We start from the raw sequence: 57,671 nt of genomic DNA on the forward strand, positions 1-57,671 counted from the left end.
TGTGCCTTGCGCTCTTTGGCAAGCAAGGCCTGAAGCTCCTCCACTGTGGTGGGAATATTCTCTTTCTTCATCAGCTCCTGTATTGAGGACAAGTCGGGATTGCCATACTCCCGACAAAAATTGAGGAATGTGGTATAGGGCACACCGCAACTTAACGCAAAGCTGCGGGCATCCATACCGCTCGTGATGTACTTACTTAATAACAGAATTTTCTCCGTTTCATTGTACTTTACCATGTTTTTTTACTTTTTTTTGTTTGAGGTAAAGTGTCAACTTATTTAGTACACTACACAGAGGCTTTTGTACGATACAAAAACTAAGAACAGGCTTTTTAGGTGGTTACTAGGCGGTTTGTTTGTGAAATGCACACGGAGTGTTTATGGCTGTTTCTAAAAGTTCTGCATCACATTGCAATGCTACTACTTTATTGGGTTTTCTTCGATGGCTTTTTGCTTTTATCTCATCTTTCACTTTCTTCTAGAATCAGCCTTTAAGGTTGCCAACAGACGGCATGGCATGAAAAAGGCCAAGGTTAAACACAAATATGTTTGAGCCTTGGCCGCTAAAAACAATTAAACCTAAATCTTATTTGACGATGAATTTCTTTCCATTACGGATGTAGATGCCACTCTTGAGCGGACGTTTCACTTCCATGCCTTGCAGGTTGTAAATCTTACCGTCTTCAACGACATTGTTTTTAATGGCATCGATACCAGTGATTGTACCTTGAGAAACCTGCTTGCCAAAGTAAGTAAGGCGGAAGTTGTCAAACACTGCCCAATCGGCGTCCACTTGTTTGTCTTTGGTTACGCCGAAGGTAAGTTCACCTTCAGGGCCAACCTTAATGATGTGGGTATATACTTTATAAAGTCCGCATTCGAAATATTCGGCTGCATCCATCACATTGTCGGGTTGTTCGCCAGCATTACCAGTCCATCCGATACCAGGGCATTGGTTCATTCCTGCTGCGATAGAGGGCAGTGCAACTTCGTCGCCCTTACCTTTGTATTCGATATAGAGCATGGCATGGCGTGCAGGGGCTGTCCCGTTGGTAACCTTTTGTTGCAACGCCTCACGGCTGCCATCGCGATAATAGCCTGTCATGTTTACCTGATAATAACCTTCGGGCAAGTTGCTTATGGTTTGGTTTACCTCGAACGATTGCAGGTAGTATGCCTCGCAAACAAGATTGGTACGTCTTCCACGGTCGATAACGCCAAGGTTGGCATCCTTAAAGTCGCCTTTACGGTCGGTATTCCAGCCTTCGAGCATTGCGGGGCGGTTGAAACCAGGACCGGTAAGCAGGTAAGTGGCGTCAATAGGACGAGTTTCGGTGGCCGTAGCGAGCAGTGCATCACGTTCGGCTTTGGTAACAAGTTTCCATTCGGCGTTGGCATTCTTGGCCACGCTAGCCTCAACAGAAACGGTGTTCCAAAACTCTTTATCCATAGCATCGTCGGCATCGGTGTTGGATTGTGGTGCAAAAGCCAGCCCTTGAGCATGGTTGTCACCCTTCACAATGTTGTAAACGTTGGCCTTGCCAGCGATGGGAACGAACGCCCACACATCTTTTCCGGGGATATCGGTATAACCATTATAACCAAGGTAATTACCATCTTTACCCCCCATGCGATTGATTGTGAAACCATTTCCTTCGGCTGCAACGGTGAAGAGCATACCAGGAACGTCTACGGCAGCATGTGTATTCCAATCGGAACCACCCATAAGGAACTTCTGCGAAGCCACATTATAGAAGTAGAATTCGCCTGCACCGGCTTTGGCACCCTTGTAAATGTCGGGCATCTTGTCGGCAGCAGCAATCTTACGAGCCACGCGCAGGTCTACAAGAGCCGCCTTCATGTCGGCATCGGTCGTGGCAGTCTTGGCCACTTTCTCTGCCTTTACTGTGGCTGCGTTAAGCTGCGCGTCGTTGTTCTTATTGATGTTTTTGCAAATTTCAGTGGTTTTTGCCAAGGCTGCATAGCTTTCTGAGCAGGCATAAACGGCATCGTAAGCCTTTTGTAAGTTAGAGGTTGCGGCGTTAATGGCCACAGGGTCGGTAGAGGTGAGGGCCTTGTTGGCAGCTGCAATGGCATCTGTGTATTGTTTATTCAATGCAGGGGCGACGGCACCTTTAAACGCTTTTGTTGTGGCAAGTATCGCTTTAAGGCCTTTCAGCGCCTCTTCTGGGGTTTGAAGTACTTTCGAACCGAGGTATTTCAAAGAGAAATTAGAGATTACGCACCAGTCGTCTATAACGCCAGCCTCTTTTTTAACGCCAAATTTTAGCGTCCCGTCTGTAACGGTAACAGTTATTTCGGCATTTTGGTAGTTGCCTGTCCACAGTGCGCAGTTAGCCTCATGAGGCGTGTTGGGTACGTAAAGTCCACTGCTTTTTCCACCCTCGCGTTCGGCTTGGAAGCTGAATCCCTCTTCGGGAGCTTTTTTCGCACCTGCATAAAGAGACATGATGGGGGCAGAAGTGCCGTTGGCATAGTAAATGGCGCGAAGCTGTTCGGTCCCATTGACAAACTTGTCGGCACCATAACCGTACATCGTATAGTCGCGTGTTTGGCTTGAACCATCGCGATAATATCCGCGTACGCTGAACTTATAGGTGCCGTTGGGCAATCCGCTGATGGTTTGGTGATAATCGAAGGTTTGTGTATTCCAAAACTCTTGGATGGTATTTGCCTTTACAATGTCCCATCCACCTTGGTAAGTAGAGTGTTCGGTATTGGGTGCAGCCGTAAAATCCAACTTGAAAGTGGTATTCTTTGTTACGAGGTCGGGTGCGTCAATAAGCCACGATACGTCTACTGGATTGGTGGCAGAAGCCTTCGCCTTTGCATCGGCAATACGCTCTTCTCGAGTAACGAGCTGCCAAACACTGTTCTTTTCTTTGTCTAGGGTGAGCAGATTGTTGTCTGCCCCTAGCACCAGCGCATCGCATTCTAGCCAATATCCGTGTATGGATTGGGCGTTGTCGGCCGGAGACATTTCCCATGCGCCAACGTTAGCGGCAGGCATATCCCAGTAAAGTAGGCCGGCATCGCCAATTTTATTTGATACGCCATTACCTCCGCGGAAGGTAGAACGCAGTTTAAATGTCTTTGGTCCAGTATTTTCTAGTTTAATGGGTAAGCCTCGTGTGCCCACGTTAACGGCAGTAGCCCATCCGTCTTTCACGGTGTTGTTGTTTTGAAGCCACAAGCCCGTGGCGACATTGTAGAGGTAAAATTCCCCTCCATTGCCGACAGCATGTCCTGGCCAAGGCGTGGTTTGGGCGTTGAGTAGGGTTGCACTCAACAGTCCTAGCCCCAATGATAGTACTTGCTTTTTCATAAATTGTTTTTAGTTAAAATGATTATTCTATATTCGTTAAGGTTTCGGCATATATCATCAAGAGATACAACCCTGAATGGGTTTGGGTGCTTACACCATATTATATATAAGCTTGAATTATTCGTTGTTGATTGTTACGCTGCAAAGATAGACTTTATTTTGAGTATCGATGTGTAAAATCCATTCAGAGTATAGCAAAAAAGAACCAGCAAGGCATGTTGGTCCGATTTTGTTATTTTTTGGAATAATAGTCGTACCGTTATCTAGAAGGGACGAGTAATTTTGCAACGTAATCTGAAAATTATGTTTAAACCAATACCATAGTATTTTGTTTGATATGAAAAAGCTATTACTCTGTTTGGTTGGTATGGCGAATGTGCTGACAGTAGAAGCGCAGGTAGGTTCGTTTTTCGAGCCTTATCGGCGTACAAGCCTTCGTCTACCATCTGTTCCCTTGATAGTGAACGACCCCTATTTCTCCATTTGGTCGGCACATAATAATCTGTACGATGGCGCCACATGCCATTGGACAGGGCAAAGGAAGGCCATTGACGGCTTGTTGCGCGTTGACGGAACGACCTACCGATTTATGGGAAAGGATAAGGGCCGACTACTGAAACCCGTGGCGCCAATGGCCGACATGGGAGCGTGGAAAGCAAAGGTTAGCTACACGAAACCTGCTGCAAATTGGGCGCAACGCGACCTTAATGACAGCAAATGGCAAACACAACAGGCGGCGTTTGGTAGCCCCAAAGAGTACCCTAACATACGTACGGCTTGGACGGACACCAATTCAGACATCTATATACGTAGACATGTGACATTGACGAAAGAAGATTTGGCCCGCGACTTGTGGCTGATTTTTTCGCACGACGATAAATGTGAGGTTTACATAAATGGTGTTTTGGCAACCGAAACGGGCGAAACGTGGGTACAAAACGAGGAGTTGATGTTGCCTACTAACGTAAAACAGAGCTTGCGTGTTGGCGACAACGTTATCGCGTACCATGTTCATAACACCACAGGCGGAGCTAATGCCGACATCGGACTGTTTGCCAACGTGAAGGAAAGCCATAATAACATACGTAATGCCGTACAAACCAGCTGCGACGTTATGGCGACCAACACTTACTATACGTTTCGATGTGGGGGTGTAGACCTACGTTTGGTTTTCACCGCACCTATGTTTCTTGACGACCTGAACCTGCTTTCTACGCCCATTAACTACATATCTTATCAGGTTCGCGCCAACGACAAGCGGAAACACGACGTACAGATATTCTTTGGGACAACACCCGAATTAGCGGTGATAAAAAACACCCAACCAACGATTTCGCGCATACAAAACGTGAACAATATTGATTATGTTCGCACGGGAAGCGTAGAACAGAACGTGTTGGGGAAATCGGGTGACATCATTTGCATCGATTGGGGCTATCTAATGATACCCAATGTGAACGGAAACGTAACCATGGCCGACCAAAATGCCGTGGAAAGCCAATTCGTTAGTAAGGGAACACTAGCTCAACGCGATGCGCTACGTATCAGGAGCAATAACGAAAGTGAGATGCCCATGTTGGGTTACTTGCACAACTTTGGGCTGACGGAGTGTGATTCCAGCTATATGATGATTGGATATGATGAAGTTCAGGATGTGCAATTCCTAGGAACGCGCTACAAAGCCTATTGGGCGAAAGACGGACAGCAGCTTACAGACGCTTTCGAGAGCTTCCGTGATAATTATAAAACTTACATGCAGCGCGCCCGCAGATGGGACAAGATTATCTACGACGATGCCTTGGCAGCAGGAAACAAGAAGTATGCCGAGACCTTAGCAGCCTCTTATCGCCAAACTTTGGCTGCCCATAAACTGTTTATGGATAAGGATGGCGACCTGATGTACTTCTCGAAAGAGAACAGTTCGGGTGGATTTATCAATACCGTAGACGTTACTTACCCTGCCGCACCACTGTTTTTTACCTATAACACACAGTTGGAGAAAGGCGCTTTAGAGGGTGTATTCAAGTATTGTGCAGACAGTTCGCGCTGGGGATTTCATTTTCCTGCACACGATTTGGGCTTCTATCCCATTGCCGACAAGCAGACGTATGCCTCTTGTTTCCCTGGTGCTAACGGCGATTTTGGCAAGAACATGCCTGTGGAAGAGGCGGGAAATATGGTTATTCTCACGGCAATGACCTGTCTAAGAGAGGGAAAAGCCGACTTTGCCAAGAAGTATTGGGACTTGCTTACCATGTGGACAAACTATTTGGTAGCTAATGGACAAGACCCTGCCAACCAACTTTGCACCGATGATTTTGCAGGACACTTAGCCCACAACGTAAACCTTTCCGTAAAGGCCATTATGGGAATTGCCGGCTATGCACTGATGGCACAGATGCAAGGAGAGAACGCCACATACCGCACTTATATGGATAAGGCGCGCCAAATGGCTGCAACGTTGGAACGAACGGCTAACGATGGCGACCATTACCGATTGGCTTACGACCGCAGTGGCACGTGGAGCATGAAGTATAATATGTTGTGGGATAAGATGTGGGGGCTTAATCTCTTCTCCAAACAAATGAAACAGAAAGAGTACAGCTATTATCTTACTAAGGCAGAGCCGTATGGCATACCTTTGGATAATCGCGAAAGATATACGAAATCAGACTGGGAGATGTGGACTGCATGTTTGGCTGAGAATCAGGAGGGCTTTGCACGCATTGCCGACCTAGTGTGGGAATTCGCCAACAAAACAAAGAACCGAGTGCCGTTTAGCGATTGGTATTGGGTGAATAGTGGCGACTACCAGATATTCCAAGGTCGCTCTGTACTTGGCGGACATTGGATGAAGGTGCTGATGGACAACTTCTTGAAGAATAAGAAGTTTTCGACAGACATAGAGAATGTAACGCAAACGCCCGACACCTCTAAAAATGAAATGAGCCGATACGATGTAGACGGACGACGACTGTCTACCCCGAAGCGGGGAATAAACGTTGTTCGCTACAAAGATAAGACTGTGAAGAAGGTGGTGGTGAGGTGAGTTTCTGAACCTTTAAGTTTTTAAGTTGATGAGTTTTTGAGTATTTAAGCTCTCAATACCCATAACTATAACTCACAAATTCACAAGCTTATGAGTTCATAAACTTATAAATTCACGAACTTATAAACTCACAAGCTCATCAACTTACAAACTTATAAACTCACCAACTCACGAAGATTTCAATGTAGCTAAAAGTTGATAACCCCTATTTATGAGAATAATCGCAATAAAAAGAATAACCCTTGTTGCCAATCTGCTGATGTTGATCACAGCTGTTCGTGCACAATATACTAACCCCGTCTTAAACAAAGACATGCCCGACCCAAGCGTTGTACGCGCACCCGATGGCCAATTCTATGTTTATGCCACAGAGGGCGGTGGACTGTGTGTTCCTATTTATAAGTCGCGCGATCTCGCCACGCGATGGCGATTTGCGGGTTCGGCCTTCAATAGCTCAACTCGTCCCACTTTTATAAAAGGTGGAAACATCTGGGCTCCCGACATCAATTACATCAATGGACAATTTGTTCTTTATTATTCGATGGCCGAATGGGGAAAAGAATGGAACTGCGGCATCGGTGTAGCCACGTCTTCTTCGCCTCGTGGAGGGTTTGTTGACAAGGGAAAACTCTTTACCAGCACCGAGATAGGCGTGCAAAACAGCATCGATCCTTGTTTCTTTCAAGACGATGACGGCAAGAAGTACCTTTTTTGGGGTAGCTTTCGCGGTGTGTGGGGCATAGAATTATCTGCCGATGGACTGGCTTTAAAGGCTGGGGCAGAGAAGTTTCAGATTGGTCCGAACCATAATTGGATGCACCATGGCACAGAAGCTACGATGATTGTGAAGCATGATGGATACTATTATTTTATGGGATCTTTGGGCAATTGTTGCGAAGGAGCCAATAGCACCTATAGGGTTGTTGTGTCGAGAAGCAAAGAATTACGTGGCCCATACGTTAATAAGCGTGGTAAGAAGATAATGGATGTGGGCGGTTCGTACGAAAGTGTGCTGTCGGGCAACGAGCTCGTGGCAGGTCCTGGCCATTGTTCGCAACTGATAATTGACGATAACGGCGATTATTGGATGCTCTATCATGGGTTTGATAAGAAGGATATTGATGCTGGTAGGAAACTTTTCGTGGACAAGGTGCTATGGGATAGCGATGGCTGGCCTTATATAGAAGGCAAACATCCGTCGAAGGGTGGGGCGACACCTTTCTTTAAAGACGATACATCTAGCGGCATTGCCGATATCGATGCTACGCCGGATACCTACACCATTGCCTGTGGCGGTGACAATTATTATCAGATTTCAAGCCCCGATAACTCCGTCTTTATTTGGGAGCTCTACGCGATGAGCGGCGAAAAGATAAAAGCAGGCAGAGCCATAAACACGCAAGACCTATGGCTGAACGATGTGCCTATGGGCATATATATGATAAAGGTGCGGGGAAATAGTGGCAGCATTAATCAAAAAATCGTAAAGGTTCAGTAGAAACATCTCTGCATCGAGGTGCATATTTTTCGCCAAACGTGTTGCAGAATCAGCCTAATTCCACGCCTCACGCATCGTATAAGATATATATTTAAGAATGTAACTAGAAACTTAAAATAATATTTATCAAAACCAAGAACAATGAAAAGAGAACATCTTTTTAAACGCTGTTGTCTGAATGCAGCATTGATGATGCTGTTTGGCTGTTGCTCGATAGCGTGCAGCAAAGATGACAACAATCCCACTCCTGAGCCTCCAAAGCCCGTGGAAGTGTATCAAGACCTGAAAGTTTTCCAGCTAAACACATGGTTCGGAGCAACGCAAGTGAATAACGCCTATAATGGATTGGTAGACGTTATCAACCAAGTAGATCCAGATATCGTGTTGTTGTGCGAGTTGCGTAACGACCTATTGTTGAAGAAAATTCCCGATGGCGACGGCGAATACACACATCGTCTGTGCCAATCGTTAAAAACAAAGCACCAAAAAGACTACTATGGTAAGAATCATGGCACGTTTGTTGGCGTGTTGTCGAAGTACGAGATAAAGAACTTTAAGGTGCTTCCCACACCCACCGACAACTATATGATTAAGGTAACGGTGGAAGTTCGCGGACAAGAAATGACCTTCTATTCAGCACATCTCGACTATAAGCATTATGCTTGCTATCTGCCACGAGGTTATAATAGTGGTCCCGACTGGTCGAAACTGGCCAATCCTATTACCGACAGCGAACGGATAATGAAAGACAACCGATTGAGTACGCGCGATGAGGCGATGGAAATGTTCCTCGACGATGCCCAAGGCGAGATGGATAAAGGGCGTATCGTTGTCTTAGGTGGCGACTTTAACGAACCGTCTGACCTTGATTGGCAGGCCAACACCAAGGATTTGTACAGTCATAACGGTGTAGTGGCCAATTGGGATTGCTCCGTGATGTTGAGAAAGGCAGGTTTCGTTGACACCTATCGCGAAAAATTCCCCGATCCTGTTACGCATCCTGGCTTCACTTTCCCTGCTGATAATAAGGATGCCAGCCTAAGCCAGCTGTCTTTCTGTCCCGAATACGACGAGCGCGACCGTATCGACTTTGTGTATTATAACAAGTCGCAACCTGTTGAATTGCTGAAAGCCGAACTAGTTGGACCATCTGGCTCTATCTATTTTGGCAAGCGTGGGGTCAACGATTCGAAAGATATCTTTATAGAGCCAACAGGAACTTGGCCCACTGATCATAAAGGAAACCTTACCACGCTTAAAGTTCGCGTGAAGAAATAGGCGCGGCATAAGATTGTAGACACATAGTTAACATTAAGACGAAACCACAATATGAAAAGGAATAAACCCGTAATGAAGCATTGGATATATGCGCTCTTCATAGCCACTTTATGTGGCAACATAACTGCATGCGGCGACAAAGACGAGGACAACACACCGAGATACAACCCCAATGTGCCTGTAACCATCAGCCGTTTTACGCCTGCCGAGGGCACCAATGGTCAAGAAATGGTTATCTATGGCACAAACTTCGGACTCGACTCTACACAGGTAAACGTAACGATTGGTGGAAAGAAAGCCAAGCTAAGTTATGTAAAGGCCGACAGTATTGGCTGTATTGTGCCTTATTGGACTGAATCGGGACGGTTTGAAGTAGAGGTGAAAGTGGCCCAACAGTCTGCCAAGGCCACTACAAAGTTTGCATACGCCAGTCCGTTGGTGGTGCGTACGCTGATTGGCTATCGTATAAGCGATGGCGACCCAGGATGGAAAGACGGCAAGTTTGGTACTGGCAAGGACGATGGCTCGGCCACTTTCGGCAAGCAAGCTGCCTTTATGAAGTTCGACCCGCAAAACCAAGACCATTTATATGTTGCATACGAAGATTTCGATTATAGTGGCTATGGTGTGCAACTCTTCGACTTAAAGACAAAGACCGTTACCACCGTGATGCACGGCAGTAAGTGTTTCGAAGGCAAACGCTTACGTGCAATAGACTTTACGGCAAAGGGCGACATGGTGGTTGCTACCGACCGCGACGATAGTGGAGACCGATCTACCAGCGTGTGGATTGTTAAACGCAATGCCGACGGTAGCTTTACCGACGATTCTAAACGCGAGGTGTTAGCCGCTTACAAGCAATGTAACACTGTAGCAGTTCATCCCGCCAACGGTGAACTATATTTCAACAGCTATGGTAACAATGCGATTTTCCGTCTAGATATGACCAAATATTATGCCAACGCAACGGAAACAACTCCTTGGGACCCATATCTCACGGGCAACAACTATGAGCAAATGCTCACATTTGGTACCAGTCGCTGGAACTTTAACATCACCATGCACCCCACAGGCAAGTACGCTTACGTAATAGCATTGAACCAACACTGCATCTATCGTATGGATTACGATGAGGCCACCAAACGCTTTAAAGAACCCTATCTCGTCTCTGGACAGCAGGGTGTTAAGGGTTGGGCCGACGGCAAGGGAGATGGAACGTTGATGAATTTCCCCTATCAAGGCATATTTGTGAAGAATCCCGACTACGCAGCACAAGGAAAGGAAGACGTTTATGACTTTTACTTCTGCGATTACGACAACTATTGCGTGCGTTACCTCACACCTGATGGTCGTGTTCGTACCTTTGCGGGGCGCGGAGCAACGTCGGCTATGGGCGATGGTAACACTTGGGGGCCTGAAGATGGCGACCTACGAGAAACGGCACGCTTTGGAAGTCCTACAGGCATTGCCTACGATGAGCGTACCGAAACTTTCTACGTTTTCGACACCTATTATAAGAGTGTGAGAACGATAAGCCGTTGAAAACACACCTTTAACCGAACGTGGTGTCGCCAGATCTTTTTGGTTGCATAGCCAAATCACTGGCGATGCCACGGCAGGTTATTTGTTTGGCGTCTTTCACGCATAGAGACGGCATGGCCCGAATTTAAATACCGTCAAGTCGTATTGACGATATTCACTGCATAAAATAACAAAGATAACGATGAAACAAATAAAAGTCATTCTGCTAGGTTGGTCGTTTGTGGCGCACGTTTGTACGTTACAAGCGCAAGGCTTGTCGATGTCGCTTAGCCTAAAAACGCCAGGCAATCCGTCAGAAACATGTCAATTGCTACAACAAGGGCAGTCTTGGACAACAGGTGGACCATTAGACGTGGTATCTACGACAACGAATGATGGCGACGACGAACTGCTGACGATTACGCTTTCGGCACGCGAAAAGGTGTATTTTCACCTTGACCTCAGTCTCAACACGAAACTATCGTCTGGTGAAGCAGAATTTTATATGCCAGGTTTTTGGTATCATCGCAACATGCGTTCACCTCAAGAGGCTCCATCTTTCAAAACCAGCAAACACTGGAATTTTAGGGAAGACCGCATGTCTACACCGTTAACCAGTGCTTTCAATCCCCGCAATAGACAGGGCGTATCAGTATTACGCGTGCTAGACGAACCTTGCGACGTACAAGTTCAGCTAACCACGGGTGAGATAATACTTCCTGGGCGCACATCCGTGGGCTATGCAGGTTTCGACGGCGAGGGAAACACCGTGGCCTTAAAGTTTGGCTATCCTTATAAGGAAACTCCCAAACGATACATCCGCAAGTTAACGCTCATAGACCCCATAACTGCTTTTGCCAAGCTAGAAAAAGGTGAACAGCAAACCTTGCGTTGGCGCATACATCGTTATAAAGCCAATGATTTTGGCAACTTTGTTACGCAAGTGTGGCAATATAGTTACGACCGCATGCAGCCTCAACCCTTGAAAAGTGCCTACACGGGTGCAGAAGTAAAGACTGCCCTCAGCGATTACTTCCGCCATTCGTTCGTAGACCGCTACCCATTGAAATATAATTCGGGGCTCTCACTTCGGGTTAATGACTGCCTACCAGCAACAGAAATGCAGATAGGCTTTTGCGGGCGGGTGTTGCTTAATGCCTTCAACGAGATTGAATACGGTTCAGAAATAAAAGACGATGGGTTAGTTAATATGGGGCAAGCCATTTTCGACAGTTTCCTAAGCAATGGATTTGGGAATGGTGGCTACCTACACGATTTTGTAAACTTCCGTGATGGCTTCACCCAAGAAGACGTCCATTCCATTCGTCAGCAAAGCGAGGCCGTATATGCTGTGCTTCATTACTTAAAATACGAAAAGAGTCGTGGCCGTCGCCATGTGGAGTGGGAGAGGCGCATACGCACCATTCTCGACAACTTCGTTACCCTAATAAAAGACGATGGACACTTCGCCCGCAAGTTTAAATCTGATGGAACCGATGTCGACGCTTCGGGAGGTAGCACTCCTTCGGCAACTTCTGCATTGGTGATGGGGTGGAAATATTTCGGCAACAAGAACTATTTACAGGCCGCTCGCCGAACGGTGAACTATTTGGAGAAGAACATTATTTCGCAAAGCGACTATTTCTCGTCTACGCTCGATGCCAATTGCGAAGACAAGGAAGCTGCCATCGCTGCCGTAACAGCCACCTATTATATGACCATGGTTACCAAGGGAGAGGAACGAAAACATTATATCGACTTATGTAAGAAAGCCGCTTACTTCGCCATCTCGTGGTATTACACCTGGGATGTGCCCTTTGCACCTGGACAGATGACGGGTGAATTGGGGCTAAAAACACGTGGATGGGGCAACGTTTCGGTAGAAAACAACCATATAGACGTATTTGTTTTCGAACTGCCCCACATCCTTAGTTGGCTGGCTCAGCAAACGGGTGAGCAACGGTTTAAAGGCATGTATGATGTCATTACATCTTCGCTCAGCCAGCTGTTGCCCGTTGCCAACAACCTTTGCGGCGTGGGTAAGCAGGGCTTCTACCCCGAAGTGGTGCAGCATACCACGTGGGATTACGGACACAATGGCAAAGGATTTTATAACGATATCTTTGCGCCTGGCTGGACGATTGCCTCCCTTTGGGAACTGTATTCACCCAACCGTACAACGAATTTCTTGAAATAATCCCACCGTTTCTCAGTTTGTTTGAATAATTTCGTACCTTTACGCTACAAACTAATGCAGATGAAAAAAATAAGATTGATGATAGTAGCGTTGCTTCTGCTTGTCGGTATGACAAGCAGAAGCAACATCCTGTTCAGACATATCGGTGTAGAGTCGGGACTGTCGCAAAGCACCGTGCTCGCCATCTTGCAAGATCGAACAGGACTGATGTGGATTGGTACGAAATCGGGACTTAACCGTTACGACGGCACCTTATTTAAATGGTATTACAGTTATCCTGATGGACACAGTCTAGGCAGTAGCTATATCAACGCGCTTTTTGAAGACGTGAACGGCCGAATATGGGTAGGAACAGATTGTGGCGTGTGGATTTACAACCCACTGACCGACTCTTTCACCCGTTTCGACAAACGTAGTGCCGATGGCGAAGGCATCACCAACATGGTGAACGTGATAAAGGGTCATGGCGATAAGATATACATCACGGCCAACGAGCAGGGCGTTTTCTGCTACGATCTTCGTCACAATCATCTTTCGCACTTCCGATTGAAAGGGTATCCCAACGTAGCAGGCATGGCCATTGGTGACAACGGGGCAGTGTGGCTCGGACTTTTTGGAGGCGGATTATATACCACCGACCACGCCTTTCGCACGCTCACACCCTTTCGCACGCAAGAAGGGCACACACCTTTTGCAGGTAACATCGTTTCGGCCATACTTCCCTTGGGCAACGGACGCTATGCCATTGGCACCGACCGACAGGGTCTTTCGCTTATAGATGCTGCACGCCACAGTTTCGAACCCATAGTAGCCAGTCTTGAAGGTAAGGAACTTTTTGTGCGTAACCTTATTCTGAACCATCGTGAGATTTGGGCGGCAACCGAACAAGGTATGCTGGTTTACAACCTAGACACCCACGCCACGCAGCATTTCACCTATAATCCCATGGATCCTTTCTCCATATCCGACAATCCACTTTATTGTCTGTACAAAGACCGTGAAGGTGGGTTGTGGGCTGGTTCTTATTTCGGCGGATTGAATTACCTACCCGCCATACATCCCGTTTTCGAACGTTTTGTGCCGCAAGGCAGCGGAAACGGACTGCATGGACGTCGCGTGCGCGAGATGGTTATGGACAAGCAAGGGAAAATATGGATAGGAACAGAAGACGGCGGTTTGAATTGTATGGAGCCCGACGGCGAAACATTTAGTCATATTGCAGCTAGTAATGCATTCCCCAATGTACATGGACTTTGCATGGACGGCAACGAACTGTGGGTGGGCACGTTTGCTTCGGGTCTGAAAATCATCGACACCCGTACCCACCAACTTATAAAGGCGTTCAAGGCCGACGGACGTCCTGGTTCGCTTCGCGATAACACCATCTTCAGCATCGCGCGTTCGCCACAGGGTGTAATGTATCTTGGCACCATTCGTGGTCTATGCACCTACATTGCCAACACTCAAACCTTTGCTTACGATAGGGCGGTGCCACCCGTTCTAATCAATGATGTAAGTTTCGATTCGCGCGGAAATCTATGGTTGGCCACACAGACCAATGGCGTCTTTATGCGACATAATGGTAGATGGATAAATTTTAGGGCAACTCAATCTGGACTTACTTCGGATAAGGCCTTGAGCATATTCGAAGACAGCGAAGGTACCATCTGGGTAACAACGCAGGGCGGTGGTGTGTGCAGATTTAGCTTCTCTACCCGCCGTTTCAAACCCTTACAGCAAGGGGCGCTTAACAGCACCTCTACGTTTTTCCGTATGGAAGAAGATGGTGATGGTGTACTTTGGCTCTCGGGTTATGCTGGTTTCGTACGATATGATCCCCGCAGTGGCGACGTGCGCACTTATAACAACCGCACGATGTTGCTCGACAACCAGTTTAACTACAACTCATCGCTTATCGACAAACGTGGACGTATTTACTTTGGAAGTCTTAGTGGCATTGTGCGTTTTTCACCATCGGCCTTGAAAAAAGAACAGCGTGTGCCCCGACTTGTGGCTACTGATCTATATATAGGCAACGAACACGTGGACAATTTTACTAAGGACACACCCTTGGAACAAAACATCGTGTTTACTCGCAAACTATCATTAGCCTATAACCAAAACTCTTTCAGGTTGCATGTTGTACCTCTAAGTTATTCAAGGCAGAATTGGGCATCATTGGAATATAAACTCGAGGGTTTCGACAAAGGTTGGCAACCTATGGGGGCAGACTTCTTTATGACATACGCTAACCTGCCTGCTGGTTCCTATCAGCTAGTAGTGCGTATGAAAGACCAAAACGGAAAGGCTTATCCTGGCGAGTACAAGCTAGACATCGATGTACGTCCGTTCTTCCTATTCTCTTTCTGGGCCAAATTGTTTTATGTAGTTTTGCTAGGTGTTTTGGTGTGGCTATTTATGCGTTATTGGAATCGCCGTTCCGAAACGCGTCGCCGTCAGGCCATGGAAGCTTTCGAAACGCGTAAAGAACAGGAACTGTATCAGAGCAAGATACATTTCTTTACTAACGTGGCGCACGAGATTCGCACCCCGCTTACACTGATTTTAGGGCCATTGGAGAACATTCTCGGCACGCAGAAGGTAAAAGACAACGATGTGAAAGAAGACCTCAACATCATGTACGAGAATACGCGGAGGCTTACAGACCTGATAAACCAACTACTGGATTTTCGCAAGACAGAGAAAGACGGCCTACGCCTCAACTTCGAATATTGTAACCTTACGAAGCTGGTTACCGACATATATAACCGCTTCCGCTCGGCTATGCGCGAGAAAAACATCAATGCAACGTTATCACTGCAAGGCAACAACCTGCATGGTTATGTTGACCACGAGGGCTTTACCAAGATTGTAAGCAACCTGGTTAACAATGCCGTGAAGTACTGCCTATCGTATATCTCGGTGACATTGAAGACCGACGACACACAACTTTTCCTTACCGTAGCCAATGATGGAAACATCATACCCATGGATTTGCGTGAAAAGATATTTGAACCTTTCTTCCATATCGACACAGCCGAACATTCCACATCGGGTACGGGCATAGGCTTAGCCCTCGCTCGTTCGTTAGCCGAATTGCACAATGGCCATCTATGCATGGGCGATGAGGCCGATATGAACGTGTTTGTGCTTACTTTGCCCTTGGTGCAAGATGTGCCTGTAAGGCTGGGAGGCAATGGGATAGGGGATGTAACGCCTATAAAGGCCGAATCAACAACCACACAAGGGACGCAGGCCAAGCCCCATACGTTGCTGCTTGTAGAGGACAATGTGCAGATGTTGGAGTACGAAAAGCGGTGCTTAGAAAAAGAGTACAACATCGTTACGGCTACCGATGGCGAAGAGGCTTTATTGCAAATGGAACGTAATGACGTGAATCTTGTGGTTACCGACGTGATGATGGAACCCATGGATGGTATGGAACTGTGTCGCCGTATCAAATACAACGTTAACCTTTCGCATATTCCTGTAATCATATTAACGGCTGTTACTTCCGAGCGAGGTAAGATGGAGGGAATGGAAAGCGGTGCAGACGCCTACATAGTGAAGCCTTTTTCCATGGGTTTCCTGTCACAGACCGTGCAAAACCTGTTGCGGCAGCGCGAGGAAATAAAGAAGATGTATGCCACATCGCCATTCGTATCGGCATCATCGGCTTCCATCAGTCCTGCCGACGCTGATTTCTTGGAAAGGTTGAAAGCGGCCGTTATGCGCAATATCGGTAACAGCGACTTTAATGTAGACCTCTTGGCGGCCGAAATGAACATGAGCCGTACGAGCCTAAACCGTAAGGTGCGTGGCACGCTAGACCAGTCGCCCAACAACTATATACGCATCGAAAGACTTAAAGCTGCAGCCGAAATGCTTAAGTCGGGCGATAAGAAAGTGAATGAGGTGTGTTACAATGTGGGCTTTTCGAGCCCGAGCTATTTCACCAAATGCTTTTACGAACAGTTTGGCATTTTGCCTAAAGAATTTAATAAAGAACAATGATACATTCAGTAAAACCAATCTTTACGGCGACATTGCTCGCATGGCTGTCGCTGTTACCTCAGTTGTCGTTAGCACAAACAGCAACTTACAGCAATCCTGTGATAGATATAAGCGCGCCCGACCCTACGGTGATACGCGCCGAAGATGGAATATTCTATCTTTATGCCACAGAAGATACACGCAATGTACCCATTTACCAATCGGTAAACCTTGTGGACTGGAAGCAGGTGGGTACGGCATTTACTGATGCTTCACGTCCTAAATGGCTTCCTAAAGGCGGTATTTGGGCTCCCGACATTCAGCGCATTGGCGGTAAATACTACCTATACTATTCTAAATCGGTATGGGGTGGGGAATGGGACGCTGGCATCGGCGTTGCCGTGAGTAACGGTCCTGCTGGTCCGTTTACCGACCGTGGGTGTATGTTTACCAGCAAGCAAATAGGCATCCAAAACTGTATCGACCCCTTTTATATCGAAGATGGAGGTAAGAAATATCTTTTCTTCGGCTCGTTTCATGGTATCTATGGCGTAGAGTTGAGTGCCGATGGTTTACACGTAAAGCAGGGAGCAAAGCCACGCAAGATAGCGGGAACGTTTATGGAGGCAACCTATATCAGGCGGCGAGGGGGCTATTATTACCTCTTTGGATCGGCTGGCACTTGTTGCGAGGGGGCTCGTAGCACGTACCGAGTAACCGTCGGCCGTTCTAAAACCCTTTTTGGCCCATACGTAGACAAATCTGGCCGACGTCTGCTCGATAACCATTACGAGGTGTTGTTGGGTAAAAGCGACAATGTGCTTGGACCAGGACATAATGCAGGGTTAATTACCGACGACGCGGGTAACGACTATATGTTTTATCATGGCTTTAAAGCATCTAACCCCGATGCAGGGCGCGTGGTATGGCTCGACCGTATAAACTGGGCCAGTGGATGGCCCTCAGTGATGGGAAACGAAACCTCGAAGACGGGCACAGCACCAACGGTGAAGTCTGGTAATCGTGGTATGGCCACGCGTTCGGGTCTATATCCTAATGATTTCGAAGCCAACGTCGGTGGCAAACGCACACATCTTTACACGCTGGTTAATAGCAAGGGTATGGAAGTTTGTCTAACTAATTTTGGCGCGCGCATTGTTTCAATCATGGTTCCCGATAGGCGTGGCACACTGCGCGATGTGGTTTTGGGTTACGACAACATTGCCCAGTATGCTGACTATCAGCATTTCGGGTCGGATTTTGGTGCAGCCATTGGGCGTTATGCCAACCGAATAAACCAGGGACGCATCGTGGTAGATGGCAAAACAATGCAGTTACCTCGCAACAATTATGGACATTGCCTACACGGAGGCTTTACGGGTTGGCAATATCAGGTGTACGATGGTAAACAGCTTAATGACTCTACGGTGGAAATGAGTCTTGTTTCGCCCGATGGCGATAATGGTTTCCCGGGAACTGTTCATGCCACAGTACGCTATACGCTCACGGCCGACAACGCCATCGATATCAGCTACGAAGCTACGACAGACAAGAAAACGGTTATCAACATGACCAATCACTCGTACTTTAATCTCAACGGCAATCCCTCGCGACATGGTGAAAACCAAGTGCTGTATATCAATGCCGACCGCTATACGCCAGCTGATACCACCTATATGCCCACTGGCAAGATGTTGAAAGTTAGTGGCACACCTATGGATTTTCGCAAGCCAACACCGTTGAGCAGAAATATCAACAACCAACGTTTTGCCATGACTCGTAACGCACGTGGTTTCGACCATAACTGGTGCTTGAATACTTGGCACAACGGACAGCCCGATGAACGCGCGGTGGCAGCCTCGTTGTACAGTCCACAGACGGGGATAATGCTGCAAGTGTTTACCAACGAACCTGGCATACAGGTTTACACGGGTAACTTTCTCGATGCCTCTTTTGCTGGTAAGCATGGCTATCGCTATCCAAAACATTCGGCTGTGTGCCTAGAAACACAACATTATCCCGACAGCCCTAACCATCCTGAGTGGCCAAACACATGGCTCGAGCCCGGCCAAAATTACAGTAGCCACTGCGTATATAAGTTCTCTGTGCGTTGATTAATGGGCCTTATCGAAATGTAAAAAACTTTTAATGGCGTGTTCTAAAAATTACCCTCGACGAAATTTTTAGAACACGCCTAACATATAAGATGAACGCGCACGCGCATGAGGTAAATGCCAGACCAATGTATGGTTAAGTTTACGTTTTGCATCTTCATCGAAAACGCAATACTCGTTTTAGTCGTATTGCCAACGTTTATAAGTATTTTATAACCTAGTGTTTATGCTCTCGTAAGTAGTTGTGCAATTAAAGGTTCCGGTACATCTAAGATGGAACCCTGTTCCATTTCATGTGGAATCCTGTTCCAGTTGATATGGAACAATGTTCCAGTTGATATGGAACGAGAGTCCAGTTGATGTATAACAGAAGTGCTGATTATAGATATCGCAACGAATGCTTAAAAGTGGTGTGCCATTCACCAAAAAGATGCGGGACAAGTGTTTAAAATGCATCATTTAAGGGTTTGGTTGGCGTTTGTTAAAGGATGAGTCCGTTTGAATGGTTTACTTTATATGTGGCGTGTTCTCGCTTACCGTCGTAAACGAAAAAACGCCCAATCCACGGATGGAGGGGCGTTTGTTCGTTTCTTGTTTTGTTGGGCAACGATGGCCGAAGGCTACGTTTGTGCCCAAGCGGTATTTATGTTTTCCCCTTAGAGGGGGAAGTGGTGTGGAGCTGGTGGGATTCGAACCCACGTCCAAACAGGGAAACCATACGCTTTCTACACGCTTATTCCGGCCTGCGATTTTCGTGCATTGGCAAGACCCGGACCACCAACCAATGCCTTATCCCCTAAAATTTCATTCGACGAGCGGGGCCACGCCAAACTATTTCCGATTTATCTGCACCGCTTAATCAGCTGGCTTCGGAACAACAGCCTCTGAGCGATGTCTCGTTCCATCACCTAGTGACGGAATAAAGCCTAGAACCTACTGTGCTTCGGTTAGGCAGCGAGAGCGTAATTTCTTTCGCCAATTAAATTGTTGATAACTGGGATTATGGAGCCAGCCACCTACGCTCCGCGTGCTTACATACCATTTCATCCCGCTGTCAAATCCAGTCAACCCCGATTTTGTTTGCCCATAGTCAGCTTCCGTATTCTTTAATACAGGCACTTATTAGAGCACGGCGAAATGCCATGAAAAAGTCTGCAAATTTACACATTATTATTTAGTCGTGCAAGTTTTGGGGCTTTTTTCACCACTTTTGTGCTTTCGTCATAGCATAATGCAATAAGATGGCTCGTACTTCGTTTATGCAAATGATTATAAGACGATGAAAGTAACGGTAATTACAGTGGCCTTTAACAGTGCTGCGACTATTGCAGACTGCATGCAATCGGTGTTAGACCAGACCTACTCTGACATCGAATATATTGTTGTTGACGGTCAATCGAACGACAACACCATCGACCTTATCCGCGAGTTTGAACCAAAGTTTACGAACAGACTACGCTGGGTGAGCGAGAAAGACAATGGGATATACGATGCTATGAACAAAGGTTTGCGAATGGCTACAGGCGATGTGGTGGGTATTTTGAATTCAGATGATTTCTTTACAACCACAGATGTGGTGGAGAAAGTGGCGCAAGCGTTTTCCGATTCTATGCTAGATGCAGTTTATGGCGACGTACATTTCGTTCGCGAACCCGACCTAACGCATAGTGTACGTCATTATTCGTCGGCAGGTTTTCGCCCATGGTGGCTGCGCTTTGGCCTTATGCCCGCTCATCCCTCATTTTATGCGCGTAAGGAAATTTTTCAGAAAGCAGGCCTGTATAAGACCGATTATAAGATTGGTGGCGACTTCGAAATGATGGTTAGGCTTTTTAAGCGTTTCAACATTAGGGCAAAATATCTGAACATAGACTTTGTTACGATGCGCACAGGTGGTGCTAGCACCAAGAATATGGGTAGCCGACTAACCCTATTGCGCGAGGATACACGTGCATGTAGGGAGAACGGTATATATACTCACCCATTGTTTATCTGTTTGAAATACTTTTATAAGGTTTTAGAGTTCAGGTTTTAATTCGCATGTTTGTGCGAAATACGAAATTATTCACTATCTCTTTCTAGGTATCTTTGAGGATGTTAGTGTACAAATTGAGATATTCGGAGAACCGTTCTTCTTTGTTATAATGCCGAATAATGTGTTGCCTACTAGGACCTTCGAATGTGTTGGCTGGCTGTTGGCATATCAGCTCTATCTTAATGGCGGCTGTTTGAATGTCGCCTTTTGCTATCACGATGCCCGTCCCTGCTGTAATGACTTCGGGACTTCCGCCTGTGTTGTAAGTAACCACAGGCGTTCCACAGGCCATCGCCTCAAGATTGGTTGTGGGAAAAGTGTCTTCCCATGTTGGGTTGAAATAAACGTTGGCAACGGAATAGAGTGAACATAGTTCGTGTAGGTTATCAGTGCGGCTAATGCCTACAATGCCTGCTCGGGCGGCTAATTTTTGCTCTTGTTTGTTTAGACCAACAAGGACGATACGGATGGATGAGGGCAAGAGTGATGCTAGTTGAAGAAAGTCGGGCAAACCTTTTCGGTACCAATTGGAGGAAATTCCCAAAACGATGGCGCAATGTTCAGGGATGCCATACTTCTTTTTAATCCAGTTTACTTCCGTCTGTTTGCTAAAAACATCCGTATCAATACCATTATATATAAGGCGTGTGGGTGTATGCTTGAAAAACGACTGCTGTAACTGGCGTTGTAACCACTGGCTTACGGGAACGAGTGTAAGGCGGTTGAGGGAAAGGAAAGTATCTTTTTTCTGTTCGAAGTTGCGATACGAGCGGTCTAACAGCAAGCTCTTAGGATATGCGCCTTTTTGCGGACATTCTGCACAATGCGTTTTCCATTTCTCGCACCCAATAAACTCGTAGTGGGCACAATGGCCAGTAAAGCTCCAGCAGTCGTGCAGAGTCCACACCACGGGGATGTCGTGTTGGCGTAGGTATTGAAAAAGTAGTGGATAATTGAGGTAATAGCCATGTATGTTGTGCAGGTGTACAATGTCGGGGTTGACGTTTCTGACGAATTGCAGTAACAACTTCGTGGCCTTTTGTGACATTAGGCCGTGGTTGTCAAATAGTCGTGAGGCTACCCCATGACGCATTTCATCCCATCTGTTTCCGATATGGAAGAGATTGGATGCGCTGGGATTGGCCCATCTTCCGTATGCGATGTAGCTTTGCCAACCTTGCTTGATAGCCGCTTGACCTATACCCTCGGCTATTTTCCCATGCGACCCCCAGTTGGCGGTGATGTTAATTTGCAACAGCTTTTTCATTCGTAGGTCTTATTACAACTGACGAAATAGTTAAGATGCTTAATAGGCCAAAAAGGCTCGAAGTGCCTGCGATTGATAACTTTCCCATTAAAAGAGAAGTAATGTTTGTAATCGGATTGTGAGAAGACGTACTTATAAGCATTGCAGGCGATGTCTATCGACCGCTGATTGGCATGCGTAAGCCTTCCATAAGGAAAGGCAAAGTAGTTGCAGGGCTGTTGCAATTGTTGTTCTATCACTGTTTTACAAGCTACGATTTGGTGACGTAGCGTGTCTTCATCGTCGGCGTTAATCATATAATGGTCCATAGTATGTGCCCCGATAATATGTCCGCGGTTAGCCAATTCGCTTAGATGCGGCCAACGCATAGGCTGTTTCCCTTCGGTAAGCACCATGTGGTTGTTAAAATGTTCGATGTAGGCGTCGTCTCCCTCTACATAATTTGGATTGACAAAGAAGAGAGCATTTACGCCAAACCCTTCCAAAATAGGAGCGAAAATGTCGTAACACTCCATAAAACCATCGTCGAACGTGAAAGCCACCAATGGTTTGTCGGGACATTCTTTGCGCATAATTCGCTCAACGGCATCTTCTATTCGAATGAAAGTTACGTTACGCGATAAGTTTTCCAGTAAGTTCCGAAAAGTGTCTGGTTCTTTTTCGGTCGCTATTCTGTGCCCGTTTAAGATGTGGATACCTGGGGCGGGAGTTGCCCAGGCACCAAGAACGTTAAGTATTTCTTCTCGGACAACGCCGCGCAGACGTTGGTATAGGGTGGGGTTATGTTTCATTTAGCACTTTTCTAATTACTTCCGTTTGATAATGAATGTTCCATTTTCGGTCGATTTCGTCAAAAGCTTTCTGTCTAGTTTGCTCACGTTTGTCTGCGTCTGCACATATCCAATATTCTATTTCCTGTTTCAGGCTCTTGGCATTGCCTTGTTCGAAGAATGTTCCCGTTTCGCCTGGACGTATGGCCTCAAACTCCGGTCCTTGGTAAGGAAAGTTGTTATGAGTAACAATGGGGCATCCAAACGTAAGCGCATGAATGGCTGTAAGACCTACATTGCCGGGCGAGACACAGATATGGGCATTGTAGAACAATTGCCCGAGCACATCATTGTTGTAGCAAGGACCATACATCCAAACACAGTCAGCCACGCCCTTGGTTTCCGCGTATTGGTAGATGTTAACTTGTTCTACATCCTTTCCCACGAAGACAACATTAACGGTGCGGCCTTCTTGCTTAAATTGGGCAACGCAGTCTATGAGTAATTCCAACCTTTTACTTTTCTGAATTCTCCCACAATAGATGATGGTAGGGTTGTCGTTACGGAAATGCTGGCGGTAGATGTCGCTACAAGCAAGTTGTTCTCGTATGGCACGTTCTCTGTCCGAATCCATCGAATTGGCGATGCAATACATTTTACTCCTTGGTATTCCCTCTTTCTGCATCAGGGAAATGGCGTATTCGCTGTAAACCAACAAAGCGGAATGCAAGGAGAAAAAGATTTTTTTAACCAGTCTTTTTATTGCTCCCTCTCTGCCATACCACCCATGCGTCCATGCAATGGTTTTCTTTCGGGTAAGCTTGGCTAACATCAATATTGCCCACGAGGAAAGGCAGAAAGGCTCGCCATCAATGATGTAATAAAGATAGGGCTTAAAAAGCAATCTTACCGAACCTCGTTGCCAATAGAAAGGACCGAAGTAAACGTTCTTCAATGTTTGGCGATAGCTTTCCAACTTGGTATAATCGAACTTCTTTATTGGTGTAGCTACTTTGTCGCCCAAGTAAAAATGGCACGCAAATGCTTTGGCCATCTCGCTGAAGATAGGAAAACGATAATGTGCACCGATATTGGTTATGAAGCAAAGCGATTTAGAGGAGTACATCTGTTAATTTGTCGTTTTGGGGATGTTTCTGTTGTAAGCAATCCCCAATATTTCATTCCTTAGCCGAGAATACTTTTCTTTGTGCAGAACAATGTTTTGCAATTCGAATTTACAGGCCTTGTATGTGGGACGTGTTTATGCTTAACAAGCCGATTAAGCGTAAACTTATTCTCGCAGGGGAGAATAAAGGATGGCCTTATAAGTGGGTGTCAACTGAGCAGGCAACACTGTACACTTGGCCGTTGGAGTATGCAGCAGATATGCAATTTTGTGACAGAGGTCGTCTATATCTTTAAACATTGGCTGATAATTATAAAAATCATTGCAATAGTTCAGAGAGGGATTACTGGCGAAGAGCATATTCTTTTGGTTGGCCACGCATTCGAAACTTACCCCACTAACCATGTACTTAAAACGCGCGGGATAGATGTTCAGGATAATATCTGCCGTAAGAAACAGGTTCTGATACAGCTCAACTGGCAAGTATTCGCTAACGTATATGATGTTGGCATTGGTTATGTTTATATGATTGTTGTTTCTCAAAATCAGCAAACATTTTTCTTTTTGTAGCAGTGCTTGAAGCTTTTCGCTATGCAGTAGCTTATCTACAAAAGAGCTGTCAATATTGGGCGACGGGTGGAATATGAGCCTCTTAAATGATGAAGTGGCAAATTTAGCAGGTACGTTGGGATGGAATTGAAATGGCGGAACACAGCCATGAGACACAACGAACACCTTGCGTATTCCATGCTTAACAAAGGGCTCTTTCATGCTTTCATTAAAAACAATGAACGCATTATGTTTGGCTAAGCGCTTGATGAAAAGTCGCTTAACCCTATTAGCTAGTCCACGGGCATTGCCGTGACATATAATAAACATCTTTTGGTAAAACGGACAGGCGCCTAGGGTTATCTCGTCCATACATGATATGACGACATGCCCGTAAGAAGAAAAACGTACGTGCAGCTTAATGTATATGATAGTAAGCAGCATGATTATTCTAGACAATATCGGGTTGTGAACATTTGTGCCCAAAATGCGAGGTATAACCAGAGCATACTGCTGGTAGGCGTAAGGAAGCAGACTTGCTATTTCCTTATGCAGGACAAGTTTTACATTGTATCCTTCTTTTAAAAGGGCATCGATGTGTACGCGATTAAAGTTGACATGCCCGCGCATGAACATATAATCGATGTACAAAAGTTTATTATTTTTCTGCTCCATCATAATAGTATTGCCTGAAATGTAATAGTCGCTCGGTATAGTTTTTTTCTTCGAATAACACATTATAATAGTCGGACAGCTTGTTTTTGTTGTTGCTGTAAGTTTTAAGCAAACAATATGTTACGATAAAGAGAATGAATAAAAAACGGTTGTTGCGATAGCGGAAGCAATCCAAGAGGTCGATCCAAATTATCCAATAGCCATAGCTGAAAAGCGTAGAAATCCTCATGCTTATTGTTCTGAACTCGCTTAAAAATAAGAACAGGCATAGGAAAAGGAACAGGCTGTTGATAAAGATATCGTTGTCTTTCCTTATGTTGCGCAGTTTGTCCAAATAGCAGAACATCAACACGCCCGTGAGTAAACGTTCAATGTAACCAATGCTCAATACGGAGCCAGTGGTTGCGTCAAAGTTAAGATATGTGTCTATCCATTGGGCTGTGGTGGGCGAAACAAATCCGATTAACAAAGACACTATTTCTCTAAATATAGGAATGTGCAGGATGTACACGATATTGGCTGTAACGAAGATGCCGATGAGCACCCACCTATTGTAGCTTCTGTTTAAAACGAAATATAATGGGATGAAAAACAGGCTAGACGAATGGAAAGAAGCGGCAAATAAACACCAAAACATGTAAGGTATTGGGCGACGTTCTTGTATGTAATTGAATGTGTTGATGATGATAAGTATGGAGATAGAGTTGCGCATAAGGTCGGTGCTCATCTGGAAACCATTCATGCATAAGAATATCAAGAATGCCAACGGGGTTTTCTCGGTGTACTTGTTGAAGAAAAGCGTAAGTAGCGTAATGTTGATAATGGTACACACAAAGACGAACAGCTGATAGCTGGGGTATATCAGCTTTGATACAGATGCAAGCAGAACAAAGCCAGGTTCCATCTGTATGGTTTCAATGTTGCGTAGCGGATTGCTTGTTATGCTGTTGAAGAATGGATAATAATTAACCCAATCGTAATTGATGAAGCCCCTGAACCCAAAGAAGAATACGAAGATTAACACACATACAATCTTAATGTATGTGCGGTGAATGCTCGACTGGGTGTATTGATGATAGAAGTAGAGTAACCCATAAGCAAGCACCAATAGCAGGTAGGGTAGGGCGTTAACCATTGTTCTTTGCCGTCTTTGCCTTTCTGCGTTTAGCTACGAAATCGCGAAGGAACAAAACCCAGAGCGCACCGCACAAGAACCCCATCACGGCAAATCCCAATACCATGAAAGAACGCGGCGTGCTAGAAGCCAACAAGGGAACCGATGCCTGCTGAATAATGGTAAAAGCGGGGGTGTTCTCTTGCACCTTGGCCTTTGCCTGTTCAACCTGTTTGGCGATTTGTGTGTAGCTGTTGTATTTCATTTGTAGGTCGTTCTCCAAATCCTGAATTTTCGACTTATACGAAGTTAGAATAACATCCATGTTCGCATCAGAGTAGTTGCTATATAACTGCCGGGCCTTGATGTATTGTTTTTTTGCCTCCTCGTTAAGTCTCATGACAAAGGCAAGGTCTTTACGGGCTTTCTGCGTTCTGTATCTAAGGATGTACTCTTGCAGCCTGCTTTGAAGCGTGTCCGCCAAGATAGCCGCAACCATCGGGTCGTAGTCTGTGGCAGTAATTGTAATGATGTTCGTGCCTTTGTTTGATAGGCAATCAATCCTTCCCTTAATGGTTTTACACAGGCTAAACTGTTTTGGGGTAAGCTGGAAAGCATTGACACAATTGATTTGCACCGTATCGCTGTCGGGTTTCAGTAAGGTGCCAACCCATTTGAAGGGATATGACCAAAAGGGCGTTGGCGTATCTTTGAGCAGATGCTCAGAATAAAGCTTCGTTTGTTGAGACTCTTGAAGTCTTACAGGTACATCAAAGAGTTTTACGATGAAGTCTGTCGACTCAAAGATGTTAGGATAGATGTCTGGGTAAATGGCATCCATGAATTTGCCTTTTTGTCCCATGTCAACGCCCATCATGCTAGCGATGTCGTTTAAGTTAGACGACATCCCCATGCTGTTCACCTCTGGCGCCAAAACAACCGATGCCGTGTATTCTTTGGGTGTGCTTAAAGCATATACAACTCCAAGAACGATGAAGGCGAAGACAAACTTTGCCAGCAGTTTCTTTTCGCGAAACACCCTTTTGGCAAGGCCTATCACGTCTATTTCTTTGCTTTTTGCGGTGGATATGTTCTCTTTCATCATGTTAATTTACCGATTATGCGTTATTGTCTTTTACTTAGTTTGGGAGAAATGAGCATTTTGAAGTATCGCCAATTCTCTTTAAGCGGATAATGCGGGTTTATGTATGCGGGCCATCTTATGAGGATAAAAGCCAGCAGAAAAAGATAGTATGCTGACCGTGGGTAATGTTTTTTTATGTAGATGCAGATGCTTCTGTCTTGCTCTTGGCGCCTGGATGCAGAACGTTTCTTAACTTGTTGGTACGAGCCACCATCGAAATGGACGATGCCGGCATGCGGTAGCACGATTCGTTGATACCTTTTCTGCGCCATTCGCTGCTGTAAGTCCACTTCTTCGCAATACATAAAAAATCGTGTATCAAAGCAACCTATTTCTTGAAGAACACTTCGAGGTACGAACAAGTCGGCTCCGGTTATGAAATCAACATTTGTTGGTTGGGTTATCTGTTGTAGGACCTGCGTGCCACGAGATAGACCTAGCCTGTTGGCAATAACATTACATGGAGAAAGAAACATGCCAAAAGAATTGGTTGGCTGTTTGGCTTGCGACAGCAATATCGTGCCCAACGCGCCAATCCGTTTGTCTGCGTTGCTCTCGCAATAAGCGTACAACGAACTTATTACATCGTTTAAGAGTAGGGTGTCGGGGTTAAGAAAAAAGATATACTTACCTTCGGCCTCGGCTACGCCCAAGTTGTTTGCCCCACCAAATCCTAGATTTTGTGTGCTGATGATAACTTTTATCTCTTCTTCGAACGTGTCTTTTATTCTTTGAATTCCCTTGTCGGGCGAAGCGTTGTCTACAACAATAAGCTCGTAAGAAACATGTTGCGTATGTTCCTTCACCGAGCGGATAGCCTCAATGAGCATATCAGTAGCGTTATAGTTAACGAATATAACAGACACTTCAACCATTTTTTCTTCGTAAGCCATCATTTTGTTGCATTTTAATAGAAGCAGGCATCATCGTCTGTTAATGTATATGCAAGCTCTTTGTTTCTTTGTCTTATCGGCTTAGCAGGTATTCCTGCTGCGATAGCGAAGGGGGCGATGTTTTTCGTTACAACTGCCCCTGCTGCAATGACGGCCCCTTCGCCGATGTTCACCGAATGGAGGATGGTGACCCGAGGGCCAATCCAAGCTCTGTTGCCAATCTTAACCCGAAAACTTTCATCGCTATTGCATCTGAACAAGGGGTCTTCGTGGTCGTGTTGTTCGGTATAGATGTGAACGTCGCTGCTGATATTCACATTTTCTCCAATAACAATGCCATTCCTAGCATCTAACACAGCCCGGTCGCCAATAATGCTATGGGTGCCTATTGACAGGTGGTTGTGGTTACGAATTTCACTACCATAATGTACGATTGCATCTTTCCCCAGTTTGATAAGGAAAACCTTTCTATATATATAATGCCTCAACCAAAGACAAGGCAAGTAGCCTATTTTGATATCGAAGAACCTGATAAGTCCTACAAAAATGGCTCTAACCTTCTTTTTCAATTGTCCATACCCAGCAGTAGTACCCGAAATAAGCTCCGTTGCATGAGTTGCTTGTTGGCGTTTGCGTAGCTTTATCAAGTGTTTCTGATACACTCTGATGGGAAACGCAAGGACGATAAAGAACAGATAGTCCCAAATCAAAATGCCAATTAGGATTATACAGACGATAGTGAGTGTCATTTCTTTGAGAATATACCGTTGATGAATTTACTACTAGCCGACATTAGATAAACGTCTTTTAGGTATGAATATTGTATAGCCACAAAATAACAGACCATAAAACAGCTGCTTAATGCCAGTCTAAGTATGTTTGGCGTGGTGAAGCAATAGGTAATAACCAAGCATACCAGCAAGGCAGGCATGTATGCAATGATGTTTTTGCTCAGCTGTTTAAAGGGGAAACCCTGCCTAAACGACTTAAACGTGATGATTTGGGTCATTGCCATGATGCTGAGTTCTGCCGAAGACCAAGCGATGCTTGTACCTGTTGATTTCAGGTAAGGGGTTAAGGCCGCATTCAGCATAATGCCAATGATGGCGGCTATGCAAGAGATAAGCGTCAGTTGTTTGTCTTTATGGGCTGGCACCAATATTTGTATAACCATGATCTGGCTGTATCCTACGATGAATACCAGAGGAAACATAATGCGTAACGAAACCGCAGCTTGGGCAAACTCTGCCCCGGCAAGCAGCAAGATGATGTCGTCGCTGAAAATAATGCCTACAACCATGAGTGGTATGGCAAAGCATAAGAGTATAGAAAGCGACTTGCCGATGAGCATTCTAAACTCCTTTTCATCTCCTGTGGCGTATATTGAGCTTATTCTTGGCATAATAACACTACTCCATGCTGTATAAAAAGCAAGGAAAAGCAATGTTAGTTTGTAAGCAGTAGAGAATAGTCCCACCTCGTCGGCGGTACACGCAAAGCCAAGATATACAATGTTAAAGGTTGTATACATGGTGGTAAGTATCATGTACAGACCTAGCAGAATGTATGGCTTGATGTATTTTTTTAGTGTTACCTTCCTTATGTTGTAATGTACGTATTGTCTGCTTTTGGTTATGTTTACAATAGCATTTACCACCACAACCAATGCCGTAAGGGTGAAATAAACGTTGTAGTGCGATTGCTTGCGCACAAAAACAAATATGCTGAGGGCGTACAATATCTTAATGAGAAGCGTTCGTTTTGTTATGTATTTAAAGTCTTCAAGCCCTGTATAAAACCATTCTATCAACAAGAAATTGAAAACCAACTTAACCGCCCCGATATACATCAGCTGTCTATGTTCGTACAGTTTGGGTACAGTGTAGGTTGAAACGATGAGCGCAATAAGTGCTATTACCGTGAAAAGTCCACTTAAAGTGATGAGGCTCGAAAAAACTTTGTCAAGCTTCTCCTTATCAGTTCGCACCGCGGCGATCTCTCTAACGCCAAGCGTACTGAGCCCCATCATCGAGAAGACAACAAAATAATTTACCACACTGTCTATGAAGTTGAAAACACCTACATTCGTCACTCCCAATACGCGAGAGATGTATGGAAAGACAATTAAAGGGAAGATATAATTAGACGTGGTAATTATACTGTTGTAGATGAAATTTTTTTGCAATCCCATGGATGGTCTAGCTTAAGTTGACTTATTGCATTTTCTTACTTAATCAAATTTGCAATCGCTGCTATCAGTGTGGCGAGTCCGGCTACAGTGGTACCTACAGAGAGCCATTGGGTAAGCGCCTTGCCATTGCCTTCGGGTTTGGTGGGCACCACAATCTCGCATCCAGGACGTACCTTGGCGTTATGACCCACACGAGCCACAGTTCCGTTCATATATATAATATAGGTGTTGCTCTTCTTGGCACGGTTTCCAAAACCACCAGCTTGATTGATGTACCATGCCGGACGACGTCCTTTCTCGTAGGCTACGGTGTTGGGATACATCACGTTACCGCTAATCTTCACCGTTCCGTTATATTCGGGCACGATAAGCTTGTCGCCTTCGCGCAACACGAGGTCGGCATCGCCACCCGGTTCAGCCAAAGCCTTTTCCAATTCGATACCCACATAATAGGTGTCTCCAAGGTCTAGGCGTTTCTTTTCCACCGAGTCTTTTTTGCCACTTTGCATCTCGGCCAGTCGTAAAACTGTTTCCATGCGTAGTCGTTCGTCGGGTGTGATACGCCGTTCAAGGCGTGCACCGCGAATATAAGCCAAGTCGGTTACGCCACCCGCACGCTTAATGGCGTCGCTAAGGCGTTCATTCTTGCTCGTAAGCGTATAAGTTCCAGCAAACATCACCTGTCCTTGTACGGCGATGTTCTTCTGTACGTTGTAGCCGGGACTTTTTCTAACATACACCTCGTCGAAGGGTTGCAGCGTAAATCCTGTCTCACCGTCTATCACAAACCCGTCTTTAAGGGCGAAGGTGTAGGTGCGCGAAATTACCGAATCGGTGCTTAGGGCCTTGGGATTGATAATGCGTCGGGCCACATCCACTTTGGTAGTAGAGGCCGACTCTTTCAATCCGCCCGCTTGCAACACCAAGTCTTCTAGCGTTTCGTTGGCAGCAAACTTGTATATGCCGGGATACATCACCTCGCCATGTATGGTTACGGTTTGCTGTTGCATCATTTCGCCCTTAGTGGGAACAAACAGCACGTCGTTCTTTTGCAAGGGTATATCGGCCACTTTTCCACTCATGATGCCTTCAACGTCTACGGGGATAACCTCCAAGGTTCGGTCTGGGCGCATGCGATGCATCACGGCACGTGCAGTAAAGGCCTCTTCTGTGATACCTTCAGCATGTTCTATCAGGGTACGAACGCTGTTGATGGAGCCTCCCACCTGATACATGCCGGGACGGAACACGGCACCCTTAACCTCAACCATATTTGAGAAACGTGGCAAAATAGAGTCTACGCTCACCGAGTCTTCGTCGGCCAAATGGAAGGTATTGAAGTCAAACTCGTCTACATTAAACACCGAATATTCGCGGCCCGTTTTTCTCACCACCCTTACGGCCTTGGTATAGGCGTCGCCAGCAAAGCCACCTGCGTATTTCAGCAATGTTCCTACACTCTCGCTACGTTTCATTTCGTAATACATGGGGCGTTTCACCTTGCCCGTTAGGTTCACCAGGCAGTCGTATGCACCAACCACAACCACATCGTTGTCAGCCAACCGCACGTTACCTGTTAGCTTTCCGTTCAGAATGTAGTCGTAGATATCTACCACGGTAACGAGTTTGTTTTGTCGATACACTTTAATATTACGCAACGTACCTAGGTCGTTGATGCCACCAGCCATGTATAAGGCGTGGAACACCGATGCAAAAGCCGATAGGGTATAGGTGCCAGGTCGCTTCACTTCACCCATTACGTTCACCATGATGGTGCGCGTTTGACCCACGGTTAGGCGTACTCGCGAACTGCTATAGCGTGAACCTAAGGTAGAACGCAGGCGTGCGTTAGCCTCTGCCACGGTTAGTCCGCTCACTTGTACAGGTCCGAAACCTTCGATAACCACATCGCCATCGGGCGAAACGGTTGTCTGCTCCGATTTCTGCGATGCACCATAGATGTCTATATTTACTGCGTCGCCTGGACCTAAACGATAGTTTTGGGGAGTGGCGATGTTCATATTGGGTTCGAATGAGAGATCTTTGCGATTAAATATATCGCGTCCGAAAACTCTCTTAGGCATCCTACCCACGTAGATATTCAGTCTATCGCGTTCTTGTTGAGTAGCCGAATCGGGTAAGAATTCGTTAAGTTCATGTGTTATCAGCCCATGATCGGCAGCGTTTCTATGCGTAGTGGGATAGTCGTGGTCGTCTTGGCCCACACTTCTTATCATCTGGCTGTTTTTCGTATCTGTCTTATTCTCGCCGTTGTTCTTGCGCATACGGCTGTCTTCAAGCTTATCGTCCTTGTTTGTTCCGTTGCTCACCTGTCCCAATCCCTTGTTTTTGGCCACGCGTTCGTACGCGTCTTTCACGCGTCTGATTTGTTGGATGTCTACTCCGCGCTGCATCAACTTAGTGACAATTTGGGCCTGCGAAGTGCCCGCTTTGTGCTCTTTTAGCACAAATTGCATCACCTGCAAGTCGGTCATAGACGATTGCGCCCTTAGCCCGAGCGAGCAAAGGGTCATCAGCAACACAAGTAAAAGACTTTTATTCATCTTCCGTTTTTATATTTTACTTCATTAGCAGGTAGCCATGCCATAAGGCCACACATATTATATAATAATGTGTGCGCTTCATGATTGGCTGCCACTGCAGCATGTATTATTGCTTTCCTAATTGTTAAGGCGGTTTTTGCAAAGTGCCTTCTTTGGGGTGCAGTTTATCGGTGGCTTGCTATCGAACCGCCTTTATTTAAACTCTTCGCAGGGCATTTTATTGCATGTCGCAGTCATAAAAATGTTCGCGTCGCACCTCTCGTCCATTGCACATCTCTGTTTAGAGGCTTGTTTTGCACCCATTTAGCTGTCTTTGCAAAGTTACGAAGAAAAAATTGCTTTCTCTTCCTTTATAAGTATTTTTGCGTTTACAGCAAAATTCGCATTTCGCTGTTGTTTGGCTAAAATTTAACGAAATGCAGCCTGCACTTGCGCGAACTTAGAACCATCCGCGAACTGGTGAGGTTGTCTATCCTAAAATGTTCGTTCAAGCGATTTACGCCATAGTGTTGCAGAATTTCTGTGTTTGTCAAAGGCTTATCACCATTTTCACGATCATAAAGATAGGGTTGCGAAAGCATCAGACTATCGCCCTGCTTTTCGAAACGTAACAAACATTTAGCCACGTTCCCGTCTATATCTCTCAGCTCGAGTAGCTTATGTTGGATGGCCCAAAACATGCGTTTCCCCTGCATCGTATTCACGCCACCCGTGCCGATGGTGTCTATCTGTTGCAGTCGCCAATAGCCGTCGAGTTTCTTGTTGCGCGACCTTTCCAGCTCGCAACTACCAAGCATTACCAGCACCATAAGTGCTACGGCCGTAAATGGCATTATGCCCATTCGCCTGCGTATGTTGATTGTATTTCGCTTCATGCCGTTTGTCTTACTATTCATTTAAACAATCCCTTCTTAGCCACGGTGAGCTGAACACCCCATTTGTTGCCTAAAATTCTTCCCATGTCAGCACCAAGGGCAGCTGTTACGTTCCATTCGTTAGGCAGTTGATAGCTGCCTTCTAGCATCAAACTTACATTATATTCTTTCTTGTCGAATGGTTCGGCGTAGGTGCCCAGCCCGTTTTGGTAGGTGGCAAGGAGGCGATAGCTTAGTTCGTCGGTAGGCTTTCCGCCTATTCCGAGATGCCAAGCCGTAAAGCGGTTGTTGGCTACATTGATGTTGCCATTGGTGTTGTAAAGGGGCGAACGATAAAGCGGATTACCCATTACTTGCCCCCAATGTTGCCAGCCTGTATAGATATAGTGGTTGTAATAATTGTCTTGCCCACCCAGGTGGTCGGCAATGGTTTTGGTATGGTCGTGGTAGATAGGTCCGCTTTGGTATTTGGTGTAGAGATATTCAAGCACCACATCGGTAATCCATCGTCCATATTTGAAGTTGAGTTCTGCACCAAACATCCAGTCTTTGAAGTCGTAGATCAAAAAGCGACGTTTCTTTTTCTGCATCCATTCGTCGCCCGTTCCATATCCATCATAGTCTACTTGCAACATGGCCGAATGGTCTTCGAAGTATTTGTCAACGTAGAGGCCAAACTTCCAAGTTTCTGCGTTGTAATTCACACGTGCTAGCCACGCGCCCAATTGGTTGCCTTCGGCATTTTGGTAGGTTGTTTCGCCAACGTCGGCACCGCCTGGCAAGAATGCTTTCCAAAACGATTTAACCCCCGTTCTGCCACGAATAACCCTCACCGTGCCATCGTCTAGTGGCTGATAAGACGTTCCGCCAAACGTGGAAGCCATCTCCAAGCCCAGTTCTAACGACAGGGGGACGAACCGTTCGGGGTTACCAATCATAAAATAGCCAGCCTTGCTGTGATAAAGCACATTTTCGGTGTATAGATGTTGTTGGCCTGTAAAACGCTTTTGCCAATTGTCATCGGTTGTCTTTCCGTATGCCACGTGTCCTTTCAGGTGCAGCCAACCATTGCCAAAGGGTAATGTCCAATAATCGGGTAGGGCTAGGCGCACTTGCGGAACTGGTCGCGCATTGATGCCTAGCAATTGCGAACCGCTGCTCAACGCATCATTTTTCAGTTCCATATCGTGGCGTTTGCTACCAATGGTGAGTGTTGCGTACAGCCAACGGGCCTGCACAAAGGCTTGGTCTACCACAATCCTGCTGGTGAAGCCTTGCGTCAGAGCCATGTTTAGTCCATAGCCTAGGCCCCATCTGCGGGTAGAATCGGTGGCTAACGGGCGTTCTATGCCAGCAAGTAGGTATCCGTTGGTTTTCTCCAACGAACTTAATCCATGCTTGTTGGCATTGAGCCAAAGGGGCGTTTGTGCGCTCGATATCGTGGCTTGAGCCTCTACGGCATAACCCAACCCTTTGCCTAATTTTATCTTTCCGGGTTCGCCTCCTTCGCGCCATACTTGCGCCCGCGCTGTGATTGCAGGCATGATGCACGCCAAAAGAAATGTGGCTAAATAGTGTTTCATACTTGTTATACAACGCACGGAGGTTAATATTATTTTATTTATCTTGCCGTTTTTTTGCCATTGTTCGAATTTAGAACTTGTGATGCATGTTTTTTCTTGCAGATTGGATTGATGAAAAGCTACACAAGATGTCGTTTGGGCATAACTTCCACTCTGTTCAGGCATGTCTACGAGTAGGTAAGTGTGGCGCGAAAGAACTGCTTACGTAAACCGCCTGATGAGAAGTTTGAAAGCTAGATTTGACCATTGGAAGTGTACAAAGGGTTTTGTAGGGTGGCTACAAACGAGTTGTAGTGACACTACCGACAAATTGTAGCGGCACTACAAAAGGCTTGTAGTGGGGCTACAAAAGGCTTGTACTGAACGGAGGCGCCAGCTGTGTGGTTGAAGATGCTCATTAATCGCTCGGAAAATGCAAGCAAATGCTCAATGAGAAGAAAGTGAACGCATGGCGTTATTTCCTCGTGCGCGCATGTGTATAATAAGGAATGGCCGCAGGTTAATTGTAGATGATATTGTATGCATGGGAAGCTAATTGCTTGTGTGAGGCTATTTTAGCTCTGATAGTTAAACGCGTGTAGTTAATTGTTGTGTTGTTTATACGGAACTACGCGTCTAGACAGATGTTTCCCGCTAATCTATTGTGGTAGGGGATTTCCTTTCGTGTTTAGGGAAAAACCTTTTGGTTGGGCCTATATTTGGGCTAACTTTGCAAATGTAACAAGGGAACACAAGCCGAAAGGCAACCCCGAAAGAGGCGGTCATAGACTTCCCCACAAAAATAAAGAGAGAGAAAAGGCCAAAAACACAAAGCTGGTCCCCAAAAAATTAGAATCGAGTTATAAACATCTTAAAAAAGAACGATTATGAAGAAGCTATTATTCACCCTGCTAACTCTGCTGGCTTTTGCCTATCAGGCTAAGGCGATGAGTTTCGAACAAGCACGGCAGCAGGCCCTCTTCCTCACCGACAAGATGGCATACGAGCTGAACCTCACCGACGACCAGTATGAGGCGGCTTACGAAATAAACCTCGATTACTTGCTTAGCATCGACCACGATGACGACTTGTACGGCATATACTGGCGCAGACGCAACCAAGACTTGAGTTATATACTTTACGATTGGCAATACAGGGCATACTGCCAAGCCAACTACTTCTATCGACCACTGTATTACGACACGGGTTATTGGCGCTTCCGCATATACGCACGCTATCCCTATCGCGACTATTACTACTTCGGTAGACCAACGTTCTACAACACTTATCGGGGTACCCACAGTTGGCACATGAACAACGGGCGCAGCTGGTACAGTGGAAGGCAGTTTGGTGGAGCACGCAGTTACGGCATGCGCGATGGTTTCCAACGTGGCGATTACGGACGTGGTTTTAGGTTTGGAGGCTTTACCGACAATAGTTACGACAACTACGGCTATGGCTACAACTCGCCACACAGGTCTAGTTCGAGACGCAACTACGACACGTATAACTACAATAACTCCAACATGTCACGCCGTTCGGGACGAGATTTTGGATATGACGACGATTGGGACGACCGCTACGAGCGCCAAAGTAGCACACGAAGCACGGCGCGAGGTAAGCGCGATTACAACGACAACTATGGTAGCGGACATTTTGGAGGTGCACGTTTCTTCAGCGGTTCGGGTTCTAGTAGCTCAGCCGAGGTGCCCAACAACACCTTCAGCCCTAGTCGTTCGCAAGGCTCTATAGGTACTACGCCCTCTACCTCAGGCCGTTCGTTTGGCGGTGGTAGCAATAGTGGCGCGACTTATGTTCCACAAAACAACAATACAACTTCTTCGAACTCATCCTCGGGTAGTGGACACTTTGGAGGACGAAGATAAAACAATTAGGTATTAGGCGAGCTTTGCCATAGGCTCTGCATAATGAGGGATGAAGGGAAAACTACGGCCAAAGACACATAGGTTAGTCCCCTACAATATCCCATAACAAAGGCAAAAGATTGAAATTAGGATAGATTCTCAAATCAGGTATAGCATTAGAAGTAAAGATTATTCAGGAAACAAAGACAGAAAAGAGAGTTGTTAATGACGGCGGGATGCTTTGCGATAAAGCATCCCGTTTTGTGTATTGGCATGTGGAGGGGCTTGGGCTTCACTCGTAGCAGTGTTTTCCTCACAATGATTTGCTGCTTGTTTAAACGCCAATTTTATACGCCAGTTCGGGATAAAACACAATCTTTATGCCTTCTGTTGCGTAGCACTAGTTGGTGAGAAAGCCATTTCTTTACCTATCCAATCTTGTTCTGAGGGAATGGTTTCTTGTCCCGAATTCACCAATTAACCCTTCCGTCGTTCGCATTTTCATGGTTCCGAGAATGCGCTTTCTAAGCCCTGATGATGCATGATTACATTAACCGCCGTGTTAAACATGTTTTGGACGGCTGTTCCATATCATCCGGAATGCTGTTCCAGTTGAATTGGAACACTGTTCCAACTTATCTGGAACAGGGTTCCATCTTAGCTGTAACAAGGCGGGAGCTGAAAAAGCTCACTACAAGAGCTTAACGAGTGGGGAATGAAAGGTGGCGTTTGGAGGTAGGAAGGGTGAGTTGGTGGCGGTGATAGGCTGTGGAATGAACGGCCTAGATAGTGCCAAGCTAGTATCAAACGTTACGTGAATTCGGGATAAGATACGACGCATTCTTGAGCAAGATTAAATAAAAAACGAATGGCTATCTCGCCGACTAGCGCTACGCGATAGTCGACATAGCGAACATCTCTTATCCCCAATTCGCATCTTTTTATGTGTTTAGCACGCACGTTAGATGTGGAAGCCTGCAAAATAAGTTTGTGTTAGCTGCGAGGATACAACCCTTTGAAGTCTATTTGCAATCGTGCTGCTGTGGCGTAGACTAAGAAACGCGAATTTAAGATGATGTTTCACGTGAATTTATTTTACAATAATAAGTACGTAAGTTTATGTTGTATAGCAACATATATGAGAGTTTTAACCTACGTTTTTTAACTATACGCGTTTAGTCGTTTGTAAAACGTGATCGTATGGACTATGTTTTGTACATCACCATGACAAGAAATACGTTTGGGGATGTTTCGAAATGGGGTAGGCGAAGCCGAAGGGTGGGGCGGCTGCAAGTGCAAAGTAGGCTCAATGCCTGCTGTTACGGCTTCAAAAAACGCTGGGTAAGACCTCCATATTCGTCTATACGACGGTCGCGAAAGAATGGCCACCAACGGCGCACTTGTTCGCTATGGGCTAGGTCTATGTCGATGATGGCGCATTGCTCTTCGGTGTCGTTGGCACGGAAAAGCAGTTCGCCTTGCGGTCCAGCTACAAACGAGCTACCCCAGAAGTTGATGCCGGGCGTTTGCTGGGATGGGTCGGGTTCGAAACCAACACGGTTAACTGCCACCACAGGCAATCCATTGGCAACAGCATGGGCACGTTGTATGGTGGTCCAAGCTTCGCGTTGGCGTTGTTGTTCGGCCTCGTCGTCGCTCGCAGCATAACCAATGGCGGTGGGATAGATAAGCATGTCGGCTCCACGCATAGCCATCAGGCGGGCTGCTTCGGGGTACCATTGGTCCCAACATACCAGCACGCCCAGTCGGCCAACACTGGTATCGATGGGTTGGAAACCCAAGTCGCCCGGTGTGAAATAAAACTTTTCGTAGTAGGCAGGATCATCGGGGATGTGCATTTTGCGATATATGCCAGCCACGCTGCCATCTTTTTCCATCACCACGGCTGTGTTATGGTAAAGTCCAGGAGCCCTTTTCTCGAACAGTGAAGTAACAATCACCACGCCATGTTCCTTAGCCAATTGGCCAAAAAACTGCGTAGACGGACCAGGAATAGGTTCGGCAAGGTCGAATATGTCTACTTGCTCTTCTTGACAGAAGTACAATGAGTTGTGCAACTCTTGCAAAACGATGAGTTGCGCGCCTTCCTTGGCCAGTTGGGCAATGCTGTTGGCCAAGCGGTTCATATTGTCTTGTATGTCGGCCGTATTGTGTTGCTGTATGATTCCTGTTCTAATCATTTCTTTCTTTGTCGTGGATTTATGGGTTATTGGCTATCACGCCTTGTGGAAACTGCATGGTGAGACAGTGCAGCGAACCGTGTTGTCTGATGACGGTTCGTGCGTCTATGCCGATAATTTCGCGATAAGGATAGGCTTGGGCAATAGTTTGCAGGGCCCGCCTGTCCTTCTCGGGCTGTGCGTAAGTGGGGCAGATAACGGCCCCGTTGATGATAAGGAAGTTGGCGTAGGTGGCAGGAAGGCGTTCGCCTTCGTCGTAAATGGCGTCGGGCATGGGCAAACGCAGTAGCCTATAAGGCATACCTGATGCCGTGCGGAGGCCCTTTAGCTGGTTCTCTAAGGCCAAGAAGTCCTCAAATTGTTCGTCGTGGCTGTCGTCGCAACCCACATATAGCAGGGTGTTTTCGGGTGCGGTGCGCACAATGGTATCGATATGGCCATCCGTATCGTCGCCAATCAGATTGCCATGGTCTAGCCACACCACACGTTCAGCTCTCAACGCAGCTTTCAGGCGTTGTTCGATATCGTGTTTAGTCATAGGTTGGTTACGATGCGGAGCCAGCAAACATTGCGAGGTTGTAAACACCGTACCCTTGCCGTCGCTCTCGATGGCGCCCCCTTCAAGCACAAAATCGTCGTGACTTTCAAATGTTCCGTTGAGCATTCCCTCGTGATACAGGCTTTGTGTTATGGCGTTGTCTTTGTCGGCAGCAAATTTATCGCCCCATCCATTGAAACGAAAGTCGAGCAAGGTGTTTTGCACCGTAAAGCCGTTATTGGTTTTGCTGCCCGTAAGCGTTATGGCAGCGTGGTCTCTGGCCCATGTGTCGTTGGTGTCGCATTGGTGAAACAGCACGTTGCGTAATCGTTCCATGCCCAAGTTTCGCATAAGCGTGGCTTTCACCTCATCGGTGTCGGGGGCTACGATAAGCACCTTTTCGTATTTGGCAATGGCTCGAGTAAGTTCCACAAACACCTTCGTGATGTCGGGCAAAATGGGTGCCCAGTCGGTTTTTGCATGCGGCCAAGTAAGCTGCACACCGCTTTGCTCGTGCCATTCGGCAGGTAGGTATAGCGTCATGTCGATGTTGTTGGATGTTGCCATAATGATAAATCTCCTTCGTTCCTATTGCAAAGTTAGTGTAAAAAGACAAAAAACGACACGTTTGTGAACTTTTCTTTGTATTTTTGTAGCCAATTCATTATTTTGAACAAGCCTGTAACATCTGGCGCGAACCGTACCTTGGCCATACCTGCATTTGTCTCTATGCACATGCGCGCCTTGCCTAACCTTCGCACCAAAACACATTATAATATATGACGGTAGAAATGAAAGACGCCAGCCTTGCGTTAGAGGGTAAGAACCTGTTCCACAACCTTTCGTTCGTGGTTAGCGGGGGCGAGATGCTTTGCGTAATGGGCGAGTCGGGATGCGGAAAAACTACGCTTTTACGATGTATTTTGGGTTTTCAACCGCTCGACGAGGGGGCTGTAAGCATTGGCGGAACAGAGCTTACACCACTTTCTGCCGAGTATATGCGTAGCATGATGGCCTATATACCACAAGAAATGAACCTGCCTTGCAACACGGTGGCCGAGCTTGTAGCCTTACCTTACCAGCTGCGGGTGAACCGCGACAAGCGCTTTTCTAAGGAAGCGCTGATGGATCAATGGCAGCGGCTGCGACTAGACGAGGCCTTATATGGCAAACAACTGGCCGAAGTGAGCGGAGGCGAACGACAACGCATAATGCTTTCGATGGTTGGAATGCTCGACAAGAAGGTGGTGCTTGTAGACGAACCCACGTCGGCCTTAGACGTAGAAAGCTCGTTGCTTGTTGCCGGATACCTGCAAGGCTTGGCCAAACGAGGAACGGCCATCATCGCCGTGAGCCACGATAGGGCTTTCGCAGGACAGTGCGACAAGACCTTGATGCTTAATCTCCACGACCAATAACCCCCTAAAACCCTGCTCCCATATGAATATATCCATCATCGGAATGCTCCTTACGTTACTCTTGGTGCTTGTTCCGCTTTACTTTTTCCATTATTTCAAGGTGCCCCTCATCCGTTCTACCATCATCTCTACGTTACGTATGGTGGTGCAGATGTCGCTCATAGGCCTTTATCTAGAATTTCTTTTCAGCTACAACGATTGGCTGGTCAATGTGCTTTGGTTTGTATTGATGGTGCTAGTGGCTTCGGTAACAGCAGTTAATCGCACCCGTCTACGCATGCGACTGATGCTTATGCCCATAGCCGTTGGCCTTGGTGTGGGGGCTCTCGTGGTATGTATGTATGCCCTTTTTGTGGTGTTGCGCCTGTCTAATCCTTTCGATGCGCGCTACTTTATACCTGTTATGGGCATCCTTTTGGGCAATATGCTTGGGGTGAACGTGCTGTCGTTGAGTACCTACTACCATGGTTTGCAGCGCGAAAGACAATTGTATTTCTACCTCTTGGGCAATGGCGCAACGCGTTTAGAAGCCCTAACGCCCTTTATAAGGCAAGCCATAGAAAAATCTTTTATGCCTTGTATTGCCAATATGGCAGTGATGGGGCTGGTTAGTTTCCCAGGAACGATGATCGGACAGATATTAGGTGGGGCGACACCTGATACCGCTGTGCGCTATCAGATACTTATTTCGTGCATCACTTTCTGTGCTCCCATGGTCTCGCTCATTGTTACACTTTACCTTGCTCACCGCTTTTCGTTCGATAAGCACGGGCGTCTTCTCAATGTCTTGAAGGCTGACTAATTGTCTGTTAATTAGTGGTTGACGTAGGTCAATCGGCTTGACGTGTGTCAAAAATATGGCTGTAAAATGCCATTTTACGATAAAATTGTTTGCGCACACAGTTTAAGGCCTTAACTTTGCATTGTGTTTAGCGAATATCGCTTAAAGTCTTAAAAAGACAATTTCAGGATAACACGATGTGAAGATGCATCGCACAGAACATTAGGAAGATTAAAATAAGAAAGGAAAAAAGTTATGAGAAAGATGGTTAAGAAAATTGTAACGAGCGATAAGTTTAACAAATACTGTGTAAACGTGCTCAAAATGTACAATTACGGCCGTGTAAACGTGCCCGTTTAAAGAGAGAAATCAACGAATTTAAATATCACTGAAAGTGGTCGTTGTCGTGTCGAAAGGCAGACAACGGCCACTTTTTTTGTTCTTGTTTGTGCGACTTTGAGGCCTGTTTCCTATATTCTCTAGTCATCTTAATCGGGCATTATATGCTTTGATAGCAACGAATTTCGTTCTCATCATGAAAGCTGATGAGCGTGCCTGCCTGCGAATAATGGGTCAAGGTGAGGGACTGTTGTTGGCTTAAATTTAGTCTTGAGGCTGAAATTCATTATAAACAGCCGTTGTCTTCTATATCACCAGCGTACCGCTTACTAACCAATGTGCCCCTTTATTCAGATTTGAAACGGCGGAGAAGTAGGGTATTGGCGTTGGGCGAATAGAACGTCCACGCTGGAGTTACAAGGCGTGTGCCATTGGAAGAGGGGCTAAACCACTGGGGGAAGACCTCTATTTCTTGCGCTGGCATGAAGCTTTGGGCCAACAAAACAACGCGTTCGCCCTTGTCATTCTCGGCTACGTCTACCACCATCTCAGCGTGTCCAGGGAATCCACCCTTTATAATCACGTCGCCCGCTTGAATATCTGTTGCCCAACAGCGACCAATGGGCTTGAGTTCTTGGCTTAACGAGGCAGTGCCTGCATACTGAAACACGAGGTTGAGGTACTTTCTAAACGATTGGTAGCCATAGTCGGCCTTCTGTGTTTTTACCCAAGCATTGTTGTTGCGTATGCGATATCCCTGCGCCCACTTGGCATATTCGGCTTTAAAACCATTGGTAAAACAGAAGCTTATTTTGGCATATTGCCGTGTTTTCCATAAATACGAGGCCCGAAGAAAGATGATGGCGTCGGCACATTGTTCGTTAGCGCTTTTGCCAAAGTCCATATTCACAACGGCACCAGCGTATTTTCGCTCTTTAACCTGACCAGTGTGGTAGTGCAAATCGCTACCAGCTGGCTTCAATGGCAGGTTGCGCAGAAAGTGTGCAAAGCTTCCTTCGGTCACGTCTACTCGCTTATATCCTTGCGGGGCAGGAATGCGCGCAGCCAAATTGTTGGCCATAGGCCGTTTTTCTTGTTCGGTTTTAGCCCGTTCGGGCTTGCTGTTGGTTTGTGCATTACAGGCCGTCAGCGCGGTTATGGCACAAAGTATCAGCAGTGTTATGGTTCTAGTTCTTTGCATGTTGGTTATAATTTATTGAATTTATTCATGTGTAAATAGGTTAATACAACGTCTGACCAGATTTGGAGAGAAGCGTTGTTACTTCACTACTCCTGCATCATTGTCAGCATTGTCCATTTGCTTTTGCAGGTTGCGCACCTTTCCTTTCCTGAAGCTATAGCTGAGGGAGAGCTGCACAAGGTTGTCGTTGTATTTCTGAAAAACATGTGATGTGCTGCTAATAAGTTTGCTATTAAGTGTCGAAACCGTTGTGGTTGCCGTCATGAAGGGATTGTTTACGCTGAGGGTGAAACGCAAACGGCGGATGTTATAATAGGCACTTAGTTGCAAGTTGGGTGCTGTGCGCGTCTTTGTTTCGTTGAACATGGTGGTGATTGCCGAACGGAAGTTGCCTTGTATGCCCCATTTGGGACGGTCGTAGGTGAGGGATAGACCGCCAATTATGTCCGTGTAGGTGGTGAAAAAACTTAAACCGTTGTTGATGTAGCGGTTAAGGGTGAGCCACCCCGATACTTTAAATGCTTGCGAAAAGAGGCTCTGACTGGCGTAAAGACGCACTTGCAAATGGGTGAAACTGTGTTGGTTGGACTGTGTATAGACGAACATGTTGGTTGCAGCATCGTAGATGGGTGGGTTGTTGGTAAAAGGATTGGCGCTGTATTGTATGTAGGTGGCGAGGCCGAGCATGGTTTCTCGTTTGTGAAAGCTAAGCGAGAGCTGGTTGATGTAGGCCTGATAGGGCTTGAGGTGTGGATTACCTTGTCTCAATTCGTATTCGGATCGCGTTTGAACGAAACTTGATAGCATGGCCAGTTGGGGTTCAACGGGATTGATACCAAGGTGATATTGTAGCCTAAATGCTTTAGAAATCGAGTAAGATAGGGTGAGGAATGGACGGAAGAAATGGTACTTTGCGATAAGACTATCGCTCTTCATGCGGTAAAATGAGTAGCCACCACCAACCGAATAGCTTAGCTTGCCCAACGTTCCGCTTAGTTCTATATAGTCGTAATTGTTGAAATTGAATAGGGATGTGGGGCTTGTTCCATTGGTTGCCACATAAGTGTTGTGGGTGTTGGATAGGCGATTGTACGTACCGATGGTAAGGTTGAGCCAGTTAGAGAAGGGTTGTTTGAAGACAATCTCGCCAATAATAGACTTGTGTTGGCCGTCAACATCGTAGGCATTGGTAAATGCGGGTTGTGCAGCGGCATGGTAAGCCTTGCTGTACGCTCTGTGATAGTCGCTGCCGATGTATGTCGCTGTAAGGTTAGCCAGCAGATTTGCATTGCTAGCGAATTGCTTATCGAGATAGAGGTCTAACGAAACGTTGTGGGTTTTGTCCTTGGTGAGCAACTCCTCGTAGAAAAATGGCGCATCATTGTGTTGTACACGACTTGACGAAACGTTCTCTGGACGATAAGACGTGGTGTAATTAGCCATGACGTTGAAGAAAGAATTGCGCTCGTCTAGCAGTCGGTTATAATCCAATTCTATGCTGCCACCACACAATCTGTATGTTCTGTCGTCGCCTTGGGCGTTAAGTGTCATATCGCTACTGGGGTAACGAAAGGTTTTATAGCTGTTGGCGAACACGCCACCCACATTTTTATAATGGCTGTTTACCTTGATGCTTAGTTGGTTTTTCAGCCCAATAAGCTTAAAATAGGCGTAGGCACTGCCCTGTTTGGTGGTTAGGGCGTTGGCGATTTGCACTCCGCCTTGCATTCCTTCGTATCCTCGTTTGGTGTGTACCAATAACACTGCGGCCACGCCATCGCCGTAAACGATGCCAGGGTTGTCGATGTATTCCACCCTGATGACGTCTTGTGGTTGCAGGGCTGCAAGGTCTGACTGGTTAGAAGGTACGCCATTGATGCGTATTTGCAGTGCACCATTTTTCTGCGAAGATAGCGTTCGGTTCATTAAGTCGAATTGCAAGTCGGGTAACGCCATGCGTTGCAGCACGTCGTAGGCATCGGTGCTTTGTCGCTTTATTGCGTCTGAGGGGTAGAAAATCCACCTGTCGGCTTCCTTCTGTAGGTTGGCCGACACCGTAATTTCACCTAGCAGCACGGTGTCGGGTTTTAAAAGAAGTTCGCCAAGATCTGTGTCTTTGTTCAATTCTGCGATAGTCAGCGTCATAGGTTTATAGCCTACGCTGGTTATGCGTAGATGATAGGAGTCTGAGGGAAGGCTGGTTAAGGCGAATTTGCCGTCTTCGTTACTCGCGATAGATGCTTTTGCACTTACTCCATCGGCTGCAAATAAGGTTATTTGCGCTGCCTTTATGGGTTTTCGCGTTGTGTAGTCGCTTATCTTACCGCTAAGGGAAAAACTTTGGGCGCAAACAATCTGTATGGCGCACAGCAACACGAGGCACAGCTTTTTGCGGAGAGAGAGGAAAGCTTGTGCCTGCGAACGCATGGTGTTCTTCTGTGTGTGATAGTCTGTCTTTTTAGGATAAGCCATAGTTGTATTTAACGTTAATTGGAACATTGCCTATAACGACAGTATTAGTTTGACGCTCAAATATACAATAAAAATTGTTAGCGAACAATTATTTACTCTTTTTTATTTATTGCTATCAGTGTTATTTAACTTTACGAAAGGGGCGATTCCGAGTTTACAGACCTACTTGAAAGGTTGCAAAGGTAAAGTGCAGGCAAGGTATGTCTTGGTAATTTGTCCACCAGTGAAGCTGAGTTGGTGATGCATTAGTTTTCCTTTGATAATCAAGTTTTAATGATGTTGGCGCGTTACAGTTGATTGGGACTCCTGTTCCATGTCGTATGGAACAGCGTTCCAGTTGATATGGAACCATGTTCCAGATGACATGGAACAAGGTTCCAGCTTAGTTTTAACTCGGCGAGATTTGAAATAACGCTTTACAGGAGATAATTTGTGGATTTTCAAACGCTTAGTTAATGCTTTTCAAATGAGCTTTTATAAAGAGTTCATGAAAGCGATGTGAGGGGGTGAAAACAGATGTGGTTTGTCGCTATTTCGAAAATTAGTTGTATATTTGTACCACTTATGAAAGCAAGGAAAGTATATTATCTAGCGTTATTTATCTTTGTTAGCTTGTCGGCGTGTGGCTTAAAACCATCTAAACACGGCAAGCTGATAGGGGGTATACATGCTTATCAGGAGCAGAAGGGTGGGCTGGCTGAGCAGAATGGAGATGAAAGCAGTCCCGAAAACAATGGCGATGGTAAGCAGGGAGAAGCGAAACTTAAGGTTTCGAGTGGGCTGGAAGTACCTGGGAAACTGAACGACCGACCTGAACAAATTCTGAAACGCGTGGCCTACACAGTATCGTATAACAGCGACTTGCGAATACCCAATTGGGTGGCATGGCAGCTTACGGGGGCTCATACCGAAGGTAAGAATAAACGTGCAGGCGTTAAGTTTCAAGAAGATACGGACGTGCCGCTGCCTAGGGCGGTAGATTTTGACTACGTAAGGAGTGGTTACGACCGCGGACACCTTTGTCCCTCGGCCGACAATCGTTGGGACGCCACGGCACAAGAGCAATCGTTTTTGTTAACCAACGTTTGTCCGCAAGACCATAATCTGAATGTTGGCGACTGGCACGAACTGGAAAATCTCTGTAGGAAATGGGCTAAAACGTATGGTAGCATCTATATTGTGGCGGGTCCGGTGTTGTTAAAGGGTAAACATAAGGCCATTGGAAAGAACAAGGTAACGGTGCCCGAGGCTTTCTTTAAGGTGGTTTTGTGTATGGAAGGTGAGCCCAAAGCCATCGGCTTTATCTATCGCAATGAGTCGGGAAATCGACCTAAAAGCTACTATGTGAACACCATCGATGATGTGGAACGCATTACGGGCATTGACTTTTTCCCTGCTTTGCCAGATAATGTGGAAAAAGCTGTGGAGGCGACTTGTAATTTGGAGGAGTGGTGAAAGAGTAGTAAAGGAGTAAGGGGGTAAGTAGTAAAGGAGTAAGGAGTTAAAGTAGTAAAGGAGTAAGTAGTAAGGAGTTAAAGTAGTAAGGAGTAAGAAGTAAGTTTTTAGGGAGTAAGTGGTAAGGTTTTAGGGAGTAAGTGGTAAGGTTTTAGGGAGTAGGTAGTAAGGAGTAAGGGAGTAGGTAGTAAGATTTTAGGGAGTAAGTAGTAAGTTTTTAAGGAGTAAGTAGTAAGGTTAAGGGAGTAAGTAGTAAGGTTTTAGGGAGAAAGTAGTAAGGAGTAAGGGAGAAAGTAGTAAGGAGTTAGGGAATAAGTAGTAAGGGACGCTGGGGTAGGAGTTTTAGGTGTAAGAAGTGAGTGGAGAAGAGATTGGGGGTGAAGTGAAGGCATTTATTTAAATGTTACGATGCGTCCTCGATTTTCCCATTTGCTTGTCGTCTTTCCTTCTTGTTAGCTAGTTAACTTGTCTACTTGTTAACTAATCCCCAATATTTTGCCATCTCAAGAAAAATGATTAACTTTGCATTTTGATAACATAAAGCTAGGTTAGCGTGAAAATAAAGGAAGTGCTACGTGCCCTTGAGCAATTCGCGCCTCTGCCTCTGCAAGAAGGATTTGATAATGCCGGCTTGCAGGTTGGATTGACGGAGGCGGAAGTTTCAGGGGCTTTATTGTGTCTTGACGTGACGGAAAAGATCGTTGATGAGGCTGTGGCTAAGGGCTGCAACCTCGTTGTGGCGCACCATCCGCTTATCTTTCGTAAGCTAGCGCAGGTGTCGGATGGTAATGCCGTGCAGCGTACGGTGATGAAAGCCATAAAGAACGATGTTACCATTGCTGCCTTGCACACCAACATAGACAACGCTCGTGGAGGTGTGAACTTTAAGATTGCAGAGAAAATGGGGCTTGTTGACGCTGACTTTTTCGGTGTGAGGAAAACCATTCAGACCCTTAACGATAAGGGCGAAAGCGTTAGTGTGGAGGGGGCTTCGGGTGTTATGGGAGCGTTCGAGCAGCCGTTGGCCGCCGACGATTTCGTGATTTTACTTAAAAAAACGTTCGACGTGGAGTGCGTGATGTGTAACCAACTGTTGCGCCGCCCCATTAGAAAGGTGGCCATCTGTGGTGGCTCGGGAGCGTTTTTGCTAACAGACGCCATCGCAGCTGGTGCAGATGCCTTTGTAACGGGTGAAATGCACTATCACGATTACTTTGATCATGAACAGGAAATACAAATTGCCGTGATTGGGCATTACCAAAGCGAGCAGTTTACGAACGAAATATTTAAAACAATAATTGAGGAAAGGTGCAAGGGCGTGAAGTGCTTCTTGACGCAGACAAACACCAATCCCATCATCTATTTATAAGTTATGGCAAAAAAAGAGATTACCGAACTGTCGGTGGAAGAGAAGCTCAAAGCGCTCTACCAATTGCAAACAACGCTCTCGGCTATTGATGAGAAGCGTGCGCTGAGGGGAGAACTGCCCTTGGAAGTGCAGGATTTGGAAGACGAGATTGAGGGATTGAACATTCGCGTTGATAAAATTCGCAGGGAGATAGACGACTTCTCCAGGGCCGTTTCGCAAAAGAAGGCAGAAATAGCTGAGGCTGAGTCTAGCGTGGAACGCTATAATCGCCAGCTGAATGAGGTGAAGAACAATCGCGAATACGACACCTTGAGCAAGGAAATTGAGTTTCAGACGCTTGAAATAGAACTGTGCAACAAGAAGATAAAGGAAGCTTTGATAAGGATTGACGAGTGCGAACGCGACCTTGAAATGGCTGAAAGACTTATCGAAGACCGAGAGCACGACTTGCAACAGAAGCGAGGTGAGCTAGACGAAATTATGCTCGAAACGAAGGAAGAAGAAGAAAGGCTGCGCGACAGGGCACATGACTTGGAAACGAAAATTGAGCCACGACTGCTGAGTAGCTTCAAACGAATTCGTAAGAATGCACGCAACGGACTAGGTATCGTGTATGTTCAGCGTGACGCTTGCGGAGGATGCTTCAACAAAATTCCACCTCAGCGACAGCTAGACGTGAAAATGCACAAGAAGGTTATTGTGTGCGAATATTGCGGACGCATTATCGTAGATCCCGAATTGGCTGGCGTTAAGAGCGATAAGGGCACAGCAACCGAGAAACCTAAGCGTAAACGCGCCATCCGCAAAACGAAGGAAGAGGCGGAATAGGCTTATGGATATGTAGGCTAGCGTGTTGGGATTTTGACATGAAGGGTTAGAGCATAAATGTTAGGATGTTTGGGCTTAGCCCGCTGATGCATTAAAACCTGTTGTTTTACGCTATTCTGCAATATTGGGGAAGGGGCGATAGTTGCCTTAACCTCACTAAACAAATAAGCTCCATACACAACCGCGAGGGGTGTATGGAGCTTGTTTTATGTAGGCTAAGCCTGATGATCGCTTTTGGGCGTTAGGCTTATTTGACTTGTTTACCTTAAACTATATGTAAGGGATTTACTTCTTTTCCTGAGCTTCTTTCTTGCAGCACTTCTTTTCGCCAGCATTCTTGCAGTCTTGCTTAGCTGCCTTGTCGCATTTCTTTTTGCTGCATTCTTTGCTTTCTTTGCAAGCTACATCCTTTTTGCAGCAACCTTCTTTGGCAGCAGCGTCTTTCTTGCAGCAGCCTTTCTTGCCTTCTTTGGCGCATTTTTTCTCGCATTGTTCGGTCTTAGCCTTGTCGCATTTCTTGGCTGTTCCTTCACTTTGTGCGTTAGCAAAACCTATTGCAGCAACGAAAAGAGCTGCGCTGAAAATTATTTTCTTCATAATCATTACTTTTTGTTTTGTTTTGAAATAGTGATTTAATCGGGGCAAAAGTACGTTTTTAAAATGAATTATCCGCATTTTGTTAGCAAATTTTAGCAACTAAATGCAATTTGTTTGTGTGGACTGTATTTGTACTTTCAATGTGTTTGGGGGCTATATTGCTGACTTTAGGCAGGTTGTATATTTAGTTCATTACTAATTGAGGCTGGCTGTAAGGCACATTTTCATCTACGTATTCCAGCCATAATGCGAGCGATTGCTTATCGCATCGCAGTCTACATACCACGTTCCTTATATATCCTTTCTTTGGCTTCGTTTATCTCCTTAAATTTCTTCTCGGCAGCCAAGCGTATGTCTTCGCCCAGAGTTGCTACGCGGTCGGGGTGGTGTTGCAGGGCCATCTTGCGGTAAGCAGCCTTCACTTCGTCGTTGGTAGCGCTGGGCGAGATGCCCAAAACCTTGTAAGCCGACTGCGTATCGTGCTTTTCGAGGTTGAACATCGAATCGAGAATGCGAGCGTCGAAGCCCAACCACAGGGCCAGCTTGCGAAGTGCATCCACCTCGCTAGGGTCTACACGTCCGTCGGCTTTCGACAGTTCAGCCAGGAAACTAAGTAGTTGCAGACGTTGTCCGCTATTCATGTGAGCGGTGATTTGAAAGCAGCTGTCGCGTATAATTTCCTCGAAAGCCATCGCACCCATTTGTTTTTGTTGGTCGAAAATGTTGCGGATAATGTTGTCGCCCTGTTCTACGGCCATTTCGCCAAAGTTTCGTCGCAAGAAGGCACGTAAGATTTCCATCTCAGAATGCATCACCTTTCCATCGGCGCGAATGATGTATGCCGAGAGCACCAGCAGCGAAAAGAGAAACGAATTGCGTTCGCCTTGCTGCCGTTGTTGCTGGGTGGTTGTGGCGTTGCGCTGGTAGAAGTTGGCCGAAGATCCGCTTGAGTAGCGCGATTGCCCAGTGCGGTCGGGTTCGTTAACCTGATCTATCCCTACATCGAAGAGTGCACCAAGTGCCAAACCTGCTAATCCGCCAAGTGGTCCACCGGTGATAAAGCCAAGAAATCCGCCTATCCATTTTCCTATTGCCATAAGTTTATGTCTTTAAAAGTTATCATTTTGAATGTGTTACGCACCCGTTTGGCGTGGTGTCTACCATTTTAATGTGCCGTATTTTTGCTTGTACCATAGCTGCCAAGCGTTGATGAGGTTTTGCCAAACCACGTAAGCGCACGGTGCAATGGATGCTACGGGATTGAGAAACGTGATGGTGAGCCAAATGCCCACAACGGTATTTTTCTGTCCCAAAGCCTGTCCTGCGCTGATGCTGTCTCCATAATGGTAGCCCACGGCTTTGCCAATGGAAAACAGCAAAAGGCTGATGACGAGTGGTAACAAGAGAAGTAGAGCCAAAATCGTGCCATAAACTTGAGTGGCGAGGATGTTGCGGATGGTTAATCCCATGATGATGGAGAGGTTGAACCCCCATAGATAGAAGGCTAAGTTCTTGGTTTCCTTGATGCGTGTGGCCACTTTCGGCAGGAATTTTCGTGTGAGCAGTGCCAGGCAAAGGGGTACGATGAGCACGAATGTGATGCGTCGGAGTATCATGATAAAGGCCGTGAGAAAGGTGATGTCTGCACTTTTCTCGACCATGGGGAAGAACAATGGGATGATGATCGATGTAACAACGTTGGCTAAAATGGTATAGATGGTGAGCGAGGCGATGCTTCCGCCAAGTCGTTCGGTGATAACGGGGGCAGCGGCTGCCGTGGGACAGATTACGCAAACGAAGGCTCCTTCGAGCACAAGTTTGGCCATGGGGTTAGTGGTATGCAAAATAGCTAACACCAACAGACCCGAGAGTAGGATGCGAATGGCTTGAAGAATGAAGTGCCAAGCGCGTGGACGAAGGTCGCCCATTTGTATTTTACAGAATGTGATATAGAGCATCACGAAGATAACCACGGGGAGAAGCTTCACTAAGAAGGGACCTGCCACGTTGCCAATGGGTTGAAGTGGGGCGATGTGCGAAAACAAAAGATAGACTACCGCACCGATAACTAGTCCGCTGGGCAGGGTCCATTTCTTTAAAAATTCAATGATGTTCATGTGTGTGTTGTGTGTTTGTATTATTTAGTTATTGAGTTTTTTCAGTTTCTGAGTTTTATCATAAATTGTTCTGACCTATTGGTTTACTATCCGATTTGGCTAAGAAGAAATCGGAGGAAAAAATAACTTTTAGGCTTATAAACTCGCAAACTTAGAAGCTAAGATATAATAATGTACGCGCGCGCGTTATATCTCGGTATAGTTAGGGAGGTAGGGTAAGAACGCGTAGCTGTTGTCGGCATAGTTCATTTTGCAGCAGATGTGTTGCAATCCGTTGCTCACCACGAGATAGTCTACGTGCAAAAGCATGTTGTAGACGGTTATTTGGTCGAACACCTTTTGGGTCAGTGCGATGTTGGGCGCCTTATATTCGAGTATCATACGGGGTTTTAGGTCGCGGTCGTACAGTACACTGTCGGCTCGAAGGCTCTTGTCGCCAATGCTCAATGCCACCTCGTTGGCCATCAACAGTTGCGGATAACCCTTGTGGTGGATAAGGAAATTGACGAAATGTTGCCTTACCCATTCCTCGGGAGTAAGGGCTACGTACTTGCCACGAAGTGGGTCGAACACAGTGGGACGCGCTTTCGTGCCTCCCACTTTTATTGCATACGAGGGTAGGTTTAGTGGATACATTTTGTTATCTTTGCAGTGTAAAGCGCAATAAGGCGCATCGACAAGATCGCGACAAGAATGGTTTGTCGCGGTTGGCGGTGTGCCATACGGTGCAAAGTTACTAAAAATATGCGGGCAACAAGGCGGTTTTTGCAACTTGTTGTCCCTGCAATCATCATTAACAAGAACCTTTCATGGCAGAAAAACGAACCGCGCTTGGCCCCGAAGCCATCATTAAAGACATTAAGGCGCGAAACTTTTCGCCCGTATATGTACTAATGGGCGAAGAGTCGTATTATATCGACAGAATAGCGAATTTGCTCGAAGAAACTGTATTGCAGCCGCATGAACGCGACTTTAACCAGGACATCCTCTTTGGAGTAGATACCAACGGAGTTCAGGTGGCCGACCTTTGTAAGGCTTATCCTATGATGGCCGAACGACGGCTGGTGATGGTGAAGGAGGCGCAAAACCTGAAACAAACCGACGCTTTGGCTAAATACTTGGAGCATCCTGTAGAAACTACCGTATTGGTGCTTTGTCATAAGAATGGTACTATCGACAGAAGGAAGAAGCTCTTGGCACGAGCCGAGGCCATTGGGGTTGTTTTCGAAAGCAAGAAAAAACGCGATTACGAATTGCCTGCTTTTATTAAAGGATACCTTAGCACCAAGAAAGCGACAGTGGAAGATAAGGCTGCCATCATGATTGCGGAGCATATTGGCTCTGACTTGAACCGACTGACATCGGAACTGGATAAGGTCTTGATTTCGTTACCCGAAAACGACTTGCGCATTACACCCGACATCGTGGAACGACAAATTGGGGTTAGTAAGGAGTTTAATGGTTTCGAACTGCGAAACGCCATTGTTAACCGAGACGTGTTTAAGGCAAACCAAATTATTCAGTATTTCGACAAGAACCCCAAGGCTGGATCTATCTTCGCCTTCTTGCCATTACTTTTCAGTTTCTTCCAAAACTTGTTGATTGCTTATTACGCACCAAACAAAAACAACGAAGCTGAAGTGGCGAAGTTCCTCGACCTGAAGTCGGTGTGGGGAGTGAAAGACTTTATGGTTGGTATGAGAAACTACTCGGCCATGAAGACGATGCACATCATCCATAAAATAAGAGAGATTGACGCTAAATCTAAGGGTTTGGATAACCCAAATACCCCTGTTGGCGACCTGATGAAGGAGCTAATCTTCTTTATTTTGCACTAAAAAAGACCTTTTTCAGCCTATTTTCGTTCTAGAATAAGTGTCTCTTTGAGGCACTTTTTTTAGGCTAACTTCTTGAATCTGTAGGAAGTTAGCCCATTTTTACCCCCAAAATACTCGCGTATTTGAAAGCAACTCGACCCTCGTTGCAGAATAATCAATTCTCGTTCGTTTTTATCTTTCACACCAAACGAATATTTACAATTAACAAATATTCATCTACAAGTGTCATAGTTTCAAAATGTAAATCGTGCAATTGATTTACAAAACAAAAGATGCTTTTATGTTGTGTTGTAAATTTCTTCATGCCTTTACAAAACACTTGTTTAGGTATTTAAATGCAGAAGTTTATGTTTCAAAACCTGAACGTATACTTATACATGCCGTAATATACCCTTATTCTTATATGATTTTCAGCTATTTATAGGCAATTAATTACCTTTATACATGTAAATATACACATTTAGCCCCCTAAAATCTCGTTTTTAGGGCTTTCATCGCTTGAAACTCATATATAAGTATATTAATAACCAGCGAAATAGGTTTTTTTATTAAATCTTATTCTATAGCTGTTTTAGAGAGCTTAATTGCGGTTTATAAATGTAAACCATATCTGCATACGCTCCAATTTACAATATTAAAGGTTTTGATTTTAAAACCTAACATTTTATTTTCTAAATAATCGTTTAGAAACTTGCATCGGTACAAAATTTGTTTTACCTTTGTAAAATCAATGCGAAAAGGCCTTTAAAAGCCTCTTACACTAAAAATAAGGGTATGAAAGATCGAATTAAGAAGGTTATGGAGAGCCAGCACATGAGTCAACAGACCTTTGCGCTCTCTATTGGAATGTCGCCAGCGTCGCTCAGTAGTATTTTTAATGGGCGCACTAAACCTACCCTCAACATTGTTGAGGCCATTAAAGATAAAATTCCGAAGATATCAACCGATTGGTTGATTTTCGGTAAGGGTGAAATGTATTTAGAGGAAACGGGAGCAACAAACAATACTTCTAGCCCCGAACCTCTCCTCGATAAACAACCCCAATTAAATTTTGATGCGCCTGTTTCTACCCCTTCATTCTTTAACGAACAGCCACCCGCTGTGCCTAAGGTTGAATTTACGCCCCAAAAAACTGAACGAGTTGAAGTGAAGGTTATTGAAAAGCCACAACGAAAGGTTACCGAGATACGTATTTTTTACGATGACCGAACTTGGGAATCGTTTTATCCTGAAAATAGGGATAATGACATGTAAAATACAATCTAATAGCCTCGAATAGACTATAATAAGTACCTTACGGCCAAAATAGCATGCTCTTTTGGGGCTTTTTTGGCTTTTACGCAGTGTTTTTGCCTCTTTTTGTGTGAGTTTATACTCTTTTAGAGCCCAAAATGTGAACAAAAACTCACCACAAGTGAGTTTTTGTAGATAATTAACCATTCTTTTAGCACTCTAAATTTACAAGTATAGTGCTTGGAGGTGTTATTGTAGCTAACCTACTGCTTTTAGGGATCTAAACATTGAAAATCTAGTGATTTGGTATGCCATAACTACCAATTTACTGCTTTTATAGCGCTCTAAACACAGCAAGTCTAGTGCTTTGGGGCGTTATTATAGTTGATTTACTATTTTTGGGGAGCTCTAAACACGGAAAATCTAGTGATTTGATGTGCTATTATCACTGGCTAAAGAAGCAAACGGAGCCTTCAAACTCTGCTTTAACTATTTACACGATCTCTGTCTTTCTGATAATGACTTGTTTCGCGAAGACCTTATCAATAATATTGTTCAGTCGCTTTTTTATGAATTTGTACGAAATATCAGTAGGGAAATTCGTGATGTCGCACCCAAAGATTTAGGGATTGGTAATCAACAAACACGCATATTCTTTGATATCCTTGCATCTCATCGTGGTCTTATCCGAACGGTAACAGAAGTTGCCAACTTGATGAACCTGACGCCCAAATATCATTCCAAAATAATTAAGGAAAACACCAGTCAAACACCAATGAGGCATATCCATACCTATATGATGCGTGCCATAGAGCAGGAACTTCGCTATACAGAGAAGTCTATTAAGGAGATTGCGTTTCAACATAAATTCCCTAGCCTTGCCTTCTTTGGCAAATTCGTTAAGCAGCAGACAGGTATGTCACCCACTGCCTATCGTCAGTCATTGATGAAATCAGTAACTGTAACAGAACTCGATGCAAACATGCTTAGTACCTGATAATCAACCTTCGCATCATGTTTTTATACCGCATGGTGCACTACAAGCCTTTTGTAGTGTGGCTACAAACGAGTGGTAGTGGCACTACAAGTGAGTTGTAGTGACACTACTATTGAATTGTAGGGTGGCTACAAAAGGCTTGTAGTGGCCGTACAAAGGCCTTTGTACGGTACGATTGACGCCAATCAGCGATTTTACTTGATTTTAATTGGCTGCTCCTACCTTCATTAATTGGTTCATCAAATCTACCCGTTAGCTCGGCTGAGTTAAAAAAATATTGGGTAGAAATGCAATATTGCATCGATTTTGCGTTATGCAATAGAAGCCTGATGATGCAAAGAATACAGGAAATGCTTACAGATGCATTGCCTGGCATTGCGTTCTAGCCGATGATAAATATTGCGCACAATTACGCAACATGCGAAAACCACAACGGACAGAACGTATGGCTTGAAGCCAAAGGCATTGTTCACGCCATACGTTCGCAAGACGATATGCAAGAGGCAACAGGTGCATACAAAGACATCGAAGAAGTTATTGCCAGCCAAACAGACCTGATTAAGGTGAAAACCAAGCTGTTACCCATCGCGGTGATTAAGGGTTAAGGTGGCTAGGCGATAAATAAAGGTGCGCAACGACTGGTGGTATGTAGCGCCCCCATT

40 protein-coding genes, 1 other RNA gene and 1 pseudogene are annotated in these 57,671 nt (G+C 45.7%); 19 read left to right on the plus strand and 23 right to left on the minus strand.

What is annotated here, in order from left to right:
• Both F453_RS0100005 and F453_RS0100015 read right to left on the minus strand, forming a co-directional pair.
• Positions 1-236 (minus strand): annotated as a pseudogene (locus F453_RS0100005) (transposase); the annotation flags it as partial.
• Positions 237-585: 349 nt separating this feature from the next.
• Positions 586-3,345 (minus strand): hypothetical protein, encoded by a 2,760-nt coding sequence (locus F453_RS0100015; RefSeq protein WP_018966149.1) that lies wholly within the window; start codon positions 3,343-3,345, stop codon positions 586-588.
• Between the two features lie 337 nt (positions 3,346-3,682).
• Between F453_RS0100015 and F453_RS0100020 the strand changes: the two genes are divergently transcribed.
• The 7 genes from F453_RS0100020 to F453_RS0100050 all read left to right on the plus strand — a co-directional run bounded on the left by F453_RS0100020 (position 3,683) and on the right by F453_RS0100050 (position 18,995).
• Entirely contained in the window at positions 3,683-6,394 is a 2,712-nt protein-coding gene (locus F453_RS0100020; RefSeq protein WP_018966150.1) for a glutaminase family protein, read from the plus strand.
• A gap of 211 nt (positions 6,395-6,605) precedes the next feature.
• On the plus strand, positions 6,606-7,892 hold the full coding sequence (locus F453_RS0100025; RefSeq protein WP_018966151.1) for a family 43 glycosylhydrolase: 1,287 nt from the start codon (positions 6,606-6,608) through the stop codon (positions 7,890-7,892).
• A gap of 141 nt (positions 7,893-8,033) precedes the next feature.
• Positions 8,034-9,170: an endonuclease/exonuclease/phosphatase family protein gene (locus F453_RS0100030; RefSeq protein WP_025789859.1), complete on the plus strand. Its 1,137-nt coding sequence runs from the start codon at positions 8,034-8,036 to the stop codon at positions 9,168-9,170.
• A gap of 51 nt (positions 9,171-9,221) precedes the next feature.
• On the plus strand, positions 9,222-10,712 hold the full coding sequence (locus tag F453_RS0100035) for an IPT/TIG domain-containing protein (RefSeq protein ID WP_018966153.1): 1,491 nt from the start codon (positions 9,222-9,224) through the stop codon (positions 10,710-10,712).
• Positions 10,713-10,893: 181 nt separating this feature from the next.
• Entirely contained in the window at positions 10,894-12,888 is a 1,995-nt protein-coding gene (locus tag F453_RS0100040) for a hypothetical protein (RefSeq protein ID WP_025789858.1), read from the plus strand.
• A gap of 54 nt (positions 12,889-12,942) precedes the next feature.
• On the plus strand, positions 12,943-16,902 hold the full coding sequence (locus F453_RS0100045) for a hybrid sensor histidine kinase/response regulator transcription factor (RefSeq protein ID WP_018966155.1): 3,960 nt from the start codon (positions 12,943-12,945) through the stop codon (positions 16,900-16,902).
• Entirely contained in the window at positions 16,899-18,995 is a 2,097-nt protein-coding gene (locus tag F453_RS0100050) for a galactose-1-epimerase (RefSeq protein ID WP_018966156.1), read from the plus strand. The genes F453_RS0100045 and F453_RS0100050 overlap by 4 nt, the downstream gene beginning before the upstream one ends.
• A gap of 671 nt (positions 18,996-19,666) precedes the next feature.
• Here the strand turns inward: F453_RS0100050 and ssrA are convergent.
• Positions 19,667-20,067, minus strand: a transfer-messenger RNA (tmRNA) gene (gene ssrA, locus F453_RS14775).
• Between the two features lie 207 nt (positions 20,068-20,274).
• On the opposite strand from ssrA, the gene F453_RS0100055 reads away from it, so the two are divergent.
• A complete protein-coding gene (locus F453_RS0100055) occupies positions 20,275-21,030 on the plus strand; it encodes a glycosyltransferase family 2 protein (protein WP_018966157.1) in 756 nt (251 codons plus the stop codon).
• 43 nt (positions 21,031-21,073) lie between these two features.
• On the opposite strand, the gene F453_RS0100060 is transcribed toward F453_RS0100055, so the two are convergent.
• The 12 genes from F453_RS0100060 to F453_RS0100115 form a co-directional block, all read right to left on the minus strand.
• Complete coding sequence (locus F453_RS0100060) at positions 21,074-22,297, minus strand: glycosyltransferase (RefSeq protein WP_018966158.1); 1,224 nt, start codon at positions 22,295-22,297, stop codon at positions 21,074-21,076.
• Positions 22,294-23,088, minus strand: a complete 795-nt coding sequence (locus F453_RS0100065; RefSeq protein ID WP_018966159.1) for a polysaccharide deacetylase family protein — start codon at positions 23,086-23,088, stop codon at positions 22,294-22,296. The genes F453_RS0100060 and F453_RS0100065 overlap by 4 nt, the downstream gene beginning before the upstream one ends.
• Positions 23,078-24,193: a glycosyltransferase family 4 protein gene (locus F453_RS0100070; RefSeq protein WP_018966160.1), complete on the minus strand. Its 1,116-nt coding sequence runs from the start codon at positions 24,191-24,193 to the stop codon at positions 23,078-23,080. Before F453_RS0100070 ends, F453_RS0100065 begins: the two co-directional genes overlap by 11 nt.
• Positions 24,194-24,358: 165 nt before the next feature.
• On the minus strand, positions 24,359-25,420 hold the full coding sequence (locus F453_RS0100075) for a hypothetical protein (protein WP_148295775.1): 1,062 nt from the start codon (positions 25,418-25,420) through the stop codon (positions 24,359-24,361).
• Positions 25,401-26,552 carry an EpsG family protein gene (locus F453_RS0100080; RefSeq protein ID WP_018966162.1) on the minus strand — a complete coding sequence of 384 codons (1,152 nt, stop codon included), beginning with the start codon at positions 26,550-26,552 and terminating at the stop codon, positions 25,401-25,403. The genes F453_RS0100075 and F453_RS0100080 overlap by 20 nt, the downstream gene beginning before the upstream one ends.
• Complete coding sequence (locus F453_RS0100085; protein WP_025789857.1) at positions 26,545-27,636, minus strand: Wzz/FepE/Etk N-terminal domain-containing protein; 1,092 nt, start codon at positions 27,634-27,636, stop codon at positions 26,545-26,547. The genes F453_RS0100080 and F453_RS0100085 overlap by 8 nt, the downstream gene beginning before the upstream one ends.
• A 20-nt stretch (positions 27,637-27,656) precedes the next feature.
• A complete protein-coding gene (locus F453_RS0100090) occupies positions 27,657-28,571 on the minus strand; it encodes a glycosyltransferase family 2 protein (protein ID WP_018966164.1) in 915 nt (304 codons plus the stop codon).
• Between the two features lie 11 nt (positions 28,572-28,582).
• Entirely contained in the window at positions 28,583-29,317 is a 735-nt protein-coding gene (locus F453_RS0100095) for an acyltransferase (RefSeq protein ID WP_018966165.1), read from the minus strand.
• Positions 29,314-30,759, minus strand: a complete 1,446-nt coding sequence (locus F453_RS0100100; protein WP_018966166.1) for a flippase — start codon at positions 30,757-30,759, stop codon at positions 29,314-29,316. The genes F453_RS0100095 and F453_RS0100100 overlap by 4 nt, the downstream gene beginning before the upstream one ends.
• A gap of 35 nt (positions 30,760-30,794) precedes the next feature.
• The gene (locus F453_RS0100105) at positions 30,795-33,323 is read right to left on the minus strand and encodes a polysaccharide biosynthesis/export family protein (RefSeq protein WP_025789856.1); all 2,529 of its coding nucleotides are present in this window, start codon (positions 33,321-33,323) and stop codon (positions 30,795-30,797) included.
• Positions 33,324-33,724: 401 nt separating this feature from the next.
• A complete protein-coding gene (locus F453_RS0100110) occupies positions 33,725-34,198 on the minus strand; it encodes a lipocalin-like domain-containing protein (RefSeq protein ID WP_234398266.1) in 474 nt (157 codons plus the stop codon).
• Between the two features lie 17 nt (positions 34,199-34,215).
• Positions 34,216-35,781 carry a capsule assembly Wzi family protein gene (locus F453_RS0100115; RefSeq protein WP_026292394.1) on the minus strand — a complete coding sequence of 522 codons (1,566 nt, stop codon included), beginning with the start codon at positions 35,779-35,781 and terminating at the stop codon, positions 34,216-34,218.
• Between the two features lie 866 nt (positions 35,782-36,647).
• Between F453_RS0100115 and F453_RS0100125 the strand changes: the two genes are divergently transcribed.
• Positions 36,648-37,646, plus strand: a complete 999-nt coding sequence (locus F453_RS0100125; RefSeq protein WP_018966171.1) for a hypothetical protein — start codon at positions 36,648-36,650, stop codon at positions 37,644-37,646.
• Positions 37,647-38,944: 1,298 nt separating this feature from the next.
• Here F453_RS0100125 and F453_RS0100130 read toward each other — a convergent pair.
• Entirely contained in the window at positions 38,945-39,826 is an 882-nt protein-coding gene (locus tag F453_RS0100130) for a carbon-nitrogen hydrolase (RefSeq protein ID WP_018966172.1), read from the minus strand.
• A gap of 19 nt (positions 39,827-39,845) precedes the next feature.
• Positions 39,846-40,931 carry an agmatine deiminase family protein gene (locus F453_RS0100135; RefSeq protein WP_018966173.1) on the minus strand — a complete coding sequence of 362 codons (1,086 nt, stop codon included), beginning with the start codon at positions 40,929-40,931 and terminating at the stop codon, positions 39,846-39,848.
• Positions 40,932-41,143: 212 nt separating this feature from the next.
• Between F453_RS0100135 and F453_RS0100145 the strand changes: the two genes are divergently transcribed.
• Both F453_RS0100145 and F453_RS0100150 read left to right on the plus strand, forming a co-directional pair.
• Positions 41,144-41,782, plus strand: coding sequence for an ABC transporter ATP-binding protein (locus tag F453_RS0100145; protein ID WP_018966175.1), 639 nt, complete (start codon positions 41,144-41,146; stop codon positions 41,780-41,782).
• A gap of 22 nt (positions 41,783-41,804) precedes the next feature.
• Positions 41,805-42,584 carry an ABC transporter permease gene (locus F453_RS0100150; protein WP_025789855.1) on the plus strand — a complete coding sequence of 260 codons (780 nt, stop codon included), beginning with the start codon at positions 41,805-41,807 and terminating at the stop codon, positions 42,582-42,584.
• A 664-nt stretch (positions 42,585-43,248) separates the two neighbouring features.
• On the opposite strand, the gene F453_RS0100155 is transcribed toward F453_RS0100150, so the two are convergent.
• Together F453_RS0100155 and F453_RS0100160 are read right to left on the minus strand one after the other, a co-directional pair.
• Entirely contained in the window at positions 43,249-44,103 is an 855-nt protein-coding gene (locus F453_RS0100155) for a DUF4846 domain-containing protein (protein WP_018966177.1), read from the minus strand.
• A gap of 78 nt (positions 44,104-44,181) precedes the next feature.
• Positions 44,182-46,575 carry a TonB-dependent receptor gene (locus F453_RS0100160; RefSeq protein WP_018966178.1) on the minus strand — a complete coding sequence of 798 codons (2,394 nt, stop codon included), beginning with the start codon at positions 46,573-46,575 and terminating at the stop codon, positions 44,182-44,184.
• A 564-nt stretch (positions 46,576-47,139) separates the two neighbouring features.
• Here F453_RS0100160 and F453_RS0100165 point away from each other — a divergent pair.
• The 3 genes from F453_RS0100165 to F453_RS0100175 all read left to right on the plus strand — a co-directional run bounded on the left by F453_RS0100165 (position 47,140) and on the right by F453_RS0100175 (position 50,227).
• On the plus strand, positions 47,140-48,030 hold the full coding sequence (locus F453_RS0100165) for a DNA/RNA non-specific endonuclease (RefSeq protein WP_018966179.1): 891 nt from the start codon (positions 47,140-47,142) through the stop codon (positions 48,028-48,030).
• A gap of 553 nt (positions 48,031-48,583) precedes the next feature.
• Entirely contained in the window at positions 48,584-49,399 is an 816-nt protein-coding gene (locus tag F453_RS0100170; protein WP_009235198.1) for a Nif3-like dinuclear metal center hexameric protein, read from the plus strand.
• A 3-nt stretch (positions 49,400-49,402) separates the two neighbouring features.
• The gene (locus F453_RS0100175; protein WP_018966180.1) at positions 49,403-50,227 is read left to right on the plus strand and encodes a zinc ribbon domain-containing protein; all 825 of its coding nucleotides are present in this window, start codon (positions 49,403-49,405) and stop codon (positions 50,225-50,227) included.
• Between the two features lie 285 nt (positions 50,228-50,512).
• Here F453_RS0100175 and F453_RS0100180 read toward each other — a convergent pair whose 3' ends face one another.
• The 4 genes from F453_RS0100180 to F453_RS0100195 form a co-directional block, all read right to left on the minus strand.
• Positions 50,513-50,824: a hypothetical protein gene (locus tag F453_RS0100180; protein ID WP_025789854.1), complete on the minus strand. Its 312-nt coding sequence runs from the start codon at positions 50,822-50,824 to the stop codon at positions 50,513-50,515.
• A gap of 275 nt (positions 50,825-51,099) precedes the next feature.
• The gene (locus tag F453_RS0100185; RefSeq protein ID WP_018966182.1) at positions 51,100-51,921 is read right to left on the minus strand and encodes a DnaJ domain-containing protein; all 822 of its coding nucleotides are present in this window, start codon (positions 51,919-51,921) and stop codon (positions 51,100-51,102) included.
• Positions 51,922-51,981: 60 nt separating this feature from the next.
• The gene (locus F453_RS0100190) at positions 51,982-52,941 is read right to left on the minus strand and encodes a transporter (RefSeq protein WP_018966183.1); all 960 of its coding nucleotides are present in this window, start codon (positions 52,939-52,941) and stop codon (positions 51,982-51,984) included.
• Positions 52,942-53,127: 186 nt separating this feature from the next.
• On the minus strand, positions 53,128-53,577 hold the full coding sequence (locus F453_RS0100195; RefSeq protein WP_018966184.1) for a type I restriction enzyme HsdR N-terminal domain-containing protein: 450 nt from the start codon (positions 53,575-53,577) through the stop codon (positions 53,128-53,130).
• Positions 53,578-53,750: 173 nt separating this feature from the next.
• On the opposite strand from F453_RS0100195, the gene holA reads away from it, so the two are divergent.
• From holA to F453_RS0100215, 5 genes are all read left to right on the plus strand, one after another.
• Entirely contained in the window at positions 53,751-54,779 is a 1,029-nt protein-coding gene (holA, locus tag F453_RS0100200) for a DNA polymerase III subunit delta (RefSeq protein ID WP_018966185.1), read from the plus strand.
• 774 nt (positions 54,780-55,553) lie between these two features.
• Positions 55,554-56,033, plus strand: coding sequence for a helix-turn-helix domain-containing protein (locus tag F453_RS0100205; protein WP_025789853.1), 480 nt, complete (start codon positions 55,554-55,556; stop codon positions 56,031-56,033).
• A 415-nt stretch (positions 56,034-56,448) separates the two neighbouring features.
• Positions 56,449-57,009 (plus strand): helix-turn-helix transcriptional regulator, encoded by a 561-nt coding sequence (locus F453_RS14650; protein ID WP_025789852.1) that lies wholly within the window; start codon positions 56,449-56,451, stop codon positions 57,007-57,009.
• A 230-nt stretch (positions 57,010-57,239) separates the two neighbouring features.
• Positions 57,240-57,395: an RtcB family protein gene (locus F453_RS16480; protein WP_374188177.1), complete on the plus strand. Its 156-nt coding sequence runs from the start codon at positions 57,240-57,242 to the stop codon at positions 57,393-57,395.
• A 3-nt stretch (positions 57,396-57,398) separates the two neighbouring features.
• Positions 57,399-57,614 carry an RtcB family protein gene (locus F453_RS0100215; RefSeq protein WP_018966188.1) on the plus strand — a complete coding sequence of 72 codons (216 nt, stop codon included), beginning with the start codon at positions 57,399-57,401 and terminating at the stop codon, positions 57,612-57,614.
• The last annotated feature ends 57 nt before the right edge of the window (positions 57,615-57,671 follow it).

Origin of the sequence: Hoylesella loescheii DSM 19665 = JCM 12249 = ATCC 15930 (assembly GCF_000378085.1) — a bacterium.
Classification (GTDB): Bacteria; Bacteroidota; Bacteroidia; order Bacteroidales; family Bacteroidaceae; genus Prevotella; species Prevotella loescheii.

Coding starts and splice junctions, on each gene's coding strand:
- F453_RS0100075 (WP_148295775.1), bottom strand. CDS start 25,420: ATGATGGAGCAGAAAAATAATAAACTTTTGTACATCGATTATATGTTC.
- F453_RS0100105 (WP_025789856.1), bottom strand. CDS start 33,323: ATGAATAAAAGTCTTTTACTTGTGTTGCTGATGACCCTTTGCTCGCTC.
- F453_RS0100085 (WP_025789857.1), bottom strand. CDS start 27,636: ATGATGAAAGAGAACATATCCACCGCAAAAAGCAAAGAAATAGACGTG.
- F453_RS0100185 (WP_018966182.1), bottom strand. CDS start 51,921: ATGGCAATAGGAAAATGGATAGGCGGATTTCTTGGCTTTATCACCGGT.
- F453_RS0100100 (WP_018966166.1), bottom strand. CDS start 30,759: ATGGGATTGCAAAAAAATTTCATCTACAACAGTATAATTACCACGTCT.
- F453_RS0100055 (WP_018966157.1), top strand. CDS start 20,275: ATGAAAGTAACGGTAATTACAGTGGCCTTTAACAGTGCTGCGACTATT.
- holA (WP_018966185.1), top strand. CDS start 53,751: ATGGCAGAAAAACGAACCGCGCTTGGCCCCGAAGCCATCATTAAAGAC.
- F453_RS0100035 (WP_018966153.1), top strand. CDS start 9,222: ATGAAAAGGAATAAACCCGTAATGAAGCATTGGATATATGCGCTCTTC.
- F453_RS0100205 (WP_025789853.1), top strand. CDS start 55,554: ATGAAAGATCGAATTAAGAAGGTTATGGAGAGCCAGCACATGAGTCAA.
- F453_RS0100150 (WP_025789855.1), top strand. CDS start 41,805: ATGAATATATCCATCATCGGAATGCTCCTTACGTTACTCTTGGTGCTT.
- F453_RS0100215 (WP_018966188.1), top strand. CDS start 57,399: ATGATAAATATTGCGCACAATTACGCAACATGCGAAAACCACAACGGA.
- F453_RS0100155 (WP_018966177.1), bottom strand. CDS start 44,103: ATGCAAAGAACTAGAACCATAACACTGCTGATACTTTGTGCCATAACC.
- F453_RS0100025 (WP_018966151.1), top strand. CDS start 6,606: ATGAGAATAATCGCAATAAAAAGAATAACCCTTGTTGCCAATCTGCTG.
- F453_RS0100125 (WP_018966171.1), top strand. CDS start 36,648: ATGAAGAAGCTATTATTCACCCTGCTAACTCTGCTGGCTTTTGCCTAT.
- F453_RS0100070 (WP_018966160.1), bottom strand. CDS start 24,193: ATGTACTCCTCTAAATCGCTTTGCTTCATAACCAATATCGGTGCACAT.
- F453_RS0100145 (WP_018966175.1), top strand. CDS start 41,144: ATGACGGTAGAAATGAAAGACGCCAGCCTTGCGTTAGAGGGTAAGAAC.
- F453_RS0100135 (WP_018966173.1), bottom strand. CDS start 40,931: ATGGCAACATCCAACAACATCGACATGACGCTATACCTACCTGCCGAA.
- F453_RS0100080 (WP_018966162.1), bottom strand. CDS start 26,552: ATGGTTAACGCCCTACCCTACCTGCTATTGGTGCTTGCTTATGGGTTA.
- F453_RS0100115 (WP_026292394.1), bottom strand. CDS start 35,781: ATGAAACACTATTTAGCCACATTTCTTTTGGCGTGCATCATGCCTGCA.
- F453_RS0100175 (WP_018966180.1), top strand. CDS start 49,403: ATGGCAAAAAAAGAGATTACCGAACTGTCGGTGGAAGAGAAGCTCAAA.
- F453_RS0100015 (WP_018966149.1), bottom strand. CDS start 3,345: ATGAAAAAGCAAGTACTATCATTGGGGCTAGGACTGTTGAGTGCAACC.
- F453_RS0100130 (WP_018966172.1), bottom strand. CDS start 39,826: ATGATTAGAACAGGAATCATACAGCAACACAATACGGCCGACATACAA.
- F453_RS0100190 (WP_018966183.1), bottom strand. CDS start 52,941: ATGAACATCATTGAATTTTTAAAGAAATGGACCCTGCCCAGCGGACTA.
- F453_RS0100095 (WP_018966165.1), bottom strand. CDS start 29,317: ATGACACTCACTATCGTCTGTATAATCCTAATTGGCATTTTGATTTGG.
- F453_RS0100040 (WP_025789858.1), top strand. CDS start 10,894: ATGAAACAAATAAAAGTCATTCTGCTAGGTTGGTCGTTTGTGGCGCAC.
- F453_RS0100110 (WP_234398266.1), bottom strand. CDS start 34,198: ATGAAGCGAAATACAATCAACATACGCAGGCGAATGGGCATAATGCCA.
- F453_RS0100160 (WP_018966178.1), bottom strand. CDS start 46,575: ATGGCTTATCCTAAAAAGACAGACTATCACACACAGAAGAACACCATG.
- F453_RS0100195 (WP_018966184.1), bottom strand. CDS start 53,577: ATGTATCCACTAAACCTACCCTCGTATGCAATAAAAGTGGGAGGCACG.
- F453_RS0100165 (WP_018966179.1), top strand. CDS start 47,140: ATGAAAGCAAGGAAAGTATATTATCTAGCGTTATTTATCTTTGTTAGC.
- F453_RS0100020 (WP_018966150.1), top strand. CDS start 3,683: ATGAAAAAGCTATTACTCTGTTTGGTTGGTATGGCGAATGTGCTGACA.
- F453_RS0100065 (WP_018966159.1), bottom strand. CDS start 23,088: ATGAAACATAACCCCACCCTATACCAACGTCTGCGCGGCGTTGTCCGA.
- F453_RS0100050 (WP_018966156.1), top strand. CDS start 16,899: ATGATACATTCAGTAAAACCAATCTTTACGGCGACATTGCTCGCATGG.
- F453_RS0100030 (WP_025789859.1), top strand. CDS start 8,034: ATGAAAAGAGAACATCTTTTTAAACGCTGTTGTCTGAATGCAGCATTG.
- F453_RS0100060 (WP_018966158.1), bottom strand. CDS start 22,297: ATGAAAAAGCTGTTGCAAATTAACATCACCGCCAACTGGGGGTCGCAT.
- F453_RS0100090 (WP_018966164.1), bottom strand. CDS start 28,571: ATGATGGCTTACGAAGAAAAAATGGTTGAAGTGTCTGTTATATTCGTT.
- F453_RS0100180 (WP_025789854.1), bottom strand. CDS start 50,824: ATGAAGAAAATAATTTTCAGCGCAGCTCTTTTCGTTGCTGCAATAGGT.
- F453_RS0100045 (WP_018966155.1), top strand. CDS start 12,943: ATGCAGATGAAAAAAATAAGATTGATGATAGTAGCGTTGCTTCTGCTT.